Raw genomic sequence first — 57,671 nt, 5'->3', positions numbered from 1 at the left:
CTGAGCTTCGCGGATCATACGGCCATTGTTTGGGTAGAGACAGGCTGCCTTGGCATTCACCGGCGCCATTGACACCATCGGACGGACAAACTTGGTCCGGCAGAGCGTTTGCGTATAGCTGCTTGGTGCCATCGGAAACTGTTCCAGACAAAGACAAAATTCGGTAGAATTCTCATCAGGAACAACTGTTCCTGCGCCGCCTTCTTTGGACCAGTACATAGGCCGAATATAAACAGCGGCATCATCAGCAAACTTCTTCAGGCCGTCCATGGTCAGATCTATCAGTTGCTGGGTTGTCATGGTCGGCTTCAGACCCATAACCTCGGCAGAGGCATTCACACGGGCAGAATGAAGATCCAGATCCGGTACAACACCTTCGAAAGATCGCGCGCCGTCAAAGACAAGAGAACCAAGCCAAGTCCCGTGATCCGCGGCCCCCATAATCGGTAGATTACCTTCGTGCCACTCGCCTTGAAAATAGGTCCAGATTACTTCGCCGATTGCCATCCCTTTGCCTTCTCTGTTTTAAAAGTGGGTTTCAAATTTGGTTCTGAAAATATTTTTATATATTAGCTTTATTAGGCCAATGATAATTCTTCAAGCCCAGTTTATCTAATACTGTTATAAAAGATTTTCTAATCTGATGATTAAAATAACAAGATGAACATCAGACAGCTAAATCGGAACCTTGAATAAAAACCTTGGTCACGGTGTAAAGCTCAAATAACTGCCCTATTTGAAACTTCATATAAAACAACCCTTAGCTATAGGACAATCCCCTACGAAGCAGAACTGTAAAGATGATCGTAAAAGTAATTACAACAATACCCTATTTTCTATCTAGCTTTGAGAGAAAATCAATAAACGTTCTGATTTTATGGGATGTTTCTCTATGATATGGGTAAACCGCATAAAGTGCATGTGCATCCACCTTCCATGCGGGCAACAACCGCAGCAATTTACCTGCTTCCAATTCATCGCGAACAAGGATCTCAGGCGTCAAGATAACGCCCACACCTGCTAATGCCGCTTGTTTTAACGCCAAACCATTATTCACGACATAAGAACCCGCAAGCAAATTAAGCTCTCTTATTTCATTCTCATTTTTAAAGACCCAATTCGTGGGTGATAACGACAAACTGTAGATAAGGCAATTATGGAAACTTAGGTCATCCGGTTCCAAAAGTTCAGGGGCATTTTCTATATAGGCTGGGGACGCACAAAGCACACGATTAAGCTCAACCAATTTGCGCGAACGAAGACTTGAGTCTTTTAATTGTCCCCCGCCTCTGATGGCAATATCAATCCCCTGATCAACCAAGTTAACATACTGATCACTCATTAAAACATCTATATTCACCTGAGGATATAACTTCATAAATTGGCACACTGCGGGATTTATCGTTTCTAAACCAAAAGACATCGGCATACTTATTCGTAGCTCTCCCCTAAGCTGTTGAGTGTCTTCTAAAATAGATAAATCAGCGTTGGCCATTTCATCCAATATGTTACGAACATGATTGTAATAACGCAGACCATTCTCCGTAACATTCATTCTTCTAGTTGTTCTGATGATTAAGGGGCTTTTTAGATAATTCTCAAGCTCATTGATGTTTTTGCTAACAGCCGCTTTTGATAAATTTAAATCTTCAGCAGCAGCTTTAAAACTACCTAACTCAATAACTCGCCGGAAAACTGTGATCGCTCGAAATTTATCCATAATCTTAATTCAAATAATATTGTTTACTAAAAGTAAATTATAATATCACTAAACCAATACTTATCAACCAAATCTAAATAATTATATTTAAACCCAGTTACAGCCAGATGGCAAAACTACATTTAATATCGGCGACTTAGCGTCCCAATGATTTAGGAAGATACTATCATGAAGAAATGGATTGGTTTATCCCTTGGCGCTTTGCTGTTTACGTTACCTGCAGCACAAAGTTTTGCAGGATCATTTTCTATAACTGAGAATAGCATTAGGCTTTCATATAGTGACGGAAGTCCTGAAACAGTTGGCCTTAAAGGCATAAATAAAGTTTTACGTACCGTAGGTGTAAGAGTGAGCACAATACCACTCCCTGAAGAAGCCTTGCCACTTCTGAAAGCTTCACATTCCCGCGCAGTCACTGAAGATGAAGTAGCTGATTTGCTCTCCTATTTTGAGCTGACTCGCGAAGACCTGTTGGCAGAAGTTGAAGCAGCTGGTCGCAAACCTACTGTTGAAAACGGCGGTTCGTTGATAACTTCTGAGCCGGGCGTTGCACCTTACCCCAAAGTTTATGACATGAGAGCAATGGATGCAGATACTCGTGTTTGGGCACAGAATAAATTCGGCCCACTGCACATCAACCATTCGAAAGAAGGTGTTGGTATTGACGAAGTTATGACCATCGTATCAGGAGGTCCTTGGGTTTGGTTCTTTGAACTGCCCGGCGATATCACTGGTAAATTGACGTTCGGTTACGTTGGCTTGGATGGCGCGGCTTGGCGCGTAAGTTACCCTGGTATCCGGCCTCATGGTGGGTTTCTCGATTCAGAATTCGGATTGGTTATTGCTTACGCCCACGGACCTGAAGAATTTATCATCCACTTCGATGACAAAAATCTCGCAGGTTCCAAACTGGTGGGTACTAACCCCTGGATTGACCAATCCGGCACGACACCCAAATTATTGGATTAATAAAGGCCGTGTGGAAAGCGCGTGGGCCACGTCAATACGTTCGCCCTTTCCACCTCTTATGAAAGCCACTCAGCACCACATTTTAGCTATTCAGTCATCCCAAGGAGAAAGATCTATGTCATGGCAGTTTTAGATAAAGGAATTTGGTATCCCAATAGGGAAGAACACGAATTATCCGCTATAGATACCTTTACCCCTTCAAAAGCAATTGAGGCAGGCAGATATCATTTATACATTTCACTTGCATGCCCTTTTGCACACCGTCCTTATGGCGTGATTAGTTACCTTGGGCTGGAAGATGTTGTGTCTATTTCTTCCGTAGCTCCAGAACGTTATGAAGACGGCTGGCTCTTTAATGAAGAATACCCCGACGAAATCAACCAAACAAAAAACCTGGTTGAGCTTTTTATCCTGTCCCACCCGGCTTATTCCGGAAAAGTAACGGTGCCCATTTTGTGGGATAAAGTGCGCAATGTTATTATCGGTAATGATTCAGCTTCTCTTGCAATGGATTTTGCAACACGCTGGTTACCATTAGCAAAAAACAAATTTAATCTTGTTCCTGAGAATTATAAGAATGAGATCATTGCCCTGAATGAATGGTTACATGGCAACGTCAATCGAAGAGTTTACAACTTTGGTTTTGCTCAGGACCAAAAAACTTACAACACTTCAAGCGAAATTTTCTTTGATGCGTTAGAGATACTCAATGCACGTCTAAAGAAATCACGTTATTTGTTTGATGACGAAATAACCTTACCAGACTTGTTTTTGATGCCAACATTAGTACGGTTTGAAACCGTATATGAAATACATTTCAAAGCAAATAAACAGCGTTTAAATAGTTTTGAGAACTTATACAGATATATGTTGGATTTAGTAGCAATTCCAAATCTTCGAAAAACAGTCGATATCAATCACAGTAAACTTCATTATTACATGTCTCATAAGCATATCAACCCGACGGGCATCGTTCCTGCTGGACCTAAAATCGCTTGGTAAGTGTAATCGTCAATTCAACGGCAAGAGGTAAGTACGAACAAAGCTGAATATTACCGATATTGCATCTCTTTCTATATTCGTAAATAAGTAAGAAATTCAATAGTCTGGAGATAATATCAATATTGAAGAGGCAGACTCACAAAAACGCTTGTGCCCTCACCATATGCACTTTCAAGCCGAAGGTCACCACCCTGTGCAACAGCCAATTTTTTGGCAAGGCTTAGGCCTAAACCAACGCCTTCGTGCGCACGGGTCATACTATCGGCAACTTGACTAAAAGGTTCCATTACGCGTTCCAGATTTTCTTCGGTAATGCCGATCCCGTTATCTTTAATGATAAAGTCAATGTATTCAGGCTTATTGATTTCAGCAGTCAGAATAACTTTCCCTTTGGACGGTGTAAATTTGATCGCGTTGATCAGCAAATTGGCAATGATCTGCTTTACATGCTGTTTATCCGCGTAGATATAATAGTCTCCCTCAGGCTCTATAATCTCATAGGCCACACTTTTTTCATTAGCTCTGTTCTTGACCAGTTGTATGCAACAACCCATCAATTTCTTAACAGGTAAATTTTCGGGTTCCGGTGAGATTTTACCCGCTTCGATGAGGGATATATCCAGAATATCGCCAATAATATCGAGCAAAAAGTGTGCTGAAGTCTGAATATCTTCAGCATAAGTTTTGTATTTACTATTGCCCAACGGCCCAAACAGCTCTTTTTCCAATATTTCTGAAAATCCAAGCACAGCGTTCAAGGGGGTTCTCAGCTCATGGCTCATATTTGCCAAAAATTGGCTTTTGGCATGGTTTGCGGTCTCGGCCCTGTTTCGTTGTTCTATTAATTCATAACGGGCATTATGACTTTCTATTGCCCCGTGACAGCTATAGGCGAGAGATTGAATAAGATTAAGCTCTATTTCTGTCGGACCGCGTGTAGTTTTGTAATAAATTGCAAAGGTCCCATAAGTTCGTCCGCCAGAACTCACAATCGGATGCGACCAACAGGCATGGTAATCTGTCTTTTTTATAACATCCAGATAAGGTGCCCAGTTAGGATGATTGTAAAGATCTTCAACGATTACAAGTTTTTGGGTTTTTGCCGCCGCACCACAAGACCCAACAGTTTCACCAATTTCGATCCCATCAACTGCATCCGAATAGTCAACCGGAATACTGGGACCGGCAAAACTGCGGAGATAATTCTCGTTCTCCGACAGCATAATCGCACAATTCATATGCGGAAAAATGGCTTCCACATTATGAATTAACTGAACAAAATTTTCTTTTAAGGGCATTCCTTTGGTAATGTTGATTAACATTTCATTGTAAGCTTCCATGGTTTTTTCACGGCTTTTTAACAATGAAATATCAGCACTGACCCCCAGGTAATATTTGTTTGCATCCCCTTTTAGCTCTAACGGGCAAATTGATAGCTCTTCCCAATAGTAAGTACCCGATCGCCCCATACAGCAAAGCTCGCCCGTCCAGGTTCCCCCCTGACGAAGTATTGCCCACATCTCTTCATAAAAAGAATCAGGATGATATTGAGAGCGAAGGTTTTGAACCGACATCCCCTCCAATTCATCGACTGTGAAGCCCGAAAGGTCAGCGAGTTTTTGGTTGGAATACTTAAGTATTCCATCGTCTGACAGGATATAAACAAGCGCATGATTGTTGATTAATCGAAGCAGATCTTTCGCAGGACCATCAATAAAACTATCAAAAATTGGAGGCTGATCCATTAAATAAAACCCTCGGAAGAGGTTAAAGTTCTCAATATTACCTCATGCTCGAAAACATATTATACACAAGGAATAGGGGATATTCTAGCAACAAGAAATCCCGCACTCTTTCTATGATAACAACATAAGCTTAATTGAGCTTTAAAAGATCAAAATACCGACAGTATTACGCATGATTCATTGCTGCTTAGGGCAGTAAAATAGTTGATCCTGTTGTTTGGCGACTTTCCAGTCGGTTATGGGCTTCAGCCACATCAGCAAGGTTAAATTTTTGGTTGATATTTACCTTTATCTCGCCGGAAATAATCATATCAAACAAAGCATCCGCTGCCGATTGCAGATACCCCAGCTCAGCAGTGAAATGAAACAAGACCGGACGTGTGACAGAATACGACCCTGTGGCCAAATCAGACATTTTGAAATCAAGCGCGGGACCGGACGACTGCCCAAAGCTGACCAATGAACCAAAGTTTTTCAAACAGTATAAAGAACCGGGATAGGTATCTTTACCGATGCTGTCATAAACCGCATCAACACCTTGTCCTTCGGTTATTTCCTTGATCCGCTCCACAAAATCTTCCGATTTGTAGTCAATCATCTGGCAATAGCCATGGGCCGCTGCCAAGGCGCATTTTTGTGACCCACCAGCAGTTCCAATTGCCGTAACACCTTTTGCCGCCAACCACTGCCCGGCTATAAGACCAACCCCGCCAGCGGCAGCATGGAACAAAACTTTCTGCCCGGCCTGCGCCGCGAAACTGCGATGTAAAAGGTAATGTGCAGTCAATCCCTTGAGCATTGATGCCGCAGCGATTTCATCAGAAATCTCGTCCGGCAGTTTCACCAGATGTTTGGCTTCTATCGCACGATGAGAAACATAGGCTCCATTGGGAATGGTATAGGCGACACGTTCGCCAACTTCAAACCCCGATACTCCATCGCCCATAGCTTCAACAACACCCGCCGCTTCACTCCCCAAAACCAGATCTTTTTCGACAGGCCACGGATAAAGTCCCGTGCGGAAATAGGTATCGATAAAGTTCACCCCGATCGCCGTATGACGCACCAGAACTTCTCCGGCGGCTGGCGTTGGTTTCTCTAGCTCAACCTGTTCCAGAACATCACTCCCGCCTTTTCCACGCGCGACTATTGCATAGGCCATCATTAATTTCCGTGTTTGTTATTCAAAAAGAATTTGTTCCAGATAAGGTCTAAGTATTATTTTTCAATAGCTTGATTAACGATACGGTCAATAAAACAAGCTCAGTAATTCCTCAAACGACAACCAAGAAATATGATTACTCTTCCATCAAAAATTCAGGATCGGTTGGTAATTGCAGGGCCGTAGCCAGCTGATTTGTTTTTGATGCCAGCGCCACAATCTTGAGTACCTCTGCATGCTGTGCCGGGGTCATGCCTTTGGCTTTTGCCCCTGCCGTGTGGGAATGTACACAATAGTTACAGTTATTGACAATGGAAACCGCGAGATAAAGCATTTCTTTAGTAAGAGGATCTAAATCGGAAGGTGTTGCCATCACGGCTTTCACCTCTGCCCATGTGCGTTCCAGAAGATCGTCATCAAAGGCAAGATATCGCCAGATATTATTAATAAAACCCGTCTGTCGCGTCGCCCTGATATCATCAAAGACAGCTTTTACCCGGGGGTTACTTTCCAAATTTTCGGGTGGGAGAACAGTGGACATATCATGCTCCTGAAATGGCGGAATAAATCTAAAACAGCCCGTAGCATAATCACATCCCAGTAGCTACGACCAGTCTTAAAACCGCATTCCAAGACTAACCGCACCAAAGACAGCCGGGTCGTCCTGCCCTTCGAACTCTTTTGTGCGGTAAACCATGGTATAGCTCATACGGTAGCGATCATAGGTCAGGGCCAACCCTCCGTTGATATCGGCAACAAAGTGATGTTTATCCACGGAATGTGAGTCGCTGAAAGTATTACCATCCAGAAAGATATTCCGTGCAACAGCACGCCCTTCCACGCCGCCAAAGAGATACCAGCTCCAACCATCATCAGGCGTATCAAAATACCCTGTACCCGGAAGGCCCGGCTTGACACGCAGAGGGCCATCCTGCCAAACGTCCTGTTCTGGCGTCAGTCTAAAGTTGATCCCGACATCAGCAAAGGTATGAACATTACCCAGCGTTGCACCATAGTATGGAGAAGCCCCAAGGCTCAAACCTGCCACATCAACAGACCAGTAATCAGGAAAGCGTCTTTGCCAACCCAGAGAAATCGCAGGCTCATGATTGAGTTGATTTGACCAACCGTGCGGTGTCGGGCTGCTAGCCGTAACATGGGTATGAACAAATTTCTGGGCCTGTTCCCCCAATGCAGCCGGGCCAACAACACCAAGAGAAGCTTCGATTTCATCGAGATGATTATCTGTAACAGTTACCAGGCCAATCGACCCGTAAAGATGCGCTGCCCAAGGACGGTCATTTGGGTCCTGTTCCCGCTGTTGGATATCACGTGGCGTATAGATGTTTTGCCCTAAGGAATAGAACACGCTTGATGTCTCATTAATGCCAAAAGTAGGGATAACACGATCAAGGGTATAGGCGATATCTGGCAAATCAGCATTTACGTCCAGATACCCCAAACGTACACCACTGGTATAGTTTTTATCGGTTCCAGCCGTACCAAGGGAATCATTTTCGATAACCAGTGAAATATACTGATCTTCTTTTTTCTTTGCGACCCGGCCTGTCAATTGTTCCTGAAAGGTCGCCTCAGAATCTGTTGATGGATCAGCGTCCTGCGCAAGCAAAGGTGCCCCATTGCAAACAAGTGCACCCGATATTAGTCCAGATAAAAGTGATGTAACTTTCAAACCGGGATATCCCCCAAGCAATAATTCAATCCCACGACATATAAAGGTCCTATCCCTACAAAGAGATCATGGCGGAAAAATGTCATCCCCATTTTCTAACAGATAACTGAAGCAAGATAAAATACCCCCCGGTTGGGGAGGCCAGATTTATAAATTTTCCGTAAATTTGGTTTCAATTGCTCCAAAAGACAGGAAGATAACTACCTACAAGAAAATTATGCATAAGGGGCTTAGAGAACTGAAAATTACTGAAAGTGTTTTGACAAGTATGTTTCTAATTTGCTTTCCCAATCATCGCTGCTCCGATTATCACTGTTCCAGTCATCACAACAAGTGCTTTGAAAAACATGCAAAAAATCGTCTGACAAATCCGCTACAAAATTGCTTGAACTAGGGTTCAAAAATCCATGCAGCGCTACGCTTTGATAGCAAGTGAGAAAGTCTTTCTGGCGCAGTACAGCCATAGCATCCCCAACGGAAAAATGCCTCTCTTCTTTCGGAAAAATTAACATCGTCGGACATTCTGGATTAAGAGCAAGATGATGCCTTATCTGGTTGGGATAAAAGCCAACAAAACACTGAACTCTATTAGCAATATCCAGATCACCCAATGCCCGCCACGCTGTTGAGGCCCCGACACTGAACCCGAGAAAAAACAACGGCCCCTCTGTCTGTTCAAGAGTTCTTTGTAATAGCGTCAGATACCCATCATGTCCGCAGTCGCTCATAAAGTGGTCATAGGCATGCTGTTCATCCCTAAATACAGGTTGCTTTCCTTCATAGGGATCAAGTGTTTTTACAGAAATATCTTGTTGGAGAAAAATTGCCTCAAGTTTCGTAATAAAAGACGTCCGCCCGTATATTTCAGGCAAAATAATAATCTGCATAAATTTACCAGCACCTACTTTTAAGAACAGGCGTTCCAAAACCGACTACTCAGCAAAGGTTTTAGCATCCAAACACTCAAAAAAATCAGGAATGCAGCCCTCTCTATTTTTAGAAGAAGCCAACATCCCCGATCAAACAAAAGATTTCAATGGATAGAAACTAGAACATTGCAAAAATGCGAGATGGTCCGCCGGTACCGCCGCGGTGTTTCGGCGCCCCAACAACCAGCGTCGCCCCCTTGGCCGGAACCTTGTCGAGGTTGGCAAGACACTCAATGCCCCAACGATTGGTCGGTAACCAGGCATAATGAGAGGCGAAATCAGCAGATTGCCCATAATCCAGCGACAGACTATCCGAAGCCAAACCGACCGCATTTGTTTCCAAAAGCATTTGTGTTGCTTCGACATGGAAGCCGGGGAAGTGCATTTTCTCATCACTGCCAACATTACGAAACTTGTCACTATCCGTAAATTTATCCCAGCCGGAATTCATCGCCACACAGGCACGATCAGGAATAGGGCCATTTTTGGAAACCCACGCCTTGATATCATCGGGTGTTACCTGTGCATCAGCATTGCCAGCAGCTTTTTCCTTAATATCAATAACACACAAAGGTACGACCAGATTTTCCACCGGGATTTCAGCAACGGATTGACCATTTTCAGAAAAATGAAGCGGCGCATCCAAGTGTGTGCCTGTATGCTCATTGACTTTCAATTCCAACAGATTGAATTTGTGCTCAGCATAGTTAAATTTCTGTTCTGTGAAGAAGCCTTGAGCGCCAAAATAGGTCGGAAAATCTTCATGTAGCTCATGTGTCATGTCTTCTACTTTACTTGCCCCGGCCGCCAGAACAGGCGTCGGAGAACCTATAGAAGCAACCGCGCCACCAACAACTCCGGCAGCCGCAGTGGCCGCAGTTTTCCGAAACAGATCACGACGGGATAACATCTTTTCTTTGACGGCTTCGATAACACAGGCATCACACATAGAACTTTCTCCCAGTTTTTGGCCAGATTTGTTGACCAGATTTATTTAACCATAAGATTATCTTCAGAAATGGACTTCCAAACGAGTGTTCAGGCTTAGCTTTGGTAATGTACTGAACCTGTAACGAAGCCAGTACGACCGTGAATTTGGAATTATATTTATGCAGGTTCTTGATCTTAACACTATCAAGACAGATCACAAAGATCAGGCCTTAATTACCCAATAGCCTGTCACAATCAAGTGAGTAACAGCAAACAAAAACTTACGATCCTGCTTTAATAAGCTTTGGCTTCAAGCTGTTGTCTAAAGACATTGCTGCTGCTCAACAGGTTTCCCTCAAGCTCTGCAACAGCCTGATTGATATCAGGCAGATGTTTATCTGCGGCAACTCTGGGGGACAGCGCAGAGGAAAAGAACACCATGTTAATTGATGCCACAACCTGCCCCCGGTAAAATACAGGTCGAGCTATGGATGAAATCCCCTGCGCGGTCTCATCAATGCTCTGTGCATAACCGCGTTTTTTGGTGATACGCACCAGATTATCAACATGTGTCTGATCCCGTGCAATACGGTCTGCCGGATCATCAGAAGCCTGTAAAACACGCAGAATTGACGCCCTAGTTTTTTCATCCGAATAGCAAAAAAATGCTCGCCCCAGAGATGATGAAAGAACGGGCCACCTGACTCCCACCATAGATCTATGATTTGAGAGAGGACTGAATTTATGTGTTGTCTCGCGTATAAGCATCCCCCTGCCATCAAACGCAGCCAGATCAGTTGGCCAGATAACTTTTTTAAGCAACTTACCCAGCACAGGTGCCCCAAGCTGTGTTACCCAGTCTCTATGATCGTAACCCTCGCTGAGGGATTTCACACCTATGGTCAAATGCCATAGCGATGATGACAAAGCACCGGATTGAACAAAGCCATCGCGTTCCAATGTTTCCAGCAATCGATAAACGGTTGTTCTGTTTATCCCACTCAACTTGGAAAGCTGTTGAACAGACAACGGTCCCTCACGATTTAAAACCTGTAAGAGTCCAAGTCCTCGCGATAGAGCCCTTACTGGTTTGTGCGGGGCTGGTTTGTATTCGGCTGGTTGGTTTAAATCTCGATCCATTAAGAAAAGATCTTCATTTCTGATTCATTGAAGTTGAAGACAGTAAACATATCAATGTTCGCTTAGTGAACAATTTTTAGCATTTTATTGTTTGAAAAGTAAAATCAACTACAAAAGAAGATAAGAAGATCACGGTGTCTCTATAGATTTTGCCCACAACAAAGGCTGTAAAGCTTAGTCGCTTTTTAGGGCAGATTGTTAGAAAATAAGAACAATCTACTCGTGTCAGATACAGATTATAGCTCCTGATTTTTGCATCAGAGTTATATCATACCAGAGGTATTTCAGGTGAAAAGTGCTGTTGCCGAACCAGTTCTTAACACTGTTGAAAAATACCTAAGGAACCCTTCCCAACTGTATTTGATGCAGCCTGACTATGTTTATGGGGCTAACAATATTTATAGAACGCCGTGATTTTCCATAAACAAATGCCATTTCGTTGCACAAGAACAAGCGTTGGAATATCAACGTTCTGATAAACGACGGAGTTTTATTCGTGCTAACTTTTGAAGTCCTCGCACTTTTCTTTCCGCTCTGTATTCTGCTCGCGCTCACTCCGGGACCAGATAATATTTTTGTTCTTACTCAGTCTGCTCTTAATGGAAAAATGGCTGGTATTCTTGTTGTTCTTGGTCTTTGTACCGGGGTTTTGGTTCACACTACCGCCGTCGCCATGGGTGTCGCAGCTATTTTTCAGGCATCACCAACTGCTTTCAATGTTCTGAAAATCATAGGCGCCCTTTATCTACTCTATCTTGCATGGGGCGCATTACGGGCGAAAGCCGAAGACATTTCTGTCGGGGACGAGAACCCAAACGGAGATCAGGACATAAATCGCGCTCAGAAAATCGGGTATTTCAAACTATACCGACGGGGCATTATTATGAATGTAACAAACCCTAAGGTATCAATTTTCTTCCTTTCTTTTTTACCTCAATTTGCCGCCCCAACACGCGGTAGCATGTCATTACAGATGATCCTGCTTGGCGGTTTTTTTATTCTTTCTACTATTCTGATTTTTGGCGGTATTGCTTTGCTTGCCGGCTCAATTGGTGGATATTTACAACGATCATCCAAGGCGCAGACTATAATGAATAAAACGGCAGGTCTTGTTTTCATTGCTCTAGCGATCAAATTAGCAACTATTCAGCAGTAACCCCCATTCAACAGAAATTCCCTGCCCTTTTGCCATCGCTTTCTACACTCGCTTGATCCAAATCAAGTTTGCACTTCATAAAATAGGTTATCCTCTTTCGAAATCAGTGCCCAGTTATGCCCTGTACCCAAACTATGTCCGGTGCCAGAATATACCCGGAGAAGGAGAGCAATCGGCATGCCGCAACATACGCATACATCCAGGGAGAACCATTTTCATTCTCCTTTTCTTGAGCTGACCGCAGAAAAAAAAAAGTTCTCTTACCGCTTAGTCGTATAGAAACTTTTCAAGCTGGGGCAACCATTCTCAAGTTCGGCGAAAAAGCCGAAAATTTTTATGTTCTCGAAGACGGTTATGTTCGTCTATTATTGAATTCCACCTGTGGCGATAAAAAATCTACTATTGATGTTCTGGGTCCAGGCAGCGCCTTTGGCGAGGAATCAATTACCACCTCGGCCCTGAACAACTTTACTTGCGTTGCGCTAGATGACGTCGAAACACGGGTTATTCCCGGTGATGTCCTCAGGCGAATTTTACTAGAAGATCCCGCCCTTCTTTTTCGTATGATGGGCAGTATTTCCCTCAACATGCATTCGCTTATGACCCAAATCGCCGATCTTAAAATGCGATCGACAGCGGAACGTCTGAGCATGTTTTTGATAGAACTTTCAGGCAAGGATGAAGGTGGCGACATCATTACTCTGCCTTACGACAAACGTATCATCGCGGACAAGCTTGGAATGTCGCCAGAAACCTTGTCCCGTACCTTTGCCAAACTGAAAAAAATCGGTGTAAATACGCAACCGGGTAATAAAGTCGTTATAACCGACATCGAAGAGCTTGCGGATTATTGCGGCTATTCATTTGCCTAAAGCACAAGGTAGAGGCTCATAACATGAAACATTTTAAAATCGGGGATAAAGAGCTTCATACCCTGAGCAATGTCGCGATTTTCTCTCAACTCCCCTCTTATCTTTTACAGGGGCTTTTTGAAAACACATCTGGAACCTTCTACGAAAACCAGACTGATCTTTTCATGTCAGGGGATGAGGCAGACGGTTTTTATATTCTCTTGTCCGGCGAAGTCCATCTGACCATTTTAACCGCCGATGGTGCTCAGAGCCTTGTGCGTATTGTTGAACCAGGCGAGAGTTTTGCCGAAGCAGCCATGCTTGGTCTTGGCGAGTTTCCCATTAACGGCACCGCAATGCCAAAATCGCGCATTGTTAAAGTTTCTAAAACCACCTTTGAGAAAAAAATCTCAAGCGATCCAGAAGCGTCTCTTCATCTGTTGAGCGCCCTTATCAAGCGACAGCAATTTTTAATCAGTGAAATCAAAATATTAAAAAGCCTCTCTCCCTGCCAACGGGTCGCATCGAAATTACTTTCCCTTTACGAAAGTAATAAATGGAAAGGGTCGGGCAACCTTCCCCGTTGCAAACAAACCATGGCCAGTAACATCGGCATTGATCCCGCCAGTTTTTCACGGGTTTTACGCCGCCTCGAAGATGCCGGGATCGTTTGCGAAGGACAGGAAGTCATCATCACAGACCCGGAAAAATTACGCCTCTATTGCGCAGGGTTTGGTTATGTTTTTGATGACAATAAGCTTTTGATGTCAGCTTAACATCAAGATTTATACAGGACAGATCTGTTATGGATAACAAACAAACTTCCGACGATGATAGTGCAAATTGTCACTATTTAAGAGTTGAAGAAATAATTGCAGAAGGCCGTATTCCTGTAGATGTCGTCATCGATGCTCTCTTTGCCTCCCAAAAAGAAAGCCAGGTCATGCTGCAATCAAACTTCGATCCTATCCCCTTACGCCTGAAACTGACCCAGTTGGGATGTATCATTGATCGCAAAGAAAACGCCGACGGTTGGCTTTTTCACATCTATCGCGACCAAACATCGATTAAAAAAGAAAAGACAACGAACACGGCAAAAGCTATTTTTAGCTTCACGGGCGATATCATCACCATCAACGTGCGGGCTTTTAGGTACCCCGATGATTTTCTGGAAGTATTACGTTTCATGGATACATCACTTGATGCGGATTGCTTCGGGGTAGAGATAAATCGTTTTCCGGATAAATTCAGAGACGTTCTGTCTGAGCGCGGATGGCGATGTATTTCAGGCACAAAAGTAAGCAATAATGCTTGTCATACTAACTGTGATAGCCACAGTGATCAGGTTGATGATTATCAGGTTTTGCTTCTTGAAAAAGAGTGACATAATTCAGGATAAACTTTCATCACAGCTATTAATCCAGTTACGCCGCCTGTTCCAATACAAGGCGAAAGCCCACATTGTTTGGCGGGGACCCAACTGAACACCCGCCAATTTTGGGATCCCGGATCAACTCTGACTGATAAGATCTATGTTCCCCCTGCATAATACGAACACCACCACAGGCTTCGCTACGTTCTTTTGAGGTTGTCAGGTCGCTATAATCTGTACTCCAACAGGTTTGCGTCCATTCCCAGACATTTCCCTTCAGGTCAACCAAGCCATATTGATTTGTACCATATCCACCAACAATTTTGGTCTTGCTTGATTTTGGACGATTGCTAAAGGTTACGTAATCTGCCGCCCAAGCCAGTCGGGGATCATCAAAAAGTTTTTCTGACGGGCTAATTACATCGCGAGAAAAATAATTCCATTCTGATTCCAACGGTAGCCGAAATGTTTGACCCGTTTTGAGAGAAATCCAGCGGATAAATTCTTCCGTGTCGAAATAACTGACTTTTGTTACAGGATGCTGAGGTGTTTCATTCTCCCGCATTTTGGGCTGATAACTACACCCTCCATCATCGTAACAGGCTTGCCAATGCCCGATTGTCACTTCTGAATAGGTCACAAAAATCGTCTTGCGATCTGTATAACTTGAGGTGGCGTTTGGCTCCAGTTCTATCCTGACCAATCTCGGATGAAATTTCGGGGTTTCAGCCATTACCACATCCAGCTTACCCTTTTGTTCGGTAACCTTGCCAAACAAAAGAGCACCGCTTGCAACAGCAAGTCCAAAAAATAAGCCTAGAACGATATATCGACTGTTCATCATCCAATCTCCCGATCAGTCCGGACAAGCCAGAACCAAACTACCTCTCTTACCTCACTCTTTCTTCTTTAACTCGTGCCACCTTTCTTAATCTCCTTCATGAGATCGTCATCCCACTCGCCCTCAACAACCATATGTCCGACAGCACCAAGTTCAGTTGCTTCGATCAGATTATGATTCACATAAGCATAGACGCCCGGTTGCAGGAATTCGTAATGAAAGACCCCGGCTGATCCGCCACGAATAATAGCTGTTTCATGTCCCCGTCCCGCGATATCATCAAAAGATCCAGCTTCCCAGGAATAGTTCCAATGTCCACCAATAAGGTGCGGACGGCAGTCTCTGTTTGCTTGGGAATGGATAAAGAGAACTTTTTCCCCGACTTTGGCCTTCATGGCACCATCACCTGTCAAGGCCCCAACCTTACCGTTGAAGACTTCGTGTGTCGGGATCAAGCCACGAGCAAGCTCCATAACTTCAGAGAAATCTTCTCCAGCTTCGGTGAATTTCATATACTCACCGTTTTCGTCTTTTGGTACGTAAAAATCCTGTTCCCCGATGTAGTACATTTTGTCGTATGTAATCGCTTTACCACGACCATCGGTCAAACCATCACGCGGCAGAACAACAACAGCACCATTCATACCTTTGATCACATGGTAGGGAATCATAGATCCACCTGGCGCGCAGTGATAAACGAAAGCACCTGGTTTCGTTGCTTTCCAACGCATAACAGCTGTTTCACCCGGCAAGACATGCGTCAGTCCGCCGCCCCCCAAAGCACCTGTTGATGCATGGAAATCAACGTTGTGTTCCATCGCGTTGGTTTCCGGGTTTTCCAATGTGACTTCTACATAATCACCTTCATGAACCACAATCAATGGGCCAGGAACACTTCCGTGGAAAGTCAGGGCAATGGTTTCAGCCTCATCGTCAATCTGCCACGGCATTTCTTCAATAGTAAGAGTGACTTCGACAACCTTCGGACCACCTTTCGCGATCAGATCATGTTTCGGTGCAAAAGGTGGTGCCACCATTTCCTGTTTAACGCGTGGCAACTTTGCAATTTCTGCTTCGCTCAAAGACGGGGCGACTTTTACTTCCGCGCTGGCAATCTGGTCATCCCCTAAAACTGTCGGGGCCGTTGTACCTGCTGCGCCAGCATTACCTGCGAGTGTAATTGCACCCAAGGCTGCCCCTGATGCCAGTGTTGTTCCTCGCAAGAAGCTGCGACGATCCATTGTTTTGTCGTTGTTGTTTTCCATAATCTTGCTCCTAGATAAGGTCCCAATCTCTGTCGGAACTCTTGTGACCCCTTGGGTTTACAGGAAGGGATAGGCCTCTGATCGCGAGCCGTCCTAATATCAACTCACGCTTAAGGATTAATTCAAATTTCCTATCAGTGATTTGACTTTGAGCAAGAAGACTAAAAACCCTTAATTTTTGCAGAGAAAGAGTAACTTAAGATACTGTTTTTAAAACAATAAAACAAAATTGGAACATTTTGTCGCACTATTGAATAACCTTTGAACACACCCAAATCTCTTACATTTTTGACATTAGAATTCCGCAATCAAAAAATCATATTAATATCGCCCGATCAGCTTGCCGACTTGACCATCGTCAAATCTAAAGATGTCGCCTGTATGTATCTATAAGGACAGGTGGAGAGACTGATGGCATTCAGTCGTGGTCTTTCGCATCCGTCTAGCAAGTTGGGAGATCCATTATGAATGAGCGCTTATCAATCAGCGCCGCCCGGAACATCTTCTACGGAGGGACTATCTTCTTTGCCGTGATCTTTATTGGTCTCGTCATTGATTCTGTTTACTACGCAACTGATCCTGAAACATCAAATGCGGAAGAAATCAACGAGCAAGTTGCCCTTGGTAAAGAAGTATGGGAACGGCATTCCTGTATTAACTGTCACACCCTTCTTGGCGAAGGCGCTTACTTTGCGCCAGAGCTTGGGAACGTCTGGGCGCGTCGCGGGGGTGAAGAAGATGCAGAAGGCGCAGCCGATTACATCAAGGAATGGATGAAATCGCAGCCAACAGGTATCGAAGGCCGTCGCCAGATGCCGAATTTCGACCTTAATGAAGAGGAATTGGATGCTCTTGTCGAATTCTTCAAGTGGACCAACGGGATCGATACCCAGGATTGGCCACCAAACGATGAAGGATGAGCCAAGGAAACGATCACATGAAATATCAAACTCAAAAAGTCGCGCTCTACTATTTTGTCGGAGCACTTGTCTTATTCCTTTCCCAGGTAACCTTCGGGGCCTTGGCCGGGGCCGTTTATGTGTGGCCAAATCTTTTGGCGGAAACACTTCCCTTTAACATTATTCGTATGATTCACACCAACAGCCTTATTGTTTGGCTGCTGATGGGTTTTATGGGGGCTGCTTATTATCTGGTTCCCGAAGAAGCTGAAACCGAGATCTACAGCCCTTTCCTTGCAAAGCTGCAGTTCTGGCTGTTTCTTGGCGGTGGTGCAGCAGCGATCGTTGGGTATATCTTCGGGGTTCATGGCGGACGTGAATTTCTCGAACAACCATTATGGATCAAAATCGCCATTGTCGGCGTGATGCTGATCTTCCTCTTCAATCTCAGCATGACAGTCCTCAAAGGCAGAAAGACAGCCGTTTCCATGGTCCTTATCATAGGTCTGTGGATGGTTGCCCTGCTCTTCCTCTTTGCTTTCTACAATCCAGTCAACCTCGTTCTCGATAAGGTGTTCTGGTGGTTCGTAGTCCACCTATGGGTAGAAGGCGTTTGGGAGTTGATCATGGCATCTATCCTTGCCTTCTTGATGATCAAGATGACAGGCGTGGACCGTGAGATTGTTGAAAAATGGCTTTATCTGATTGTGAGTCTGGCACTGTTCACCGGGTTGCTTGGAACAGGTCACCACTATTACTGGATCGGAACACCCGGTTACTGGCAGTGGATTGGTTCTGTCTTCTCAACACTTGAAGTTGCGCCCTTCTTCGCCATGGTTCTCTTTACCTTCTACATGGTCTGGAAAGGTGGCAGAAAACACCCGAACCACGCTGCTATCCTCTGGGCACTTGGTTGTTCCGTGTTTGCTTTCTTTGGCGCCGGCGTCTGGGGTTTTCTCCATACCCTCGCCAACGTAAATTACTACAGCCACGGAACACAGATTACAGCGGCCCATGGTCACCTTGCCTTCTATGGTGCCTATGTCATGGTCAATCTGGCGATCATCACCTATGCCTTGCCTAAACTTCTGGGACGCGAACCATATAATCAGACGCTTAACATGTGGGGTTTCTGGATTTGTTCTTCCGGGGTTGCCTTCATGACCTTTACCCTGACTTTTGCCGGGGTCATCCAATCCCACGTTCAGCGGTTTCTGGGCGAGGCCTATATGGATGTACAGGATCAGATGATGTTCTTCTATCAACTGCGTCTTGGTTCAGGTCTGGTCGTCGTTATTGGTGCATTTATTATCGTCTATGCTCTTCTTGTTCCAAGAAAAGAAACACAGCGCGTGAATGCAGCGGCTCAACAGCCTGCTGAATAGCAGTACAGGCCCAAGTATCTATGAAGTATCGACGAAGTATCGGGGCTCGGAAAAACGAGCCCCGATCAACCTTCATTTAAAATAGACAAATTATTCGTTATTTCATTTATTAAAACAGGTGTTTGTTATGGCACAGTCACAACCTTATTACGAACCAACAGCAAATGAATGCCTTCTTTTCGAACAGGCATTCAAAAACAAACTTCCCTTATTGCTCAAAGGACCAACAGGGTGTGGCAAGACGCGTTTTGTCAGTCACATGGCTCATCAAATCGGCGTGCCACTTCACACCGTTTCCTGCCATGACGATCTTTCTGCCTCTGACCTTACGGGGCGGTATCTTCTCAAGGGTGGAGATACGGTTTGGACAGATGGTCCTTTGACCAAGGCTGTCCGCGAAGGCGGCATCTGTTATCTGGATGAAGTGGTCGAAGCACGCAAAGACGTCGCCGTCGTCCTCCACCCCTTAACTGATGATCGGCGAATTTTACCATTGGAACGGACAGGCGAACTATTGGAAGCCCCGGACGATTTCATGCTGGTTGTTTCCTACAACCCCGGTTACCAGAATATGATGAAAAACCTCAAACCTAGTACGCGACAACGCTTTATTGCAGCCGAGTTTGATTTTCCCGATGCCCAGACCGAAACACGCATTGTGTCCACGGAAAGTGGCCTTGATCAGGATCGAACCATGGGACTTGTCAGATTGGCCCGCAAGTTACGCGATATGAAAGGTCAGGATTTGGAAGAAGGCGTTTCAACCCGTCTTCTGGTTTATTGCGCAACACTTATACAGGCCGGGTTGAGTTATGACGAAGCCATTCGTCACGCCATGATTGAGCCTTTAACAGACGAATATGACGTGAAACAGGGACTGGAAGAAGTCGTTCGGGTTAGTTTCGGATAGCAGGTTTCTCCCCCAGGTTTTAAAAGATAAATACAGAGTAAAAGCAGAAAGTCACACCATGGGCATAATGGAATTGATAGAGGTAGAAGAGTTTGTCGGCAGACAATGGCACAAGCTTATCTCCAACACCGAAAGCTATCCTGCTTTTACCGATCAAGCTATTGTCCTTGATGACGTTAAGGTTCTACTCAGCGTCTTCTTTCGTGCTTTGGGCGGGGAAAACGCCATTGAGATTGCCGCCAGTGGCAATGAAAAATCAAACCACCGCCTTTCATTTCGCCAGAAGTTGGGCATAGACATCGAAAAGCTTGCCCGCCCGACCCTCGATGGTCGTACCATGATGTTGCCGGATCAGATTTGTCTTTTTCCGCAAAAATCACTCAATCGAGATCTTTATCTCTGGCTGGCCGCTTTCTTTTCTCAGCATCAAAATGAAAAACCTATTGATGTGGCTAATCCCTTATTAGCCGATATTCTTTTTATTCGTCAGACGCATCAGGTTTCCCAGTTTCTTTTGGGCGAACTACCGGGCTTACAGAAAGTCTATGGATCGCTTTGCGAAAATTTACTGGAATTGCGTCCCAAACGGGATTATCTGCCCGATCAGGAACGAGACCTTGAAGATGTCATCCTTTATTTACTATCCCAGGATACGCAAGAACTGATCGACACTTTTTCTGAACGCGCAAAGCTGTACCTTGCCATTATCCAATGTCCATCCTTAACTAATCTGGACCTCAGCGACTTTGAACAAGCCAGGCAAAATTATCAACCTTTCCTGCCCGTTCCCCTCTGGGGTGAAATCATCCCGACAGCCAGTACAAATAGCTCTTCTGAAACAGAAAGCGGCGGCGGTGCGAACAAACAATCCCGGGATAAAAAAAAACGTCGCGCAGAGCGCCAGGAACTGGACCAGACAAAAAAAGGAGATGGCTTTTTTGTCAGTGTTTACGACAAACTTATGGCCGTGTCTGACGTTATCAATTTAGACAGGAATATCAAAGAAGACGAAGAAGAAGACGCCCTGGAAACTGCCGATGATATTGACCGTATCACCCTGAGCAATCCCAAAGAAAAGGTTGCCACCCAGATCAAAATGGATCTGGACTTACCGGCAAACGAATTGGATGAAAGCCGAATAGAAGCAAAACGAACCGTTCACGAATGGCACTATCGCAAAAATACCTTCTTACCAAACTACTGCGCCATTACCATGCGGGAAGCCTCTGATGAAGATACGGGATGGGAACTGGGGAAAGAAGTTGGCAAACGTATTCGTCTGGTCCGACGGCAGTTTGAAGCCTTCAAAAATGATCGCAAACTTTTACGGGCACAACCTGAAGGCAATGACCTCGATATTGAAGCTTTGGTTAGGGCACAAGGCGACTTAAAGGCAAGCGGGATCTGTTCGGACCGGATATATCTCAACACGCGCAAGATTGATCGTGATATTGCGGTTTCTATCCTGATGGACGTTTCTCTCTCAACAGACAGTTGGCTGGATGATCGCCGCGTGATTGATGTAGAGAAAGAGTCTCTCGCCATTCTGGCCAATGGTCTGGATGCAGCAGGTGATGATTTATCCATCCACACCTTTACCTCTCGCAAACGCCATTATGTTCGAATTGATCGGGTAAAGGGTTTTGAAGAACCGCTTAATGATAAGGTTATGCAACGCATTGGCGCACTCAAACCCGGTTATTATACCCGTATTGGTGCCGCTATCAGAGTCATGGCCGAAGAGCTGGACGTACGGCCCAACAAACAGAAACTCTTGCTGATCCTGACCGACGGGAAACCCAACGACGTTGATTATTACGAAGGCCGTTATGGTATTGAAGACGCACGAAAAGCAGTACAAGAGTGCCGTCGCAAAGGTATCACGGTCTTTGGCGTCACAATCGATCAAGAAGCCAAAGATTATTTCCCCACTATCTTCGGACGCGGTGCTTATCACATCGTCGGTAATGCCGCCCGGCTCTCTCAGGCCCTGCCGAAAATTTACAAACAGCTGGTTAACGCAACGAATTAACATCAAATATTTCGAAAATTTTTGATAAATTCGAAACAAAAAATTAAAATAAAGCTAGAAAAGACAATCCATTAACTTTATTTCATCATTCAGGTGATATCTTTACGCAGGTTTCTTGAATATGGATAATTTAATGGCTGCTTCTTTGCCATCCCTACAACGCTTTGCGCGGCTTAATAGTAATTCTGATAAAACCGAAGTCAGTGAGGTTGTTGCTGCGGTTATCGAAGACCTGCGCGTAACCGTTAAGAATACCATTGATCCCGCTTCCGCTCGCCGATCCATCGCTGATCTGCTGGACTTTTTAAACAGCCTAAAATCCACTGTGCATCCGGGGCGCGTTGAACTGGCACAATCCATATCACAAAAGATTATTCCAGAGCTTTATCAAAAGGATGAGCCGGCGGAATACGACAACTATGAATACCTGCGTGCAGAGTATTTGCTGGTCAATCACATCTGTAGCAAAATCGCCGACAATCTATCGCTCATAAGGGGAGAAGTTTCTGCCCATCCCGGCTTTAGAAAAGGCCGTCGCGAGTTTGCCGTTCACCCCTTATGCATCTACGCCACCATCTACGCGTCGGGTATTCGGGATCTGATGACCAAGCTTGTCACCGTCCGTTTACGGAACAAGAAAATCCAGACGACAATCTATGAACCTCTCACCCGCGATGTTATCGGTGTTGGCAAGAACCCTGACTCTTTCTTCGAAGACAATGTGATCTATATTGATGAGCAGGTCACGAAGCTTCTGGATTGGGGGATTTCTGTTGAACAAGCTATAGCCGCAAAAAAATCTGGTACACCTGACGCACCAGATGAATTTACCCCCAAAGAATTTATCCCCAAAGAATTTACCGGCGAAGAACTTCTTATTCAGGAGTTGCGCGACAAATTAAAACTCCACTCGGAAATCAATGAATACTTCCTGCCACAAAGTGCTGGATTTGAATTAATCCGGCAACTTTATACCCTCAACAAGGGGCGTTTCCTGCATTCGGTCAAAGAAATCCAGAACGCGACCAAGTATGGCAATGATCATAGCCAGGTCGTTCTGCAAATCGATCAGATCGTCAACGATACCGCAGAGCTGGAGTTCGATCTTATCGCCTTGTCTGCTCATGCAGTGGGTGGGGAACAAAGCATGCTAACCTACAAAGCATTACAGGACATCTGCATCGGATCAGCCAGAACTCGCGACGCCATGCTCGAAGCACGCCCACTGATCGCGGCAGAGCTGGGGCGTCAGCCTATTCACATGGCAAAACAGATTATCTTTGAAGCTCAGAAGAAAATTGGCAACATCCAGAAAATCGAAGAAATGTTCGAAAATTTCCGCGAAATGATCAGTCGCCTGAACCAGAAAAGATTTGAGCCCGAAATCAAAACCTGTGCCAGTATGATGCTTGCTTCCAAAAGTCTGCATCCCTTGGTCAAATGGCTGGAAAACGAAGGTGCCGAAGAAGGCACATTCTTCCTGCGGATGCAACAGGTCCAAATTGTGCTAAAGAAAAAATGGAATATTGTCTAGCTATTGTTGGCAGCCGCAGTTGAAGCCCCAAACACAGTGATACCTTCGTTATCATAAGCTAGTCTGTAGTCCGGCAGAGATAACGAGTATTATCTCTGCCAAACAGAAGCCTGTTCTGAAAAGAACTAATACTACCCTCTAATCAAGACAGAGGCTCAAAACTTGCTGTAAAGTGGCGCAGCATTTTTGGCTCTTTGGTGATACGATACCCGGGCAAGGTATCTTTTATGGCCGAGAGTTCTTCAAAAACCTCTACCATATAATCCGCGTGGGATTGCGTATAAACCCGTCGTGGTATCGCCAGACGCACCAGATCCATGGCTGCGGGTTTTTCCGAACCATCAGGTGAACGCCCAAACATCACGGTACCGATTTCACACCCTCTAATACCTCCTTGCTCATACAGCGCACAGGCCACCGCCTGTCCGGGGTATTGTAGCGGCGCTATATGCGACAACCAGCGCCGGGCATCAATAAAGACCGCATGTCCTCCGGCTGGCTTCACCACAGGTACACCCAACGCGTCCAATCGTTCACCGATATATTCGTTGGTACGAATGCGATATCGCAGATAATTTTCATCAACGATCTCTGTCAGCCCCTGTGCGATCGCGTCCAGATCCCGCCCGGCAAGACCACCATAGGTGGGAAAACCTTCTGTCATGATCAGACGCGCACGACATTTCTCGGCCAGTTCATCATCGTTAAGCGCAAGCCAGCCACCGATATTGGCAAAGGCATCCTTTTTCGCTGACATGGTCATCCCATCCGCCAGAGCAAAACAGTCGCGGACAATTTCCTTGATTGTCCGATCACTCTGTCCTGCCTCGCGCTGCTGAATAAACCAGGCATTTTCGGCAAAGCGGCAGCCATCAATGATAAAGGGTTTGCCAAAGCGTTTGGCCAATGCCGCAGTGCCACGGATATTTTCCAGTGATACCGGTTGCCCTCCCCCGGCATTATTGGTGATGGTCAGCATGACACACGGCACCTTATCGCCATATTCGCCCAGATAGCTTTCCAGCTTGTCCAGATCCATATTGCCCTTAAAGGGATGGAGCACCGCCGGGTCTTTGCCTTCGTCGATCACAAGGTCAGTGGCCTCGGCCCCACTGTTCTCGATATTTCCCCGGGTGGTATCAAAATGCGTATTGGATGGAATGTGCATCCCCTCGCCTCCCAAAATGGAGAAAAGGATAGCTTCAGCTGCACGTCCCTGATGGGTTGGGATGATGTGTTTGAAATCCATCAGATCCCGTACAGCAGCCTCAAAGCGATAGAATGATGGCGAGCCTGCATAACATTCGTCCCCCGCCATTAACGCGGACCACTGTTGTGATGACATGGCCGATGTTCCGCTGTCGGTTAACAGGTCGATCAACACATCATCAGAATGCAGTTTAAAGAGATTGTATTCAGCCTGTTTCAATAAATCACGCCGTTCTTCGGGCGTGGTCATGCGAATGGGTTCAACAGATTTAATACGAAAGGGTTCAATTATGGTCTTCATCAAAGGGTTCTCCGCTTTCGCCCCTTTTAGATGCTTCACTCCACACAGAAGATAAAGACCGTATTCCAATCGGGGCAAAGCGCCGCGGTTGCCTGCTGCTCATCAGCCTGCCGCGCTCAGCGCCCAAATTCATACTATATAAAGTTAACTTTTTTGGGAAAACATTACAAGGAATGATGATTGAATTTGGACACAAGTATTTATCAAATGAATTAGTTCACAAAGCTTCTTTACATCAAATTATAGTGCGGATCATACCCCGCACGTCATTGATTAAGCCAATAAAAGATCTTATCGAACCAAGTGAAGTTTAATTCACCTGGTTCGATAACTATACGAATACCCAGAATCAAGGTTATTGCTTCAATACATTCTGGTCGTAATCAGACAGGAGCCAATAAACTAGCCGTTACTTCCACTAGGACAGGGGCATTCCTTGGAAGACTTTTGACACCAACTACCGCCCTGACATGACGACCTTGATCTCCAAGAGTATCAATTAAATAATTAGATGCGCCATCGGCAACTTCAGAGATATTTTCAAACGAATCATCATGAGCGACATAACAAGTCATTCGCAAAAGCCTATCCAAGTTTTCAAGACCTCCCGCAGAATAGTTCAACCAAGCTAAAACTTGATGTGAACAAATCCGAGCAGAAGCTATCGCTTCTTCAATTTTCAAGTCCTGCCCGACCTTGCCAGTATAAGCCAACTCCCCATTTTGCTTTGGAATTTGCCCCGCGACATAAGCCGTAAGTCCATGAACTATGACCAGTTCATAAGGATATTTCGTTCCCTCTGGTTGAGGTAAACTACGGGCTACACCCATCAAGCCAGCTTGAGAAGTAATAGGCTTGTTCAGAGGTTTAGCAACTACTTCTTTCATGTTAGACATCCTGAGCTTTCGAAGCTACGTTGCTATATTTTTGCATCACCCAAACCATCAAAATTCCTGCCAATGCAATAAAATTCAAAATCAGGCTAGGCGTAATTAGGAAAGCAGCAGAAAAAAGAAGCCCCGCCCTCCCCAGCCAATTGAGTGAGCGTCCTCCCAGCCAACCTGTGAGCGAGACAGAAAGACAGACTATTGAAGCAGCCGATCGCAGTAAAACCAGAGCCAAATCCATCCAATGGCCCTGCCCTAACAGCTCCGGATTGGCTACAAATAGAAACGGGATGATGTAAGCAGGAATCCCCAATGCAAAAGCGCGCCATCCCACAGAAGTAGAACTGGTGCCTGCTATCGGTGCAGCAGCAAAAGCGGCCACTGCAACGGGTGGAGTAATCTGTCCCAAAACAGCATAATAAAAAACAAAGAGATGCGCCGCGAGAGGGTTGGCGCCTAAATTGACCAACGCAGGGGCAACCAGCGTGGCTTGAATGATATATGCAGGTGTTGTTGGCATTCCCATTCCAAAGATAAACGCCGCTATCATTGCCAGACAAAGTGCTACATATAAATTACCATCGGCAAATGCGAGTACCAAACTACTGAAGCGAAACCCCAAGCCAGATATTTGCACAATACCGACTATAATTCCCGCTGAAGCACAGGCAATCGCGACAGTAACACCCGCCCGTGACCCAAACTCCAATCCCTTGCAAAGTAAAGCACCGGATACCCATGTTGAACGTCGTGCAAATGGTATGACAAGAGTTACCACAACGCCGTAGAATGCGCACAAGCTGGGTGTGTACCCCATAACAAGGAATGTCATGATTACGACAAGAGGTAAAAGAAATGTCCATCCCGCTTTAAATTCACGCCATGTAGTACCTTTGTCACTTTTTTCCAAGGGCTTAAGGCCATGCTTAAGCGCTTCCCAATGCACAGCAACAAAAAGAGATGCAAAAAACAAAAATGCAGGCAGTGCCGCTGCAGTAATCACCTCCTGATAGCTGATACCAAGGATAGCCGCCATCAAGAAAGCAGCAGCCCCCATGATCGGTGGTGTAATCTGTCCCCCTGTAGACGCAACAGCCTCGACAGCACCGGCAAATGCTTTAGGATAACCCAACTTTTTCATCATAGGGATAGTGATCGCACCAGTTGTTGCGACATTAGCAACCGAGCTTCCAGACATCGTTCCCATCAAAGCACTTGCAACAACAGCCATTTTTGCTGGCCCACCTCGGGTTGCCCCTGTTGCCGCTTTTGTGACATTTACAAAGAAATCTCCTCCACCAATAATCTGTAGCAACGCCCCAAAAACGACAAATAAAAAAATAAAATCCGTTGAAACACCGAGTGCCACACCAAATATGCCTTCAAAGCTGAAATACATCTGGTCAACAAATTCATTAATTCCGACCCCTTTATGCGCAAGTGGGCGCAAGAAATCCACATGCCGCAAATATGGGCCAATAAAACCATAAAAAATAAAGAACGTACAAAGCCCAGTAATCGCCATCCCCAAGGATCTACGGGTAAGTTCGAGAACAACAAAAATAGTGCCTAAAGCAACGAAAAGCTCCATGGCGCTGGCTTCCTGTGTCCACGGAGGACGAATTACGATCGATACATTGTTAACAATCAAATAGCCAACACATACGAGAGAAAGCAGGATAAGAAATCCATCTATTGTTCTTCCAAGCCGGTTACTTGACAATTTATAAATCAAAAAGCCTATCACGAGCGAAAACAAAAGATGTGTGCCGCGCACGATCAGGTCCGGAAAAAGGAAAAAGGGCGACGCGACCAATAGATGGAACAGTGCCATGGAAACTGCGAGTATCGTGATTGTGTTTTTTAGACTAAGTGTCATTGCCTATGCCCTTTCGAAAGACACTTTTTGTGTCCCGAGAACTTCAAAGGTCCGGTTCTGTTTTGAAAATTTGAGCTCTTGCAGAAAACAATTATCCTGCAAGAGCCTTGTCTCTTAATTCAGAGCAGCTTCATCCACGGGAATACCTTGTTCTTCATAAAACTTAGCTGCACCAGGATGAATCGGTGCCAACATCCCGCGACCAGCTGTTTCTGTTTCAATATATTGCAACAACGCGTGTGTTTGTTGAAATTTATCGAGATTTTTCCATATTGCCGAAGTTACTTTGTAAGCGGTTTCATCAGGCATTCTGTCTGAAGAAAAGAGAAATGTTTTTGTGCCAACAGAAGTAACTTCAGTGGATTGACCTTGATAAAGACCGACAGGCAGCGTCACTTTTTTGAAACCACTGCCATACTCGGCAAGATATTTATTAATCTTACTTTCATCAATAGTAAGAACACGTATCTTGCGTGCAGTTTCTGTCGCAAGCACAGTAGAATGTGGATACAAAGCAACCCACATTACAGCATCAAGCTGTCCATTACGTAAGCCATTTTGTGACTCTTTCCAACTTAGATGGTGAATCTTCCCACCGTTTACTTCTAAGTCTTCAATCTTCATACCATGGACTTCCAGCAAATTATTGAAAGCATTCCAGGATGTTTGGCCTGGCTGACCAGCACTAATTTGCTTACCGACAAGATCTTCTATTGACTGAATATCCGAGCTCGCATCAACCCAAATTTGAATCGCACTAGGGAAGAACGTCATCAAGCCACGAATGTTTTTAATTGGATTTTCCGGAGTGGCCGGATCCCGCCCTGCCCAAGCGTCAGATGCGTTACTCGCAGATGTAATACCAAGATCTGCTTCACCAGAAGAAACCCGCAATAAATTTGGCCCCGAACCACCGGGTTGAACTCCCACTACACTATCTGGGAACGCTTCGCGCATTAAGTTTCCAAGACCCGTTGCAACAACATTGAATGTACCACCGCTTGGACCACCACCAATATTTAAAAACTCTGGGTCCTGAGCGTAGGTTGCAGTAGAAAAAGAAATGCTGGCAACAGTCATTGCACCTGTTATAGCAAGTACAAAACAACGCTTAAATTTATAGATCATTTTTTGAGCCTCCCTATTATTTAGACAGGTCGATTAAAAGCAGGTTTTATTCCATGGGCAATACAATTTATTACAATTACACATAAAATATAGGTACTTATAGATTATATGAATAAATGAATAATCAACACATATGGTACATTTGATCTATTTATCCCAAACAGGACGCAAAGTATTTTTGATATGATCAACAAAATTTGATGCTGCAGGAGAAAGCGTTCTGCCCTTACGCGTGATCAACCCCAGCTCTCTAAAGACAGGTGGATTTAAAAGAGTCCGAAATACCACATCATTTTCAATCGTATTTACTGACATCCTTGGTAAGGCGGCTATCCCAAGATTGGTTTTGAGAAACGACAAGACAGTTGCAATATTGGAAACCTCGACCCAAGGCGATCTAACATTTTCTGGCACATTGGCTAACATATCAAGTATGGGCCGTATACCTGTGTCAGGGGCAAAGGATATATAGGGGTAGCCTGATAGTTCTTCCCATACAATGGGCCCTTTTTCTTTCGCCAATACGTGTGTCTTATGAACAACCGCCCCAAATGGATCACGTATCAAAGGTTCAAAATCAAGATCATCAGAAAACGTGGTCCGGCCTGCAACTCCAAGATCGACTTCACCATTCAAAACTCGTTCACGGACTCCGAAAGAATTATCATCACGTAACGAAATTCTAATTTTGGGAAATGTTGCAGAAAAGCTTTTTACAGCACTCGGCAACACATTGGTTGCTACCGAAGGAACTACTGCAACAGCAATATTACCCTGCGAGCCATATGATATTTCTTTAAAATCAGAAAGCGTCATGTCCAATTCATCCAAGAATCTTTCAATACTTGGTAAATACATTTCGCTGGCTTTAGTTAAACGCAGTGTCTTAGTAGATCGGTCAAACACCTTCATCCCAATTACTTCTTCAAACTGTTTGATCGCAGTCGTAATAGACGGCTGTGAAATCTCCAAAACTTCAGCAGCACGCGTGAACGATCTCGCACGAGAAACGGCAACAAAGGCACGAAGTTGAGCTAACGTAACTTTCATCAATTACCTACCTTTTGAGAAGACATAAAGGGAGTTTTCTAAAATTGAATCTAAACAGAAAACCTGCAACAAGGCTAACTCACGAACAAATCAATGATTCTCATTACCCGTTAAAGATATCTTTGAGGGAAATATTACGACAGAGAAAATCGATTTTCAGGAGAGATTTCAATCTCTATCAAGTTAAGAAACAATTTTATAAATTATCAAAAAAATTCTTCCGGCTAAAGAATTGACATAAAACGTAACGATCATCATTCAGGTGATAATAATTATGACCGTTTGAATTTATTTAAAATTAATATCCACTCTATTCTAACACTGGTCTAACACTGGTCTAACACTGGTCTAACACTGGTCTAACGCTGGATCCAAATTGCGGTCACATCATCGTTAGGGGCCGTTTCAGAACGCGCATAGAAACTATTGAGCAAGTCTTCCAACGGTCTTTTCTCGTTCGATTGGGATAGAGTTTTATATACCAACTTTACAAGCCCATCATCATCCAGTGGGGTGGCCTCATCATCTGGCGTTTCAATCAGGGCGTCCGAGTACAAAAGCAAAAATCCGTCGGGATTCATAGCAATCTCGTGATCCTGAAATTCAATTGATTTCTTGATGCCAATTGGTAATCCATCTGGAGTACCAAGGAAGACTTCATTCATTTCAGTACATCCCATAATAGGCGATGTATGCCCCGCCGAAGCATAGGTTAATGTGTTTTTTTCAACATCAATTATTGAATAATTCACCGTCGCGAACTGACCTCGCGGTATTAAATCGATCAATTGATCATTCAGCATTTCCAGATACCGGGCAGGACTCTCGGCATCTGGTTCTAAATCTTTCACCACAGTGTGAAACCGAAAAGTGTTTACCGCAGCGCCCACGCCATGACCTGTAAAGTCAACGATAAAAATGCCAAAGCTTGTATCGCTGATTGGGTGAACACCCCAACAGTCACCGCTGAGTTCTGATGAAGCCTGATAATGCCAATCCAGCTTTACTTCATATTTTTCTTCAATTGCCTGAATGTCACGTTCACGCGGTAATAGCTGTAATTGCATAGACCGTGCGGCTTCCAGTTCTTGTTCAACCCTTTGTTGATACGACTTCAAACTCGTAACCAGAAGACGATGTTCCAAATGCGTTCGCACGCGAAGACGCAGAAGTTTAAAATCGATTGGTTTAGAAATAATATCGGTGGCCCCGGCCCGAAGAACTTCATTGCGAAACTCTTTATCATCGTGTCCTGTTTCTACGATGATAGGCATATCATCATAAACGGGGTTTGCTCTTATTTGTTTCAGAACTTCAATGCCAGTCATTCCCGGCATTTGAATATCGAGAATAACAAGATCAGGCTTGGTATCCTTAATCCGCTGGATCCCGATAAGGCCGTCTTCGGCAACGTCTATAGTATCGAAACCAACTGAACTTAATTGCGCCTTGATAAGTTCACGGATCAACAACTCATCATCAACGATCAGAATTTTGCATGATTGTATATCGACAAGTTTTACCGAAACTTCGTCTTGATCTTCAGGTTTTGAACCATGCGAAAAGCCCGTATTCGTTACTATTTCCATACTTACAACCTAATTATCAAACCTCACCCAAAACAGCCCGCTCGGGCTTTTTTTCACGAACCGACTTATAACTTCCCTTCCCAAATCACAGAACAACCTGACAAAATTCTCTTACTTTTTTTTGAGGTTCACAATAAGATTTTGGGATCTATGTCAGGCTTATCATTTGATCGAAATAATTTCTGAAAACCTGGAAATTTCGAGCATCTTTTGCACCTGTCCTGTTGGACTGCGCAGTTCCAGGCTTTTCCCACCATCTTCAGCCGCATCATTGATTAGCAAGAGCATACCAAGACCAGCGGAATCAATTGTTTCCAATCCACTCAAATCGATAGAATAGCTCGAACTACTGCCTTCCTTTACTTCTTTGATAATTTCTTGTGCTTTGGGATTGTCGGGAAACCCGAATTCCCCCCGAAAAGAAATGGAAACTGTATCGCCATTTTGTGTCTTTGAATAATCCACAGTCCTAGAATCCTCTAATATAATAATCAGTAAAACCGTAAAGCTTTAAAAAGCTTAGCTGACAGACTTTAAGAAACTTTGAATTTCAGTCCGGAAAACAGTCATCGTTTGTTCCAGAGATTTTGCCTCCCATAACATTTGAACCGACTTTCTGGAAGAACGCGCCGCTGACATGGTCAAGTTACCCACACTATCAAGCACCATGTTCGCATCAGTACTCACACTACTTGCCGTACGTGCAATTTCCTGGGTAACCGCATTTTGTTCTTCAATAGCGCTGGCAATGATCGTTGTTGCAGTATTCACTTCATCCATAACACTTCCAATGCGTTCAATTGCGGTCACGGATTCACCGGTAGAGCTTTGGATTGTACTGATAATAACAGAAATCTGCTCGGTGGCTTTTGCCGTCTGGGTTGCAAGGTTCTTAACCTCTGACGCCACAACTGCAAAACCTTTCCCGGCATCCCCGGCGCGGGCTGCTTCAATCGTCGCGTTAAGCGCCAAGAGGTTGGTTTGTTCCGCAATGGCGGAAATCATCTCGGAAACTTCGCTGACTTTCTGGCTTTCTTTTTCCAGTCCGCGGACCATATTCGTCGCCTGATCAACCTCCGTAACCGCAGTTTCTGCTATAGTAGAAGATTGAGTAACCTGCTGCGATATTTCAGAAATGGAGGCTGACAACTCTTCTGCGGCTGCAGCAGTTGAATCAACGTTGGATGATGTACGCTCCGCTGCCATGGCAACTTCAAAGGATCGATTACCTGTTTTCGTCGTTTCTGTACCGGTTGATGCCGCCGCACCATCTATGCGCTCAGCCACTTCCATAACCTGTGCAATCAAATCTGCAGCCTGATCTTCAAAATCTTGGATTGCCGTTGCTATTTCACTTGCCCGCTGTAATTTAGCTGCTTCTTCTTCCATTTGTTCTTTGGCTAAACGCTCGGCTTCAAGCATGCTATTTTTAAAGACTTCAACAGTTGACGCCATTTCACCGATTTCATCACTGCGGTTTTGCCCCGGTATGTCAACAGTTTTATCACCATCAGCCAACCGCTGCATCGCCTCTGTCATGCCCCGCACAGGACCACCAATAACCTTTCCCAAAGCCAAAGCAAGTCCAACTGCGATAGCCAATCCAATAGCGCCAACTACAACCAGTTCCAGCTCGGCCAGTGCAATTTCCCCCTGAGCCTGAACCGCAATTTCATGCTCATGTTCAGCTGCAATATGGGCCAATTCTTCAGACGTATTTAGTATGATCGCCGAAAAATTCGGCATTTCAACGTCCATCATCTCGGTCAATTCGAGTTGATCGCGGAGAACAATATCATAAGTTTTTTCGTATTTTGCCCTAAGATCCTGTAACTCGGTATAAAGTTCGCGCTCGTGATCCGTATGAAGCTCAGGTTCTGCAGCCTTCAGGGTTTTATCAAAGGCCGCGAACTCATCTGAAACCTTTTTCGCATATTCTTTCTTGCCTTCGAATAGCAGTCTGCCTGTATCAACCTGAATAAGAAAAGCATGTTCCCGGGCTTCAAAAGCCAGATCCATTAACTTTGCGTTGTTTTCTTCCCGGGCATCCGCAATCAAATCATCCAGATCCTTGATCATCAGATCAGCGGCAGGCTCCAGTTCCTTATCGACCAACTCCAGAAACTCATGTTTTTTCTTCGCAACGATCAGAAAATCCTTGGAATAGGCTTCAAACGCGACCTTGATATCAGCAATCAGTTTTTGATGCTCTTCGATCGGAATATTTTCCTCGGCAAACTTAATCGCTTCAGCTGTTTCTTTTTCGTATTTATGTGTAGCAGCTTCTGATGCATCATCGCCTTTTTGGACAAAAGCACGTGCCGCTCGGCTCATTTTTAGAAATTTGAGCTCGATATTTGTCGCGAGCTCCAACTCTTTGGCAGCAAGCTCCATTTCCTCGACTTCATGTCCAACTTTCACAAAGTTCCAATAGGCCAACCCCATAACTGATAAAAATATGAGAATGACAATACCAAAACTGCCTAATAGCTTTGGTGTCATTTTCAAGTTTGAAAAAAAATTTAACGCACTGATATTCTTTGTAGAAAGCTTGGATGTATTATCGGCCATGAAATAGTGCCCTAAAACAATATTATATTCAGGTCTATTTGAAACCTTACCTTGTAAATTTTTAGTTAATCACAGACCAAAATATGGTTTTTTATGAAAGGGCTTCTCATAAATTGATACAACACTCTATGTTTTCTGTTACCTATCAATGCAATAACGGACTATCAGAGCAGAAAAAACCTACTTTTATAGGGGATATTATCGCCCCTCACCTGATCATCTTTTGCAAGCGCTGATCATAATAAAAATCAGTTTTTTCCAGTATTTTTAACTCCACGCTTTCCGGATGGCCCGGATTGATCAGAACATTGTATTCATCCCGAACAATGGCAGAGGGAACTACAAGCGCTGCTTCCTTGGCCTTTTGCAGCCATTTATTGCCGAAATCCCGGGACACGTAAGTATCAGGTAAATGGTCCCAGCCTTTGGGAAGTTTCTTTTCCGTAACCCGTTTAAGAGACAGATTATCTGGTGCCCAAATGGTCAACATCACCAATGGCGGCAGGGTAGATGAGGTCTCGTGGACGAAACGTTCCAGCGCGGCCAAGGAACGCGATGATGCGGTATAGAGAACAGGCAGCCCTTTATGATGCCAACGACCAGACCCATACAATCCACCGCGACCAGACAGATCTGCATAATTTTTATGGGCTAGCCGATAGAGTTCCACCTTAGGCCGTCATTCCATATTTCATGCGGTTGATAATATCGTTCACAAAACTAATGCCCGCCATAGTATCAAGATAAGAAAAGGCACTTTTGTTTCCCAATGCAATCTGGGGCGTTTTCATCCATTCCAGTGCGGCTTCCCGGTCATTAAAATAGTCAGTTGCAGAAGTCAGAACGCCCATGATCGCCAAGGTATGCTCGCTTTGTTGCGGAGTAAGGTTTCCACCGCCTTCACCGCCTTTTTTACGCTGGATACTCCGCAAATTTGCCCCAATCAAAGGCACCAGATCACCTTTGGCCACGCGCAGGACATCCCCGGCATGATCAATCATATCCACCGGCAAGCCTTGACGGATCACATTTAATGCATTTTCCGTGGTACTCATTGCCTTGGCGTTGCCCCCAAGCAGGGCATATTCCGTTGCGTACATGAGTCACCTCTCAAAGAATAGTCTCGATAGTTTGAATACCTCACCTATAAAGATAGTGACATATGACGCTATGTCAACGGACAAATGACGCAAATAATTTTCCACGATAAAAAACACGACACATAGAAAGCCCTCTCTTCAACGAAAAAGAAAAGCTCTGCATTTTTTTACGCCGTTACTTTGTATTACATTGTATGACTTAACCAACAGACCCTTGCCCGAAAACAAATCCATCAGACAGAAGGCTCAATCCTAAACGGCTGACACCAGATATGCACGATTCAGAGCCAATTCCACGATTTTTCGGGCGATATCAGAATGGGTTATCGTTGGCATATCATTTTTTATCCTGCTTTCTGTGTTATTAAGAATACATGCGCGTGGGAAATAGCTGCTATCGGGCGTCATGCCCGGCACTAGATTAGCTTCGATGAAATGCGGTTGACCAAGAGCATCAAGTTTAACATCAATGCGCCCAAAATCCTGTGCTCCGAGAATGGAAAAAGCCTTGCCGACAAGCTGTTTAATTTCCGACACCAGCGGTTCCTCAACAAGTTGAAGAACTTCATCATTTTTCTTTTTGGCGTCACATCCCAGTGTACGATCTCCTTTGCAATTTTCCGGGGGAATTATTTCAAGCGGCATGACCATTCGCGTTGCTTCATTCCTGTTATCCAGAACAGCAACTGTAAATTCCCGTCCCGGTAAAAGTTCCTCAACCAGAATTTTCGCGCCAAAAGCAAGAAACAGCTCTGCAATTTTTTGGCGATAACTTTCAAAGTCCCGCGCAATTGAATTTTCATCAATTCCATTGCCGTTTGCAGCATCAAGCGGTTTGATAAAAAGCGGAAGAGGTAAAGGAAGCTGATCTTCGCTCTGAAATTGATCGGGGTGAGCCAGAAAGAACTTTGCCGTCGCAATACCATTGTTCAGCAAAACTGTTTTTGCCTTGCTTTTGTTAGAATCAAATTCCAGCGTTTCACGATCCGACCCGGTAAAAGCAATATCGTGTGCTGCAAAGTATTCTGAAAACCATATTTTCGGATGACCGCCCGTTTCAGGTAAATATTTACTACATAGAACAACAAGATCCGGTCTTTCCCGTACAATCAGATCAAGCGATGCCCTTGTTGCAACTTCGTGGAACGTGACCCGTTGATAGCTTTCCATCAAGGCTTCATAAAAGGCTTTGCAGGTGTCAATTGAACCAAAGCCAGTTTCTTTATTTCCTTCGGTATTGGTCGCAACAACGGCAATATATCGTTCTATTTTAGGATCACATGCAATAGATGTTAATTCCTGAGCATCCGAATTAATCAACTTCATGACCTTTCCACCTGATCATATTGTCTGACTTCTAAATGAATACATTCAGCTGATATGGGCTGGAATTTATTCTGATAAAAAAATCGAGAAAAATTGCGGTCGATATAATGCCTCTTAACAAATTGATTTATCATCTGATTATTCCTGGTGATTTGATTTTGAAATAAAAATTTATCAATTAAGTGAAAACGATAAATCTAGGGCATGACACACGTCTCTCCATTTTTTTCGAATGGACGGTCACACTCCCAATCCGTACCGAAATAACCAAGATGAGCGTTTGGCGGTAAAATAATTGGAAGACACAGTCCTTCCTTTGCCTGATATCCTCGTTTACATTTCCACCCGCCGTCAAAATAATCACCGGTCAGATATGCATAATCAGGTACCTTAATCGCGTGGCAGCTATTACCCGTCTGGATAAATCCGCGGCGGCATTCCCAACCTTTTCCGTATGAAGAATATGTCAGAAAGGCATTAGGAGGCGCTGAAATCATCTGGCACCCATCCCCAGCCTTACGAAACGGAAATTCACACTCCCAAGCATTCCCCTGGCGTGTTAGAAAAGCATTTTTCGGGACGTGAACAGCTTCGCATACGCCGCTGTTGTTATTTCTAAACCCGCGATCACATCGCCATCCACGACCAAATGCTTCAAGATAGGCATTTTCAGGGATAACAATTGCCTTACACAACAGCCCTGTTTCCTGAAAACCCCTGTTGCATTTCCAGCCCTGTCCATAAGACTGTCTAGACAAATAAGCATTCTCAGGCACGGTGATCGCAAGACAATTTTCATCCTTCTTTCGAAAGCCTCTTTTGCACTCCCAGCCTTCGGCATAAGAACTGGCCTGTGCATTATCAGGTATCCCTGATTGTGCTAATGCGCCCTGCCCGGGCACAAAGCCAAGTACAAAAAGAATAAGCGTGATAAAAAATCTGGATAGTGCGGCATAACAAAGGCATCCACATCTCACCAGATAAACACGCAAAGCCGAACCCCAAAGCCGGAATCTTACAAATCCAGCCCTGACACTCTTCTGAACATCGGAAAGAGAGAATAACTCTCTCCGATTATGACAAATAGTCTGGATAAAGCCTTTTTAATCAGCCTCGATATTATGGACAGCGACTTTCCCGCTATCAGGATCGGTATGCGTATCAAATTTGACTTTTTGCCCCTGTGCCAGGCTTTTCATATCCGCACGCGAAAGCGCAGAAAGCAAAACACGTACATCTTTTTCGCCATTCTCAGGCTTGATATAGCCAAAGCCACGTTCAGCATTATAGAATTTAACTGTACCGTTAATCATTTTATTTCCCATTTTTGAAGCAGTAAAAACCACTCTCGAGCTCATGCACGAAAGTTTGGTGAATTATTCAATTTTCAGAATTTTTCAGGAATACACTTCAGGGACCAATGCACAATCTGGTACATTACCTTCCAATGGCCGCAAGGCTTGCTTAGCTACACGTATATGGTGATGATAAAAGTAATTTCAATTGGCACGCAGCTATTTATCTCTCAAAAACGTCTTTTAGGGCATTCTGAGCTGTTATCTCTATTCTAACCAAGCTTGATTACTGTCTAAGAGGCCACTTCGCGATTAATTTTACGACCAAGGGTACCAAGCACACGATACCTGGCTGATCGAACCTGACGTTGTTTATATTGTTCGTGTGATGCTTCACCGTTCCGGTTGGCTTGATAATTCTCTTCATCCTGTATCTGGATTTCATAGGGGAAATAAAACCGGCGCGGGCTCCCGTCTGTATCCTTTAGCTTGATGCGTTGACGACAGGTAAACTGCAAAGCGCGATAGCTGTCGCCACTAAAGGCGTTATCACTCATGCGCCCCACTTCCTTGGGATACTGCATTTTCTGTAGATCGGCACTAACCTGAGCCAGATCCTCAACACCTTTCCATCGTTCTTCGACCCAATCCACATCAATCAGACTATTGCGGGAACGTGATGGTTTGATATTAGCAAACATTACAACATTGTGGTTGCGCAAATAACAGAGAACCCGTAGGGCATCCAGCGGATAACGTGTCACCATGCGGATACCAATCCAGTCAAAGATATCAGCCGCAACGTTCTCGGCCTTGTGTAACAGTTTTAATACCGCAGATTTACGGGATTTGGATGCACGGCTTTCATAGGAAACAAGCTCTATATCACCGATAAAAATACCGTTGGACGTATAGCGGATATGTTGTTCAAAACGGCTAAAGATCTGATCCTGAATCTGTCCGTGGTAATGCTCGTTAAAAAAAGACCCGCAGTGAGCATAAGTGTGCATCACGCGCAACAAGGCACAGCTCCATCGCGAACGATCCGTCGCTTCAGGCTCGGATACCCACATCAACAGATGTAAAATATTCTCCTGATTACGAACCGCTGGTGGAATTGGTTCATCATCTTCCAGCAACACATCTTCGATAAAATCAATCGCTTCCTGCCGAATTGCTTCGATTTCCTGACGATCTTCAAGTTGACCGTAATCATAGCCATAACAGTCCAAAAAGGCCTCGGCCTCTTCCAGCGAGGTTACCTGTAAACGCGGGGAATCAATAATGGATTGACCATTGAGCACCGTCTTCAGCGATGCGCCAGCCCAAAGTTTGAGTTCTTCGTTCATTAAATCAGAATTTCCCATATGGATCGGCCCACTCGAATAACGCGTTCGGGTAGCCGATAGGTGGGGTAAAAACAAACTGACTTCACAAGCAAGCGGGTACTTTGGCAAATGAAAACTAAATAAAGATTAAGACTGCCCGCAATAATTGAAAATTAAAACAAATAACCTACCTGAAAGAATTAGAATTTACCCCATAACCTCATTAGACAAGCACATCTTACTTTTAATGAACCCTTAGCCTTTAACGAACATTCATTACCAATTAAGAACTATACTCTATCTGGGTTAGAGCAAAAATTCTTCAAGCAGGAAACAGATCAAAAGCTTGTGAACAAGCAAACTCAGTTAAGGTCAAACGACCAAAAATATCTGTTTGTCAGGTCTCTGTGATATGAAGAGCCACTATTTAAAAGCAGGTCCATGTACCCAAGCAACCAAAGCGTAGCGCGTACCCTTTGTCACCGGACGTACCTGATGTTGCAAAAAGCTGGAAAAAATCACGGCTGTACCTTGATCTTTTGGCGCAACCCAGTCTTTGCCTTCGTTATCCACACTCAATTCACCACCATTATAGCTTGCACCATGGCTGAGTTGGATTGAAATGGATAGTTTACGGCTGACAGTAGAGCCGGAAGCACCAATATCCATATGCGCACCATAATGCCCGGCAGGTGCTTTGGGATCTTCTGGTGCATCGTATCTGATCAGCTGCAAACCTTCTTTAAAATCTTCCAGATCAAACTGGAACCAGTCCTGATTGACCCGTGACACAAGCCCGGCAAGCTTTTTGAAAACCCATGATGTTTCATCCGTATCATCCAGCCATAAATAGCTGCATTCACGAAGCGAGCTTTTTACTCCGCCTGCCAATTTAGCATCAGCCACATCAGATGAAGTTTCAAACAGGTCTATTAGCTGCTGACATTCCCTGGGGGGCAGTACTTTTTCCCTTACACAAGGGCGGGTCATTTTCATAGTTATGAAGGCTCACAAATTTAAATATACGCACAATCCTGTTGTGGGTATATCAGCCACAAAATACAAGTGAAAACTACTCAATCAAAGACAATTCTCTTGGCAAAACACACTCATAGGCCGAAAAATATTGACCAAACACTTCCTAGAGGTAAAGTGACCTACTACAGAGGGGGAAAACAATGACATCTGAAGTTATCGTTATGAACAAAAGCGCTATCGCAATTGCCGCAGATAGTGCGAGTACTGTATCTAATGGAGATCCATCTCTCACTGGAGCAAGGTATTTTAAAGGCACAAATAAAATATTTGAATTATCGAACATCGATCCTGTTGGAATTATGATTTATAATGCAGCTGAAATTAATGATATTCCATGGGAATTATTAATTAAAGCCTACAGAAAAAACCTGAGTACAAAAAATTTTAATACTCTTGCCGAATACTGCGAAGATTTTTTTAATTACATAAATAATTTCGATGAGCTTTTTCAAGATCACGAGATGAAAGAGTATCTCTTTAATGAAATCATCAACGTTGCAGTTTTCTTAGCTACAAACATCACCAAAAATCCTGAGTATATTGACGCTTCTACAGAAGATAGACCTAGCGTAATACTTAAAATAATCTCTAAAGATCTTGAAATTATAAAAGAACATCCTTTGCCAAATTATTTTACCGATCAAGATGTAGAACAAGCTATGGTAGAGTTTAAAGACAGATTAACACAAGGACTTCAAGAAAGCCTTGAAGACGCAGCCAAACAGGGTGACACATCATTATCTGCTTTATTGGATTCCATTAATGAATTAGATAATTTCTCAATACTGTCAATTTCGACATTTTTCAAACATTATAGCTACTTCAAAGAACAGAGTTCCACTGGGCTGGTATTTATGGGCTTTGGCCAATCGGAAAGTTTTCCGAGTTACTATGAAAAACACTGCCTCGGCTATGTTTTCAACCGTTTTATTATAGTCGATAAAGAGTATTTTAATATTACTCGTAACAAGGGGGCCACAATTGCCGCATTTGCCCAAGATTCAATGGTAAACACATTCGTCCTGGGAATTAGTGCAGAAACTAGTCAAGCCTATACAAATTTCTTTAAACAAGAAATCACTGAATTTGCCCAAAGTCTAGTTGCAGAAATGGAGAGGGAACTACCTGAAAATATTCTAGATCTCTTGGAACACTCACATCAAAAATACATAAAACACACAAGAAGCTTAGCTTTCGAGATGAATTTCAGTCCTTTACGAGATGTTATAAAATTCTTGCCTATTAAAGAGATGGCTCACTTAGCTGAAACAATGATTAGTTTGCAATCTCTTAAAGAAAAATTTACTAGCCCCACTGAAACTGTTAGTGGTCCTGTTGATGTCGCAATAATTACTAAAAATGAAGGATTAGTGTGGTTAAATCGTAAACACTTTTTTGATTTAGAATTAAATTCGAGATATACCCATAGACAATCTCGAGAATTTAATTAAGTTATTTGTTAAGGGAGACGACACAATGATTCGTAGTTCACTCATACTGCCTTCAGTACTTAATAATGCAGAGAAAGCAGATGAAACAAAAGCTTTGGATGCCATAAATATTTTCAAAAAAAAACAACCTAAATCCACTGAATTAAGTGATAGAGAAGTAGTTGATATTTTTAGAAAATCTTCAAACATTAAAGAACTGAATGAACGATTAAAGCACCATAAATAAAGACCTTTTATCAAAAAAAAATTAAGCCTTGCATATCAAGCCTTACATAATTGTAGGGCTTTTTTGTATACAGACAAATTTAGTAATACTAAAAAAATTAAAATCAACGGTTGTCAACTGACTTGTGATATGCTGCACGCGTTAACGACACATTAGTATTTTTCGCCTCAATATTAAGTCGCCCATGTCAGGGGAAACGGGGAACTAAATGAAAAAAATAGAACGGCGAACGTTTTTGAAAGGGGCTGCCGCCCTTTCAGCTGGTGGTATCGTACTCAAAGGTATCACAGACAGCGGTTTCAGTTACGCACAGGAAGTCCTCGCCAGCTCGTCACCACTGGGGATTTCGGATGACCTGCGTAATCCGCCCGAATTACGATCTGTTGACGGTCAACTCCGCGCCCAGATCTATATGAGCTATAACAAGGTTGAATTGCCAAGTGGGACTGCGCTGTTGCGAAATTTCAACAACAGCCTGCCCGGTCCAACTTTGCGCATTGATCCCGGCGACACGCTTGAGCTCGCGTTTGAAAACCGCATGCCGGAAAATGCCCCGGATCAGCCCACCGAAGTGAACATTCCAAATCACTTCAACACCACTAACATGCATTACCACGGCTTTCACGTCAGTCCAAAAGGCAACAGTGATAACGTCTATCTGAACATCGAACCTGATCAGAAGTTTAACTATGTTGTTGAAATACCTGATGATCACCCAGCAGGGAGTTACTGGTATCACCCACACCGCCACGGATCTGTTTCTGCTCAGGTCGCCTCGGGTGCTGCGGGCATGGCAGTGATCACCGGTACGCTGGATGATGTGCCGGAAATCAAGGAAGCGGTTGAACGCGTTCTTGTTATTCAGGCCCCGATCCCCGGGGTTGATGGCATATTGGATGCCGAAGATCCGATCTGGCCACTTGATGCAGAACGGGACTTTCTGGTCAATGGCGAATACCAACCCCGAATTTATATCCGTGAGGGCGAAGTTCAACGATGGCGTATTCTGCATGCTGGTGACGCCCAGTTCTTCCCCTTCAAAATGGACGGATTGGAAATTTACGAAATTGGTCGCGATGGCAACCCGTTACCCAAGGCCCAGCGTCGAGAAGAAATTCATCTCGCCCCAGGCAATCGCGTTGATGTATTGGTCAAGGCTGTTAAGCCCGGTGCCTACGTTCTTCGCCGCCCGATGTTTGATCAAGGCAAAGCATCTTTGCCGCCAGTGCATCTCGCCAATGTCTTTGTCATTCCAAAAGATGACCCTCGGGTTCCGGCAGGGACACCCTTTAGCCGGACCATTCCGCAAGGAAATTTGCCAAAAAATCAGATACTTACCGATATCACCGACGACGAATTGACGGGCCATCGCAAGATTGTTCTGGGCGTCGAAGACGTGAAGGGTTTCTTCCACGACACGCTCTTTACCATTAATGGTGAGCCTTTTGATCCACGCCGTGATGATGTGATCTCAAAGGTTGGCGCTGTCGAAGAATGGACGTTGATCAATACAACGCCTTTCCCGCACCCGATCCATATCCATGTAAACCCTTTTCAGGTGAGATCAATCAATGGTGTCCCTGATCCGGACAAACTGTGGATGGATACGATCGGGGTGCCCGCCGCAGGGTCTGTGACCTTCCGAACACGTTTTCTGGATTTCTCTGGCCGCTATGTCATGCACTGCCACATTCTTCCCCACGAAGACACCGGCATGATGATTAACGTGAATATCGAAGCTTAGATCCGCTCAACGAACTGGATTACTGAACATGACGAAATTACGCACAATTTACGCCACCAGTGCCCTTTTGGTTGGCGGCATATTCCTTACAAACATAGCGGTGGCTGATACTCCCGCTCCGACGCCTATTCCTGCATCAGGCTCGCAATGCCTTTCCTGTCACGGTGAAGACGGCCGCCCGGCTCTGGCTGATGTGCCGATCATTGCCGGACAACAGCCGATCTATCTGGCAAACGCCCTGCGTCATTACAAAAACGGACAACGCACAGGTGGGCAAGCCCTCGTGATGCAGGAAATGGTCAAAGACCTCACCGACAAAGATATTGAAGAACTCGCAAAATGGTTTGGAGAACAGAAATGAGAAAGTTCCTATTAAACACAGTTGCCGCAGCCGCTCTTGTTACTCTGTCTCTTACCGGAGCTGTACAGGCCGACAGTACAGCAAAGGTTGATACCAACATCTATCTGACTTCCCCCGAGGGAGAGCAACTGTTCCGCGATGCCGAAATTCTGACTGATTACCTGAAACTGGCAAGCTATTTGGAAAGCGAACACATTCTGACGTTCTGTGGGCCAGCGTCCATTGCCGGGGTTATGAACTCACTGGATATCGAGCGCCCGGTGCCACCACAACTTTACCCTTGGCCACTGTTCACCCAGACATCAATCTTCACCCCGGAAAATCAAAAGGTGAAGTCCTACGCCATGGTTGAACACGAAGGATTGGAACTGCCGCAGCTGGCCCAGTTCTTCATTAATCTGGGGGCAAAAGCAGAGTTTAAACACGCTGATAATTTTGATGAAAACTGGCTACGTGAAACCATTACCAAGACACTTGCCGATCCCAACAAACGCTTTGTCGCCAACTATTCGCGCAAGCCTATCGGTCAAATCGGTGGCGGGCATATCTCGCCAGTGGCAGCCTATGATGCCGATACAGATCGTGTGCTTGTGATGGATGTTGCCCGCTATAAATACCCGCCTGTGTGGCTCACCATTGCTGAACTATATGGCGCGATGATGGACAAGGATTCCACATCGAACAGAGCACGTGGTGCCGTCATCGTCAGTCAATAGATCAGCCCTTGGAATAGCCTCCGGGCCCATATTCGCTGGGCAAAAGATCCGCCAGCAACCAATTCACAAGGGCACCAAGAACCGCATAAAAAACAAGACCTCTATAGAGGTCGTCAGGAGAAGTCATATGAAACTAAGCAGACGCTCTTTACTGGCTTCTGCTGCGCTGATCCCCTTGGCAGGACAGGCACAGGCGTTAAGTCTAGGGTCGGGTTCGCGGGTATTTAGCGAAGCAGTTCGTCAAATCGGTGGCGTGGTTGATATCGCCGATCATATGGTCCGTGCAGTCGAGACAGAGTTCCTTGCCGTCTATGGACAGGATGCCATGAATACCTTTATCCAGCTGGTTGACGGGCGCTCGATTACCGAAGCCCTGATCAATGCCAGCGATGACTTCAAGGAACAGACAAAGCTGATCGCCCGGGTTCTCTATACCGGCGAAATCACTCGCACAGATGATAAGGGCAACAGTACTACAACTGTTCCTTACTATCCCTGGTCGCTTGCCTGGTCATCCCTGGCCTTTGCAAAGGCTCCCGGCATCTGCGGCGGCCCGAAGTTCGGGCACTGGACGCATGGACCGCTTAAGGGAGGCGTGATGTAATGGCTGAAGAAAACAAAATGAATGCCGATGTGGTCATCATCGGTGCCGGTATGGCCGGGGCCCACCTCGCCCGATCTTTGCGCGAAAAGGGCATTGATGTTCTGATTTTGGAAGCTGGGGACAGACGCCCGCGTGGTGATTTTCTAAAAGTTTTCTATGAAAATCCGGTCAAAGGTCCACAGGCTCCCTACCCAAGTATTCCTTCCGCGCCACATCCTGAAGATAACGGCTATGCTGATTTTTATGTTCAAGACAAAGATACGCTGAAAGAAAACCTCTTTATCGGGGCTTACTTACGTATTTTTGGTGGGACAACATGGCACTGGACAGGTTTTGCCGATCGCCTGCGCCCGGCAGATTTTCGTATGAAGAGCCTATATGGCGTCGCCGAGGACTGGCCCATTGATTACGAGCTTCTGGAACCTTTTTACGAAGTTGCAGAAAAACGCTGGGGTGTTGCAGGTGACCCAAACCACGTCTGGGGCGCTCCGCGCAAGACACCTTATCAAATGCCACCCATTCCGGAGACCTATCTGGACATACAGGTCACAAAGGCACTCACCAAGATGGGTCTGCATTCGGCGATATTCTCTCATGCCCGTAATTCGGTGATCTATGACAACCGCCCGGTTTGCTGTGGCAACAATACCTGTGTGCCCATCTGTCCCATCGGAGCCAAATATGACGCCTCTGTGGATGCACAAAAGGCAGAAGAAGAAGGCGCACGCGTAGAGGTCAATGCCCTTGTGACCTTTATGGAAGTTGATCAGAACCAGAAAATCACCCGCGTCAAAGTTCAAAAACCGGACGGATCAACCTTCTGGGTTGGTGGTAAAGCCTTTGCCCTTTGCGGCCACGCCATCGAAAATCCAAGACTTCTGCTAAACTCAAAGCAGGAAACAGCAAGCAAAGGCGTTGCAAATTCATCTGATTCTGTGGGGCGTTATCTGCTAACTCAAGCAAATCAAGACACCACCGGATTTACGCCGGACCCTGTCTTCCCCTATCGCGGGCCACAACAGACCTCTGGTCTGGTAGAACGACGGGACGGTGAATTCAGAAGTAAGATGGCTGCTATTGGTACATCCTTTATGAACAACGGCTGGTCAGGGAACAGTGATGCCATCAACATGGCCCATGATCTTATTGATCAGGGCGTCATCGGTGCAGAGCTTTCAAAACAGATCAATGAGAAGGTTTCCCACCACCTACGCCTGAATTCCTCGGCAGAAGTATTACCCGACAGAAACAATCGGTTAGAGCTTTCTGATCAAATGGACACTGCTGGCATACCCAAACCCAAGATTACTTTCAAGATGGATGACTATACTAAAGAAGGCCTCAAGGTCGGTCTGGACATCAATCTGGAAGTTTTCAAGAACATGGGGGCAACAGAGGTCAAACACAACGATCCTTACCTGTCCAATGCCATCATTGGCGGCACGACGCGTATGGGAATTGATGTAAAAACCTCTGTGGTCAATGCTGATCTGGTTGCGCACGATCACGACAACCTTTATATCATTGGCTCTAGCAGTCATGTGACTACACCGGTTAATGCGCCGTCGCTGACCATTGCAGCGCTTGCCATCCGTGCGGCAGGACACATGGAAAAGAAACTGGCCCAAACACCATAGTAGTTAAGAAAAAACAATCGCAGGACAAGTCAGGTACTTGCTCAATGAATAAGGTTTAAACTCAATGAACAAGATATTTGGCGTTGTCAGTCTGGCAATTCTCTCTTTTGTCTTCCTCGGAAACGCGTTGAAATCTGTTGTCACCTCAACAGTTTTTGTTTCCGAGGGCGAGTTTGCCAGTTTCCTGAATATCTCTGTCGACAAAACCCAGATCCTGGTAGAGCTGCTGATTGGTAGTTCCGTCATGGCGTTGGCTGTGGCGCCTTTTCTGCTAACCCGACAACGGGCACACAAAATTGCATCGATCTCTGCCTTGGTGGCTGCAGGATGCTATGCCGCACTCGGCCTGACCATGACCATGGGACCTGCGCTTTTTGTCCGCGAGCTAATGGTTATCATTACCTTTGCCCTCGGCGGGTTTTTTATCTCCTTCTTTGCCCCCATCGCACAGTTGGCTATTAACGATGTGGAGAACGAGCGCGAACGGGTTTTCCTGACCACTGTCTGGACCTCGGCTCAACCAGTCGCTTTTCTCATTACACCGCAACTGGTAAAGTATGTCGCCCTGGATATTGGCACGGGTAACTACTTCCTGATTTTCGCAATTTTCCCGGTCCTTTATCTCTTCCTGACAAAGACCGTCCTGAAAAGGCCCGATGCTCAGACAACCAACGATCCCAAAATCGGCAAGGGAACCTTGTCGAGCGAGAAGATTGATTGGCAAACCATCAGCTTTATAATTGTTACCATTGCCGCCTTTGAGGCCTGGACCCTATCCAATTCCCTCTCGGGCGTGATCTCTGCCATAAGCCTGTCTTTTATGGGGGCTTTCTTTGTCATTGCGTTAATTGCCGGATTGCATCTTAAAAAGAAAAGGCAGCAGGATACCCTCAAAAATATTGACGAGGAGAGTCAGAAAAAAGGCCTCCCTCCAACAGCGACCTTCTTGCTTATTGGTCTCTTTATTCTAGAAGTTCCCTCTACAGGTTTCTTTGATGGAGCCTATCTTATCAGGCACCTCTGCGCTCCAACCCTAATCGAAGACCGTGCCTCTTTGGGCGCAGCTTCCCAGATTGCGGCTGTCGCCCTTGGTGGCGCGCTCTTTGTTCGCTGGCCGCGTTTGATGCCTGCCTTACTGCTATCGGGCATTCTACTCTTGCTCATCGGTTCACTCGGTTTCATCCGCTATCCGGACTTACCTGTTGATGCATCCTTCTTCTACACGTCGAAAATGGTTGCTCAGGCTGGTATGGGGTTGGTCACCACCGTCATCGTTGGCGTGGTTATGGCCGAATGTCGTGGTAACCCCGTTATGGCCCTGTTGCCCGCGCTGGTGATTATGTTCGGCACAGAGTTCGGACTGGAAATCCTTGAAATTGTGTATCAGGGCGCCAAGCTTTATGGTTTGCAGGAAGTTGAAGCCTATCGCGTCATCTTCTACGCTCAGGTCATTGCGATCATCATCGCCCTGATCCCTTGCATCGAAGGTTTGTATTTGAAACATAAATCACAGAAAACAATTGCTGCATTTTGAAAACACTCTGCCATAATCATCCCGAAATAATGTAACAAACAGGAATGTAGAACAGCATATGAGCAAAACTGATTTACCAATTCTGGAACAACGTCAGATAGAGGCAAATATCATCAAGCCGATCTATGATGAAATGGTGGCCGAAGTTGGTTCTGAGCGGGCAAAATCAATTTTGAAAAATGCTATTGTCAAAAATGCGATTTCGCACGGCAAAGCCTATGCAGAGGCCCAAGCAGAAACCACATCATTATTAAGTTTTCATGATCTGTTGCCACAATGGATGGCAAATGGTGCGTTAGAGATTGATATTCTTCAGGAAAACGAAAATAACGTTGATTATAACGTCACGCGCTGTCGCTTTGCTGAAATGTATACTGAAATGGGTTTAGGCGATATCGGTCACATTTTGTCCTGTAGCCGGGATGGAACCTTTTGCACAGGTTATGACCCTAAAATTAAACTGGACCGCAGCCAAACCATTATGGAAGGCGCAAGTCATTGTGACTTTCGCTATCGCTACAGCCCAAGTGATGATTAGGCCATGCGATGGTTAAGGTCTTGTGATGGTTAAGGTCTTGTGCAAGAATTTTATTCGAAAATTATTTAGGCCTTGAACAAACGCCCAAGACCTAAATATTAATTATTCGAGGTCAGAAACCTATTGCTGGTTTTTATCCCAACACATCCAAACTGTCTGAATCCAACAAGGACTTAATAGCTTCTAGTTCGGAAACTCCGCCGTTGAGTAGGTTCACGTTATTCAGTTCGATAACAACATTATCTCCACCCGGCAACGCCCCATTACTATCAACCGTAATAGTTGTATCCGAACCATTGGTTATCACATTTAGATAATCATCCAATGCAGCGGCCAACTCTGTATTACCATTTGCAGCAGCCAATGATCCATCATCAAATAGCAATTCGCTTAAATCCAAAACATCACCCTGTCCGACATTAAAGCCGACAATGGTATCTGTATCGCCAGCATCCGCGCCAGAGAACTGGTACGTATCCGCACCTGATCCACCGTTTAGAAGATCATCACCAGCACCACCAATCAGAAGATCATCGCCGCTTTCACCGGATAGAATATCGTTACCAATACCACCAATCAACGTATCTTCACCGTCTCCGGTCCACATTCTATCGTTGCCAGCCCCGCCATCAACGGTGTCATTGCCAGAACCATTATAGCGATCATCAAAGGTATCATTGCCGCCACCTAAAGAAATCTCGTTGTCTGCGGCACTGCCATAAACATAATCACCAAAATCTGTTGCGATCAGATTATCAATGCCTTCAAGGCTATCATCGCTGAGCAGTTCTTTTGAAAGCCCAATTTTACCCTTAATTTCAGAATTATTGGCACCACCCGAAGGTGCATTGGCACCGCCAACGGGGCCGCCATCATAATCCAGAAATGCCTGAATACCGGCTGTTGCCGTAGAATAGTCTGCGTTGGCGCCATCCACGACCAAGCTTAACGTACTGGATACAGTATCGCCGTCACCATCCGTGATTTCATAGGTAAAGACATCTGTACCCGCACCTTGTTCTTCAGTCGTAAAGCTAACCTGACGCACAAAGTAATCAGATGAATCGCCTCGGCGGCTACCACCATCAGCATAGCCAATTGCATCAAACACCAGATACTGGAACTTAACACCCCCGGTATCAATTGTCGCGGTGCCGACGTTGCTGCCGTTATAATCAATGGTTGGGTCATTCAGAATACCGGATGCAACCTTATTTCCATCGGAATCATAGGCTGTCCACTGTCCTTGCTCGCCCTTGCTTTCTGTTTTGTAAAGGTTAGATACCTTGACCGTAGCAGAGGTAGCATCGGCCTGGAGATCAATAACCAGCTTTTCGCTTTCACCAGTTACAGCATCATGGTTGATTTGGGTTGGTGCAGGCGATCCACCGGACACCCCGATACCGCGGCTGCCAAAGGTTACATTTGCACCCGTGTTCGCCAAGGCATCAAAATCTGGTGTATCGGACATGCCATAGGCATAAAGTTTAACACCACCCCAGTCACTGCTACGGCCACCTGTTCCAGAGCGCCCAACAGAATGATCACCAGCTGCTTGATACCCGGAAGCAGTATAGGTGTAAGCACCATCTGCAGAAATTTGTAACGTACCATTAGCACCAACAATCTCTGTTACGCCATCTGCCGCAACAGCATGTTCCTTACCGTCAAAAGTAATCGACGTAATCGTACCGCCATCAGCACCGACACCGTCATTATCCAGAACGTTGCCTGTCACCACGGTATTTGTACCAGTACCCGCCAATGTTTCACTATCGGCAACAGCCACGGGAACATCATCTTCAATTGTTACTGTAACGGCAGTTTCATGAACAACCTCGTCACCATCGGTATCAAAAGCTTTAAAAGCGCCTGAAATATCCAGATCAAGTGACTGTCCGTCATCATTCGCGGGGGTATTGGGTGTGTGGTCAATTTGATCTTTAAGGGCGAAGTTAAAGTCATCACCATCTTTGGTCAGTTCAAAAACGACACGCTCATCACTACCGGACCCGGCAACACCCTGAACCGCAACAACTGCCCCGGAACCATCTGTGATGATTTTATAGCTCACAGCTTCACCCTGTGAGGTTACACCAACAGGACCAGAAATATTTTCATTAAAATCAAATCCACCAAGTCCATCAGATCCTGCATCAACCGTTGCCGTCAATGCTTCGGCTGTGATCGTAATTTCAGCTGTCTGCCCTTGGCCAGATTCAGCATTCGCCCCTTTTAGGGCATCTTCGTGAACTTCGACATTTACTGGCGCGACCGTATTATTAACTGGCGTACCATTCAGTTCAGCCAAGGTTTCTTCGTCACCATCATCCAACAAATTGAAATCGAGTTCAGTACGGCCAAGAACATCCTGCGCGTCCAGTAGATCAACAAGATCACCAGTCTCATCGTCGTACTGGCTGCCGCCACCGCCTTGTGGGCCAGCCCCTGCCCCTGCAGCTGTTTCCAGCGTTTCCCCGGCACTAAGCGCCTGGGCCTGACCAATCAAAAGGCTTGCAGAAAGTTCGACACCACCGATAATCAAGACTGGCGCATCGGCACCTTGCGCTTCTTCCACCAGGTTTTCAAAAACAATGCGGCTATCGGAAGCACCATCGCCATTGCTATCAAATGTCAGTATAAAATCATCACCGTCCAGAACAGGGGTTGCGCCAGACGCATCAAAGTTCAAATTGGCTGATTGACCTTTTGTTAGCGTAACTGTTGCTGTCTCTCCCGCGTTGGGGATAATAACATCAATAGCTGTCGCCGCCTGACCAACAAGCTGATCCTGCCCGGCTTCGCCAGAAATATCCGCTAAGGGTTTATCAGAGACAGTTTCGCTTGTAGCTTCAGTCAACACAATCACCATTATCTAAATTTGTATTGCTAGCTCTTTTCATTCTTGATGTCTTAACTAAACAGATCCAAAAGGAGCTTTTTTGCACGCATACAGCTTAACCAGAAATGGAAGTTTTAAATAGAAAAATATCCGAAAAAACAACACTAATATGTATGATATAAACACAAGAATTATGTTATTTTTATATTTAATTTTATATAGTTAGCAAGAAGTTCATTTAAATAAAAATTGATCTAAATTCAAAATAAATACCATGCAAATTTATCGTAAAATTACCTCTAAATTAGATTTTTTTATGCTTCTGTCCTTTGCAATTAAAACCGTTGGTACAACAGCAGAAGCATTTAATATACATCAGTATAATCAGGTATAAAAAAGCCCCGGACAATTAAGTCCGGGGCTTTTTTATTAACCATTATAAGCAGAGATACCTAGATTATATCAGCCACATTTACTGTATATTCTTGATCATCCAGGATAACCTTGATCTGGCTGTTGAGATCAAGTCCTTGCAACAATGCAACAGTTTCATAATCACTACCTGCCCCATCAGCATTAACCTTAAGTTCAATCCCGCCTCTACCATTATTAAAGGCCTGAAGATAATCAGAAATGTCCCCGCCATTAGCGGCATCATCGAAAGCAACCAGATCACTTACATTAATCACATCACCTTCTGCCAGATTGTAATCCGTAACAGTATCACGATTAGAGCTATCCAGAGATCCGGTAAAGCCAAAAGTATCTGCACCAGCACCACCAGTGAGAGTATCGTGCCCCTCGCCACCGATAAGAATATCGGCACCGCCACCACCGAGCAGAATATCATTGCCATCGCCACCGATGAGGATTTCATCCGCACCCGTACCAGTGATTGTATCACCGTCCTGTACTTCGACAGAAACATTGGCATCATCGCTATCAATACCATCAGCTACGGTGTAATCGAAGCTACCTTCAGTGACCTGATCGGTAAGCGCAGAACTATTGATAGAAAGCTCAACAGAATAATCATCAGAGATATCACTATCTCGGCCCCTGAAGTCATTCTCCTCAACTCTGACAAAAACAGTAATAGTCCCACCAGACGTATTTGTATAACTACCCGCCTTAAAGTCATTATCAAGTATGGCCCTATCATCTATAGAAGAATAGAGTTTAAAATCCGGGCTATTTTCGGATGAAAGAACATTAAGAGAAAGAATTTCACCAGCAAGAAGTGTCACTTTGAAAGCATCGACATCTCTTTTAATTAGAGTCCTAACAAGAGTCGGAGACATTCTCATAGAATCACTAGCTGTTTTGAGACTTCCCTCAAAACGAATTTTATGAACGACATCATCCCCAACAGATGTATCCCGAACCCAATTGGAACGAGGTAGGTCTTTAGCTGTTCCATTCGATCCGTTTATATTGTCTCCTCGAATTTCATCCCCAAGATCATTGGCAGACGCATCGGCATTATAGCTGAAACCGTCATCAGATACTTCACTAACCGTGGTCATTGAACCACTTGTGGCAAAGCCTAACGAGGAAACATCAGCACCACTATCTAACGTAAAGGAAGTCGTACTATCTGCATGCGTAACCGTGCCATCGATCGGATTTGATACAGCATCAACAACCAGCGCATCACCATCAACATCCGTATCATTCTGTAACAATGCCCAGTCCGGGATATCAATTTCGCCCTGAACATTTGTCAGAACTATGTCGTCTGCGGCGACTGGCGCTTCATTTCCATTTGCAATATTGATATCCAGTTTAGCAGTTGATGTATCACCGTCACCATCAGTGATCTCGTAAGTGAAGCTATCAACCAGATCTGTATTTGTTACATCCGACTTTGCTTGATAAATGTAAGAACCATCAGCACTCAACGTCAGGAAGCCGTAATCTGTTTCCACAGCGCCCCCGAGAGCAACAGGTGTACCATCCCCGTCAATGACACCAGAAACAACGGCCCCATCCGCACCAAGATGATCGTTAACAAGAACACCACCCGTAGCAAGTACGCTAAGGGTTTCCCCCTCGGTCACATCACCGCTGTCAACAACAGCAAGCGGACTATCATCATTGAGGTCAAGCCAGATTTCACCAACGACAACATCGCCATCATTATCCGTTACCTCATATCGGATACGGAATACTGCATTACCTTCATCATTCCCATCAGAATGACGCAGAGGATTGGTTTGCGTAACGGTATAAGCCCCAGTTGTTGTATCAACAATGTTAATACGGAAAATTTCCGTTATTACACCATCAATCCTCTGCCCGATAATTTGCTGTGTATCAGAAGATGGGAGCATTAAACCAAGACCACTAGCACCGCCACTTACTACACCCGTGTCTTTTAGAACAAGGCTTTTAAGGCCATCAGCACCAGCATCAAAATCCAACGTTCCAGTTAGATTAGCACTATCCGGATCAGCATCACCAACACCTCCCTCATGACCGCCTGCGAGAGCATCGTCATCCAGTTTAATCCGAGCATTATTAGTGTTATTCACCGATGGCACAGCATCTTTAACCGTGATGTTCAAGGTTGCGGTGGAAACATCTCCGTCTGCATCTTTGATTTCATAGGTGAAGGTATCAATGACTTCATCGCTGATCGTATCTGATTTGGCTTCGTAAGTGTAGGACCCGTTCGCATTCAAAGTCAGGAAGCCGTAAGCCGTTTCAATAGCAGCCCCCAATGCTACAGGCGTTCCTGAACCCGCACCAACACCAGAGACAACCGCGCCATCAGCACCTTGCTCATCATTTGAAAGAACACCGTTCGCCTCAGTTACATCAAGGGTGCCAGCTTCAGTAACTTCACCGTTGTCTGTCACTGCTAGCGGACTGTCATCATCCACATTAACCGAAATTGATCCAGATGCACTGTCCCCGTCCTGATCAACTACTTCATAGTTAATTCTGAACTGTGTATTATTTTCATCACCCCCGGGTGTATGCGCAACCGCAGCAAGCTGTGTCACTGTGTAGGCGCCTGATGTTTTATCAGTCAAGTTCACACGGAAAACATCTGTTGGTACCCCGTCGATCACCTGGCTGACCGTTATAACGGTACCATCGCCGGACACACTGGATGAGAAACCAGCACCGGATGGCAAAGCCGTCCCGGTCAACAGAACACTTTCAACCCCATCGGCACCAGCCGCGAAGTTCAAAGTCCCGGTTAAGTTAGCAGTATCAGGGTCAATATCACCTATACCACCCGCATGACCACCCGCAAGGGTGTCATCATCCAATTGGACCAAGGCATTGAGGTTACTGTCAACTACTGGTTCACTATCTTCGATTTTGACACGAACAGTACTATAATCTTCATCACCATCAGCATCGACAACTTTATAGCCGAAATAAAGTGAAATCGGATCAGTTGTATTACTACCATTAACAGACTGATCAGGGTGATCAACAGGTCCGTGTAGAGTAACACTATATTCCCCATTTGTTGGGTTCACACTCAGGGTAATGATTTTACCACCAGTCGGCGTTGTACCAACCAACACCAGCATGCCGTTAACAAGGCCCGGTTCTTGAGTAAAGGTAATCAATTCTTTACTGGAATAAAGATCATTGGAGAACGGGCCACTTCGTTCTGAATCTTTCCAATCTTCAAACCAAAGCCCGACAACCTCTGCTCCATCAGCAGATGGATCTACATCCAGTGTTCCTGTGACAATATCATCACCAGTTGCCAACTTTGCTTCTGAGAGATCATCAGCCGTTCTTGTATAGTGTGCATTAACTTCATCGTCTTCGACTGTAACGTCAAGATTACCTCTTGTCTTATCGCCATCGCCATCAGTAACAGTGTATTCAAAGCGTAATCTTATCGGATCGAAGTCATCATTCGCGCTCTCACCCCGAGGAATATTTGGATTTTCTGAATCATAAGATATGTCAGGATTATCTACAGGGCCGCTTAGAATAACTTTATAAGCACCTGTGTCCGGGTCAATTTCGACACGGATAACTTCAACATCATTGGCCTTACCAATCAATGTAAGAGGACCACCGTCCACCAATACTGCGGCTGAGCCAAATATCACATCAACATCACCAGATTTCAATGTTGAAACCGTGCGCCCACGATCATCTCCGTCTTTCCAACCTTTGAACTTGATATCACTGAACGCTCCACCGTCAGCACCAAAGCTTACGCCGATATCACCAGACACCATTATATCATCAACAGTTGCCAGCATTTCTTCATCAAGAGTACCAGCATTAACCCGAGATTGTACAACAGGTGTGTCATCATCGATATTTATGACGATACTCTCGGTTACGACATCACCATCAAAGTCAGTCCTGTTGAAAGACAGAACGAATTGTTCGTCATTTTCATTACCACCACGATCATGATCAATCGGCTCAAGCAGGTTAAAGGTCGCTTGATCTGTGTTTGCATTCAACACAACAGTGAATACATCGATTGTTGCGCCACCTGCGTCCACATAAGAGGCCGTCAGCGTACCACCATTTGTTGCAGCATCAACAACCCAACTATAGGTAAGAGCTTGTTCACCAGAGGTAACGGGAGCGACTGTTCCGTCAAGATCAGCAAAATCAAGAGACCCGATACCATCTGCACCGAAAGCACCGACAAGGGAAACAGTCTGGCTTACAGCACCAAACCAGTTATCACCTCGACCGAAAGGATTACTATCGGGAAGACCAGGGTTATTAAACCCGCCATCTTCATCAATATTAAAGATGACGTTCGGGAATGGAATCAAGCCAGGATTATTGGTTGAAGTATCGTCTGAAACGTTAACAGTAAGCGATCCTTTTGCAGTGTCACCATCTCCATCTGTAACGGTAAAGCCGAGGTCAATAGCAAGATTATCTTCACCCTGAGCACTATGATCAACTGGTGCCAATTGGGTAAATGTATATGCGCCAGATGCAGCGTCTGTTACCTCAAGAGTAAAGACAGCAACAGGAGCACTTCCATCTGTTGGTTGCGTCCAAGCAGTTAGAGTACCCGTACCATTCGATCCCTCTATCCAGTCATATGCAACGGCAACACCACCAGATTTAAAGGTCGCCACGGTGGCGTCAAGGCCAGAAAAATCAATCGACTTAGCACCATCTGCGCCAAAGTTTACCTTGATGTTTCCATCAACTTCAGTAACAGCCTCTTCCCGTTCAAACCCGAACCGCGGCTTGAATTCATACTCACGAACACCACCGGGGAGACCTTCTTCACTGACATTGATATCATCCTGAGACCCCAGAACAACAGGTGTATCGTCATCGACAGAAACAGAAAGTGTTCCATCCACAGTATCTTTATCACCATCGGTCACACGATAGTTAAAGACAAACTCAACATTGTTCTCATCAGAACCTTCTGGATGTTTGATTGGATTAAGCTGAGTGACGGTGTAATTCCCGGATGTTGTATCATCCAGTGTAATGCTCATCACATCAACACCACCCTGCTTAACTGTCAGAACTGTGCCATCATCATTAAGAGAAAAAGTAAAGCCTTCGGGTGCGCCAGTATCAAGCAGAAGCGTTGTCGCCCCTTCTTCGTCAGCGCCATAATTGTGGCTCAGTGTTCCTGTGGTATTTGCTGGCGCATCATCACCAACGCCATCCGGATTACCATCTGCACCCAGAACATCATCGTCATCAATAACAACGACCGCATTGTCAGACTCAATCGTTGGACCGTCATCACGGAATTGAACCTGAACCCGAGCAATATTGCTCTTGTCACCTTCATCGTCAGTCA

The 57,671-nt window shown here is 45.0% G+C and carries 48 protein-coding genes (1 of these 48 running past the window's edge); 20 read left to right on the top strand and 28 right to left on the bottom strand.

Translation table 11 applies throughout. The features are described 5' to 3' along the window. Both WH96_RS04135 and WH96_RS04130 read right to left on the bottom strand, forming a co-directional pair. Positions 1 to 507 carry the 5' portion of a branched-chain amino acid aminotransferase gene (locus tag WH96_RS04135; RefSeq protein ID WP_047762897.1) on the bottom strand. Its footprint begins 351 nt before the window's first position, so the window shows 507 of its 858 coding nt (coding positions 1–507); it begins with the start codon at positions 505 to 507; its stop codon lies beyond the left edge, outside the window. 322 nt (positions 508 to 829) lie between these two features. Beyond that, a complete protein-coding gene (locus WH96_RS04130; RefSeq protein ID WP_047762896.1) occupies positions 830 to 1,720 on the bottom strand; it encodes a LysR family transcriptional regulator in 891 nt (296 codons plus the stop codon). A gap of 168 nt (positions 1,721 to 1,888) precedes the next feature. Here WH96_RS04130 and WH96_RS04125 point away from each other — a divergent pair, with 168 nt between their 5' ends. After that, complete coding sequence (locus WH96_RS04125) at positions 1,889 to 2,689, top strand: hypothetical protein (protein WP_047762895.1); 801 nt, start codon at positions 1,889 to 1,891, stop codon at positions 2,687 to 2,689. Positions 2,690 to 2,809: 120 nt separating this feature from the next. Then, the gene (locus WH96_RS04120; protein WP_047762894.1) at positions 2,810 to 3,691 is read left to right on the top strand and encodes a glutathione S-transferase C-terminal domain-containing protein; all 882 of its coding nucleotides are present in this window, start codon (positions 2,810 to 2,812) and stop codon (positions 3,689 to 3,691) included. 116 nt (positions 3,692 to 3,807) lie between these two features. Here the strand turns inward: WH96_RS04120 and WH96_RS04115 are convergent, their stop codons facing one another. The 7 genes from WH96_RS04115 to WH96_RS04080 all read right to left on the bottom strand — a co-directional run bounded on the left by WH96_RS04115 (position 3,808) and on the right by WH96_RS04080 (position 11,290). Then, positions 3,808 to 5,436 (bottom strand): PAS domain-containing sensor histidine kinase, encoded by a 1,629-nt coding sequence (locus WH96_RS04115; protein ID WP_047762893.1) that lies wholly within the window; start codon positions 5,434 to 5,436, stop codon positions 3,808 to 3,810. 187 nt (positions 5,437 to 5,623) lie between these two features. Then, entirely contained in the window at positions 5,624 to 6,598 is a 975-nt protein-coding gene (locus WH96_RS04110) for a quinone oxidoreductase family protein (RefSeq protein ID WP_156176690.1), read from the bottom strand. A 136-nt stretch (positions 6,599 to 6,734) separates the two neighbouring features. Further along, entirely contained in the window at positions 6,735 to 7,139 is a 405-nt protein-coding gene (locus WH96_RS04105) for a carboxymuconolactone decarboxylase family protein (RefSeq protein WP_047762891.1), read from the bottom strand. A gap of 75 nt (positions 7,140 to 7,214) precedes the next feature. Beyond that, positions 7,215 to 8,291 carry a lipid A deacylase LpxR family protein gene (locus WH96_RS04100; protein ID WP_162200114.1) on the bottom strand — a complete coding sequence of 359 codons (1,077 nt, stop codon included), beginning with the start codon at positions 8,289 to 8,291 and terminating at the stop codon, positions 7,215 to 7,217. Between the two features lie 245 nt (positions 8,292 to 8,536). Then, positions 8,537 to 9,217 (bottom strand): dienelactone hydrolase family protein, encoded by a 681-nt coding sequence (locus WH96_RS21075; protein ID WP_156176689.1) that lies wholly within the window; start codon positions 9,215 to 9,217, stop codon positions 8,537 to 8,539. Between the two features lie 121 nt (positions 9,218 to 9,338). Next, positions 9,339 to 10,169, bottom strand: coding sequence for a cyclase family protein (locus WH96_RS04090; RefSeq protein WP_047762890.1), 831 nt, complete (start codon positions 10,167 to 10,169; stop codon positions 9,339 to 9,341). A gap of 275 nt (positions 10,170 to 10,444) precedes the next feature. Continuing rightward, a complete protein-coding gene (locus WH96_RS04080; protein ID WP_047762888.1) occupies positions 10,445 to 11,290 on the bottom strand; it encodes a helix-turn-helix domain-containing protein in 846 nt (281 codons plus the stop codon). A gap of 496 nt (positions 11,291 to 11,786) precedes the next feature. Here WH96_RS04080 and WH96_RS04075 point away from each other — a divergent pair, with 496 nt between their 5' ends. The 4 genes from WH96_RS04075 (at position 11,787) to WH96_RS04060 (ending at position 14,681) form a co-directional block, all read left to right on the top strand. Continuing rightward, positions 11,787 to 12,446, top strand: a complete 660-nt coding sequence (locus tag WH96_RS04075) for a LysE family translocator (RefSeq protein WP_047762887.1) — start codon at positions 11,787 to 11,789, stop codon at positions 12,444 to 12,446. A gap of 275 nt (positions 12,447 to 12,721) precedes the next feature. Continuing rightward, on the top strand, positions 12,722 to 13,318 hold the full coding sequence (locus tag WH96_RS04070; RefSeq protein WP_281175836.1) for a Crp/Fnr family transcriptional regulator: 597 nt from the start codon (positions 12,722 to 12,724) through the stop codon (positions 13,316 to 13,318). A gap of 23 nt (positions 13,319 to 13,341) precedes the next feature. Further along, entirely contained in the window at positions 13,342 to 14,073 is a 732-nt protein-coding gene (locus WH96_RS04065) for a Crp/Fnr family transcriptional regulator (RefSeq protein WP_053005660.1), read from the top strand. A 29-nt stretch (positions 14,074 to 14,102) separates the two neighbouring features. Next, positions 14,103 to 14,681: a hypothetical protein gene (locus WH96_RS04060; RefSeq protein ID WP_047762886.1), complete on the top strand. Its 579-nt coding sequence runs from the start codon at positions 14,103 to 14,105 to the stop codon at positions 14,679 to 14,681. Between the two features lie 40 nt (positions 14,682 to 14,721). Here the strand turns inward: WH96_RS04060 and WH96_RS21070 are convergent, their stop codons facing one another. Together WH96_RS21070 and nirK are read right to left on the bottom strand one after the other, a co-directional pair. After that, positions 14,722 to 15,513, bottom strand: a complete 792-nt coding sequence (locus WH96_RS21070; protein ID WP_053005659.1) for a formylglycine-generating enzyme family protein — start codon at positions 15,511 to 15,513, stop codon at positions 14,722 to 14,724. A 65-nt stretch (positions 15,514 to 15,578) separates the two neighbouring features. Beyond that, positions 15,579 to 16,775: a copper-containing nitrite reductase gene (gene nirK / locus WH96_RS04050; protein ID WP_047762885.1), complete on the bottom strand. Its 1,197-nt coding sequence runs from the start codon at positions 16,773 to 16,775 to the stop codon at positions 15,579 to 15,581. 464 nt (positions 16,776 to 17,239) lie between these two features. On the opposite strand from nirK, the gene WH96_RS04045 reads away from it, so the two are divergent. The 5 genes from WH96_RS04045 (at position 17,240) to WH96_RS04025 (ending at position 23,535) form a co-directional block, all read left to right on the top strand. Beyond that, positions 17,240 to 17,695 carry a c-type cytochrome gene (locus tag WH96_RS04045; protein WP_047762884.1) on the top strand — a complete coding sequence of 152 codons (456 nt, stop codon included), beginning with the start codon at positions 17,240 to 17,242 and terminating at the stop codon, positions 17,693 to 17,695. Between the two features lie 17 nt (positions 17,696 to 17,712). After that, positions 17,713 to 19,059, top strand: coding sequence for a cbb3-type cytochrome c oxidase subunit I (locus tag WH96_RS04040; protein WP_047762883.1), 1,347 nt, complete (start codon positions 17,713 to 17,715; stop codon positions 19,057 to 19,059). 127 nt (positions 19,060 to 19,186) lie between these two features. After that, on the top strand, positions 19,187 to 19,969 hold the full coding sequence (locus tag WH96_RS04035; protein WP_047762882.1) for a CbbQ/NirQ/NorQ/GpvN family protein: 783 nt from the start codon (positions 19,187 to 19,189) through the stop codon (positions 19,967 to 19,969). A gap of 58 nt (positions 19,970 to 20,027) precedes the next feature. Beyond that, entirely contained in the window at positions 20,028 to 22,001 is a 1,974-nt protein-coding gene (locus WH96_RS04030; RefSeq protein WP_053005658.1) for a nitric oxide reductase activation protein NorD, read from the top strand. 121 nt (positions 22,002 to 22,122) lie between these two features. Then, positions 22,123 to 23,535 (top strand): hypothetical protein, encoded by a 1,413-nt coding sequence (locus WH96_RS04025; RefSeq protein ID WP_047762881.1) that lies wholly within the window; start codon positions 22,123 to 22,125, stop codon positions 23,533 to 23,535. A gap of 142 nt (positions 23,536 to 23,677) precedes the next feature. On the opposite strand, the gene WH96_RS04020 is transcribed toward WH96_RS04025, so the two are convergent. The 15 genes from WH96_RS04020 to WH96_RS03950 form a co-directional block, all read right to left on the bottom strand. After that, positions 23,678 to 25,045 carry a tryptophanase gene (locus tag WH96_RS04020; RefSeq protein WP_047762880.1) on the bottom strand — a complete coding sequence of 456 codons (1,368 nt, stop codon included), beginning with the start codon at positions 25,043 to 25,045 and terminating at the stop codon, positions 23,678 to 23,680. A gap of 383 nt (positions 25,046 to 25,428) precedes the next feature. Further along, positions 25,429 to 25,932, bottom strand: a complete 504-nt coding sequence (locus WH96_RS04015; RefSeq protein ID WP_053005657.1) for a RidA family protein — start codon at positions 25,930 to 25,932, stop codon at positions 25,429 to 25,431. 1 nt (position 25,933) lies between these two features. Then, positions 25,934 to 27,811 (bottom strand): TRAP transporter permease, encoded by a 1,878-nt coding sequence (locus WH96_RS04010; RefSeq protein ID WP_053005656.1) that lies wholly within the window; start codon positions 27,809 to 27,811, stop codon positions 25,934 to 25,936. 114 nt (positions 27,812 to 27,925) lie between these two features. Continuing rightward, a complete protein-coding gene (locus WH96_RS04005) occupies positions 27,926 to 28,939 on the bottom strand; it encodes a TAXI family TRAP transporter solute-binding subunit (protein ID WP_047762879.1) in 1,014 nt (337 codons plus the stop codon). A gap of 147 nt (positions 28,940 to 29,086) precedes the next feature. Next, positions 29,087 to 29,989 carry a LysR family transcriptional regulator gene (locus WH96_RS04000; RefSeq protein WP_047762878.1) on the bottom strand — a complete coding sequence of 301 codons (903 nt, stop codon included), beginning with the start codon at positions 29,987 to 29,989 and terminating at the stop codon, positions 29,087 to 29,089. A 359-nt stretch (positions 29,990 to 30,348) separates the two neighbouring features. Continuing rightward, on the bottom strand, positions 30,349 to 31,578 hold the full coding sequence (locus WH96_RS03995) for a PP2C family protein-serine/threonine phosphatase (protein WP_053005655.1): 1,230 nt from the start codon (positions 31,576 to 31,578) through the stop codon (positions 30,349 to 30,351). Between the two features lie 162 nt (positions 31,579 to 31,740). Further along, entirely contained in the window at positions 31,741 to 32,043 is a 303-nt protein-coding gene (locus WH96_RS03990) for an STAS domain-containing protein (RefSeq protein WP_053005654.1), read from the bottom strand. Positions 32,044 to 32,097: 54 nt separating this feature from the next. Next, entirely contained in the window at positions 32,098 to 34,149 is a 2,052-nt protein-coding gene (locus tag WH96_RS03985; RefSeq protein WP_047762877.1) for a HAMP domain-containing methyl-accepting chemotaxis protein, read from the bottom strand. Between the two features lie 208 nt (positions 34,150 to 34,357). Then, positions 34,358 to 34,819 carry an RES family NAD+ phosphorylase gene (locus WH96_RS03980; protein ID WP_047762876.1) on the bottom strand — a complete coding sequence of 154 codons (462 nt, stop codon included), beginning with the start codon at positions 34,817 to 34,819 and terminating at the stop codon, positions 34,358 to 34,360. A gap of 1 nt (position 34,820) precedes the next feature. Beyond that, on the bottom strand, positions 34,821 to 35,249 hold the full coding sequence (parS, locus tag WH96_RS03975) for a type II RES/Xre toxin-antitoxin system antitoxin (RefSeq protein ID WP_047762875.1): 429 nt from the start codon (positions 35,247 to 35,249) through the stop codon (positions 34,821 to 34,823). Between the two features lie 252 nt (positions 35,250 to 35,501). After that, entirely contained in the window at positions 35,502 to 36,575 is a 1,074-nt protein-coding gene (locus WH96_RS03970; RefSeq protein WP_053005653.1) for a D-alanine--D-alanine ligase family protein, read from the bottom strand. 197 nt (positions 36,576 to 36,772) lie between these two features. Then, the gene (locus WH96_RS03965; protein WP_053005652.1) at positions 36,773 to 37,567 is read right to left on the bottom strand and encodes a hypothetical protein; all 795 of its coding nucleotides are present in this window, start codon (positions 37,565 to 37,567) and stop codon (positions 36,773 to 36,775) included. 111 nt (positions 37,568 to 37,678) lie between these two features. Further along, positions 37,679 to 37,888, bottom strand: a complete 210-nt coding sequence (locus WH96_RS03960) for a cold-shock protein (protein WP_047762874.1) — start codon at positions 37,886 to 37,888, stop codon at positions 37,679 to 37,681. Between the two features lie 275 nt (positions 37,889 to 38,163). Continuing rightward, positions 38,164 to 39,219 (bottom strand): TIGR04552 family protein, encoded by a 1,056-nt coding sequence (locus tag WH96_RS03955; protein WP_047762873.1) that lies wholly within the window; start codon positions 39,217 to 39,219, stop codon positions 38,164 to 38,166. A 402-nt stretch (positions 39,220 to 39,621) separates the two neighbouring features. Continuing rightward, the gene (locus WH96_RS03950; RefSeq protein ID WP_162200113.1) at positions 39,622 to 40,104 is read right to left on the bottom strand and encodes a 2OG-Fe(II) oxygenase; all 483 of its coding nucleotides are present in this window, start codon (positions 40,102 to 40,104) and stop codon (positions 39,622 to 39,624) included. 272 nt (positions 40,105 to 40,376) lie between these two features. Between WH96_RS03950 and WH96_RS03945 the strand changes: the two genes are divergently transcribed. From WH96_RS03945 to WH96_RS03905, 9 genes are all read left to right on the top strand, one after another. Further along, positions 40,377 to 41,687, top strand: coding sequence for a hypothetical protein (locus WH96_RS03945; protein WP_047762871.1), 1,311 nt, complete (start codon positions 40,377 to 40,379; stop codon positions 41,685 to 41,687). A gap of 25 nt (positions 41,688 to 41,712) precedes the next feature. Further along, positions 41,713 to 41,913 carry a hypothetical protein gene (locus WH96_RS03940; protein WP_047762870.1) on the top strand — a complete coding sequence of 67 codons (201 nt, stop codon included), beginning with the start codon at positions 41,713 to 41,715 and terminating at the stop codon, positions 41,911 to 41,913. 208 nt (positions 41,914 to 42,121) lie between these two features. After that, positions 42,122 to 43,657 (top strand): multicopper oxidase family protein, encoded by a 1,536-nt coding sequence (locus tag WH96_RS03935; RefSeq protein ID WP_047762869.1) that lies wholly within the window; start codon positions 42,122 to 42,124, stop codon positions 43,655 to 43,657. Positions 43,658 to 43,685: 28 nt separating this feature from the next. After that, on the top strand, positions 43,686 to 44,018 hold the full coding sequence (locus WH96_RS03930) for a c-type cytochrome (protein ID WP_053005651.1): 333 nt from the start codon (positions 43,686 to 43,688) through the stop codon (positions 44,016 to 44,018). After that, positions 44,015 to 44,734 carry a phytochelatin synthase family protein gene (locus WH96_RS03925; protein ID WP_053005650.1) on the top strand — a complete coding sequence of 240 codons (720 nt, stop codon included), beginning with the start codon at positions 44,015 to 44,017 and terminating at the stop codon, positions 44,732 to 44,734. Before WH96_RS03930 ends, WH96_RS03925 begins: the two co-directional genes overlap by 4 nt. Positions 44,735 to 44,861: 127 nt before the next feature. Continuing rightward, positions 44,862 to 45,338 carry a hypothetical protein gene (locus tag WH96_RS03920; RefSeq protein ID WP_047762868.1) on the top strand — a complete coding sequence of 159 codons (477 nt, stop codon included), beginning with the start codon at positions 44,862 to 44,864 and terminating at the stop codon, positions 45,336 to 45,338. Further along, the gene (locus tag WH96_RS03915; protein ID WP_047762867.1) at positions 45,338 to 46,975 is read left to right on the top strand and encodes an FAD-dependent oxidoreductase; all 1,638 of its coding nucleotides are present in this window, start codon (positions 45,338 to 45,340) and stop codon (positions 46,973 to 46,975) included. The genes WH96_RS03920 and WH96_RS03915 overlap by 1 nt, the downstream gene beginning before the upstream one ends. A 64-nt stretch (positions 46,976 to 47,039) precedes the next feature. Continuing rightward, entirely contained in the window at positions 47,040 to 48,509 is a 1,470-nt protein-coding gene (locus tag WH96_RS03910) for an MFS transporter (protein WP_047762866.1), read from the top strand. A 58-nt stretch (positions 48,510 to 48,567) separates the two neighbouring features. Beyond that, entirely contained in the window at positions 48,568 to 49,047 is a 480-nt protein-coding gene (locus WH96_RS03905; RefSeq protein WP_047762865.1) for an L-2-amino-thiazoline-4-carboxylic acid hydrolase, read from the top strand. Between the two features lie 133 nt (positions 49,048 to 49,180). Here WH96_RS03905 and WH96_RS03900 read toward each other — a convergent pair whose 3' ends face one another. Continuing rightward, positions 49,181 to 51,907, bottom strand: a complete 2,727-nt coding sequence (locus WH96_RS03900; protein ID WP_162200112.1) for a type I secretion C-terminal target domain-containing protein — start codon at positions 51,905 to 51,907, stop codon at positions 49,181 to 49,183. Between the two features lie 434 nt (positions 51,908 to 52,341). Further along, positions 52,342 to 57,671 (bottom strand): T1SS-143 repeat domain-containing protein (locus tag WH96_RS03895; RefSeq protein ID WP_047762863.1); only part of this gene is annotated, 5,330 nt, incomplete at its 5' end.

This window comes from Kiloniella spongiae (genome assembly GCF_001026905.1).
Taxonomy (GTDB): Bacteria; Pseudomonadota; Alphaproteobacteria; order Kiloniellales; family Kiloniellaceae; genus Kiloniella; species Kiloniella spongiae.
The sequence above is the reverse complement of the archived record's forward strand: the minus strand, read 5'-3'. Positions and strand labels throughout refer to the sequence as shown.

Bases quoted from the DNA above. Each gene is read 5' to 3' on its own strand.
- WH96_RS04130 (WP_047762896.1), bottom strand. From the start codon at position 1,720: ATGGATAAATTTCGAGCGATCACAGTTTTCCGGCGAGTTATTGAGTTA.
- WH96_RS04125 (WP_047762895.1), top strand. From the start codon at position 1,889: ATGAAGAAATGGATTGGTTTATCCCTTGGCGCTTTGCTGTTTACGTTA.
- WH96_RS04120 (WP_047762894.1), top strand. From the start codon at position 2,810: ATGGCAGTTTTAGATAAAGGAATTTGGTATCCCAATAGGGAAGAACAC.
- WH96_RS04115 (WP_047762893.1), bottom strand. From the start codon at position 5,436: ATGGATCAGCCTCCAATTTTTGATAGTTTTATTGATGGTCCTGCGAAA.
- WH96_RS04110 (WP_156176690.1), bottom strand. From the start codon at position 6,598: ATGGCCTATGCAATAGTCGCGCGTGGAAAAGGCGGGAGTGATGTTCTG.
- WH96_RS04105 (WP_047762891.1), bottom strand. From the start codon at position 7,139: ATGTCCACTGTTCTCCCACCCGAAAATTTGGAAAGTAACCCCCGGGTA.
- WH96_RS04090 (WP_047762890.1), bottom strand. From the start codon at position 10,169: ATGTGTGATGCCTGTGTTATCGAAGCCGTCAAAGAAAAGATGTTATCC.
- WH96_RS04080 (WP_047762888.1), bottom strand. From the start codon at position 11,290: ATGGATCGAGATTTAAACCAACCAGCCGAATACAAACCAGCCCCGCAC.
- WH96_RS04065 (WP_053005660.1), top strand. From the start codon at position 13,342: ATGAAACATTTTAAAATCGGGGATAAAGAGCTTCATACCCTGAGCAAT.
- WH96_RS04060 (WP_047762886.1), top strand. From the start codon at position 14,103: ATGGATAACAAACAAACTTCCGACGATGATAGTGCAAATTGTCACTAT.
- WH96_RS21070 (WP_053005659.1), bottom strand. From the start codon at position 15,513: ATGATGAACAGTCGATATATCGTTCTAGGCTTATTTTTTGGACTTGCT.
- nirK (WP_047762885.1), bottom strand. From the start codon at position 16,775: ATGGAAAACAACAACGACAAAACAATGGATCGTCGCAGCTTCTTGCGA.
- WH96_RS04045 (WP_047762884.1), top strand. From the start codon at position 17,240: ATGAATGAGCGCTTATCAATCAGCGCCGCCCGGAACATCTTCTACGGA.
- WH96_RS04040 (WP_047762883.1), top strand. From the start codon at position 17,713: ATGAAATATCAAACTCAAAAAGTCGCGCTCTACTATTTTGTCGGAGCA.
- WH96_RS04035 (WP_047762882.1), top strand. From the start codon at position 19,187: ATGGCACAGTCACAACCTTATTACGAACCAACAGCAAATGAATGCCTT.
- WH96_RS04030 (WP_053005658.1), top strand. From the start codon at position 20,028: ATGGGCATAATGGAATTGATAGAGGTAGAAGAGTTTGTCGGCAGACAA.
- WH96_RS04025 (WP_047762881.1), top strand. From the start codon at position 22,123: ATGGATAATTTAATGGCTGCTTCTTTGCCATCCCTACAACGCTTTGCG.
- WH96_RS04020 (WP_047762880.1), bottom strand. From the start codon at position 25,045: ATGAAGACCATAATTGAACCCTTTCGTATTAAATCTGTTGAACCCATT.
- WH96_RS04015 (WP_053005657.1), bottom strand. From the start codon at position 25,932: ATGAAAGAAGTAGTTGCTAAACCTCTGAACAAGCCTATTACTTCTCAA.
- WH96_RS04010 (WP_053005656.1), bottom strand. From the start codon at position 27,811: ATGACACTTAGTCTAAAAAACACAATCACGATACTCGCAGTTTCCATG.
- WH96_RS04005 (WP_047762879.1), bottom strand. From the start codon at position 28,939: ATGATCTATAAATTTAAGCGTTGTTTTGTACTTGCTATAACAGGTGCA.
- WH96_RS04000 (WP_047762878.1), bottom strand. From the start codon at position 29,989: ATGAAAGTTACGTTAGCTCAACTTCGTGCCTTTGTTGCCGTTTCTCGT.
- WH96_RS03995 (WP_053005655.1), bottom strand. From the start codon at position 31,578: ATGGAAATAGTAACGAATACGGGCTTTTCGCATGGTTCAAAACCTGAA.
- WH96_RS03985 (WP_047762877.1), bottom strand. From the start codon at position 34,149: ATGGCCGATAATACATCCAAGCTTTCTACAAAGAATATCAGTGCGTTA.
- parS (WP_047762875.1), bottom strand. From the start codon at position 35,249: ATGTACGCAACGGAATATGCCCTGCTTGGGGGCAACGCCAAGGCAATG.
- WH96_RS03970 (WP_053005653.1), bottom strand. From the start codon at position 36,575: ATGAAGTTGATTAATTCGGATGCTCAGGAATTAACATCTATTGCATGT.
- WH96_RS03960 (WP_047762874.1), bottom strand. From the start codon at position 37,888: ATGATTAACGGTACAGTTAAATTCTATAATGCTGAACGTGGCTTTGGC.
- WH96_RS03955 (WP_047762873.1), bottom strand. From the start codon at position 39,219: ATGAACGAAGAACTCAAACTTTGGGCTGGCGCATCGCTGAAGACGGTG.
- WH96_RS03945 (WP_047762871.1), top strand. From the start codon at position 40,377: ATGACATCTGAAGTTATCGTTATGAACAAAAGCGCTATCGCAATTGCC.
- WH96_RS03940 (WP_047762870.1), top strand. From the start codon at position 41,713: ATGATTCGTAGTTCACTCATACTGCCTTCAGTACTTAATAATGCAGAG.
- WH96_RS03935 (WP_047762869.1), top strand. From the start codon at position 42,122: ATGAAAAAAATAGAACGGCGAACGTTTTTGAAAGGGGCTGCCGCCCTT.
- WH96_RS03930 (WP_053005651.1), top strand. From the start codon at position 43,686: ATGACGAAATTACGCACAATTTACGCCACCAGTGCCCTTTTGGTTGGC.
- WH96_RS03925 (WP_053005650.1), top strand. From the start codon at position 44,015: ATGAGAAAGTTCCTATTAAACACAGTTGCCGCAGCCGCTCTTGTTACT.
- WH96_RS03920 (WP_047762868.1), top strand. From the start codon at position 44,862: ATGAAACTAAGCAGACGCTCTTTACTGGCTTCTGCTGCGCTGATCCCC.
- WH96_RS03915 (WP_047762867.1), top strand. From the start codon at position 45,338: ATGGCTGAAGAAAACAAAATGAATGCCGATGTGGTCATCATCGGTGCC.
- WH96_RS03910 (WP_047762866.1), top strand. From the start codon at position 47,040: ATGAACAAGATATTTGGCGTTGTCAGTCTGGCAATTCTCTCTTTTGTC.
- WH96_RS03905 (WP_047762865.1), top strand. From the start codon at position 48,568: ATGAGCAAAACTGATTTACCAATTCTGGAACAACGTCAGATAGAGGCA.